At 72.7% G+C, this 57671-nt stretch carries 44 protein-coding genes and 4 pseudogenes; 28 read left to right on the top strand and 20 right to left on the bottom strand.

Annotated elements, in window-relative coordinates; genetic code table 11:
* Positions 1–59: 59 nt before the first annotated feature.
* The 10 genes and pseudogenes from ACIGQF_RS03685 to ACIGQF_RS03640 form a co-directional block, all read right to left on the bottom strand.
* Positions 60–263, bottom strand: a pseudogene (locus ACIGQF_RS03685) (DNA-binding response regulator); the annotation flags it as partial.
* A gap of 57 nt (positions 264–320) precedes the next feature.
* Positions 321–1157, bottom strand: a complete 837-nt coding sequence (locus tag ACIGQF_RS03680; protein WP_399705021.1) for an RNA methyltransferase — start codon at positions 1155–1157, stop codon at positions 321–323.
* 513 nt (positions 1158–1670) lie between these two features.
* Entirely contained in the window at positions 1671–2876 is a 1206-nt protein-coding gene (locus ACIGQF_RS03675) for a cytochrome P450 (RefSeq protein WP_399705018.1), read from the bottom strand.
* Between the two features lie 91 nt (positions 2877–2967).
* Positions 2968–3322 (bottom strand): annotated as a pseudogene (locus tag ACIGQF_RS03670) (toxin-antitoxin system HicB family antitoxin).
* 199 nt (positions 3323–3521) lie between these two features.
* A pseudogene (locus ACIGQF_RS03665) lies at positions 3522–3626 on the bottom strand (potassium-transporting ATPase subunit C); the annotation flags it as partial.
* A gap of 13 nt (positions 3627–3639) precedes the next feature.
* Positions 3640–3903 (bottom strand): annotated as a pseudogene (locus ACIGQF_RS03660) (potassium-transporting ATPase subunit KdpA); the annotation flags it as partial.
* A gap of 8 nt (positions 3904–3911) precedes the next feature.
* Positions 3912–4001 carry a K(+)-transporting ATPase subunit F gene (gene kdpF, locus ACIGQF_RS03655; RefSeq protein ID WP_018533641.1) on the bottom strand — a complete coding sequence of 30 codons (90 nt, stop codon included), beginning with the start codon at positions 3999–4001 and terminating at the stop codon, positions 3912–3914.
* 330 nt (positions 4002–4331) lie between these two features.
* Positions 4332–5687 (bottom strand): diaminopimelate decarboxylase, encoded by a 1356-nt coding sequence (gene lysA / locus ACIGQF_RS03650; protein WP_399705014.1) that lies wholly within the window; start codon positions 5685–5687, stop codon positions 4332–4334.
* Positions 5684–6058 (bottom strand): SAV_915 family protein, encoded by a 375-nt coding sequence (locus ACIGQF_RS03645; protein ID WP_399705011.1) that lies wholly within the window; start codon positions 6056–6058, stop codon positions 5684–5686. Before ACIGQF_RS03645 ends, lysA begins: the two co-directional genes overlap by 4 nt.
* A 663-nt stretch (positions 6059–6721) precedes the next feature.
* Positions 6722–7246, bottom strand: a complete 525-nt coding sequence (locus ACIGQF_RS03640; RefSeq protein ID WP_399705008.1) for an SRPBCC family protein — start codon at positions 7244–7246, stop codon at positions 6722–6724.
* Between the two features lie 183 nt (positions 7247–7429).
* Here ACIGQF_RS03640 and ACIGQF_RS03635 point away from each other — a divergent pair, with 183 nt between their 5' ends.
* Entirely contained in the window at positions 7430–7882 is a 453-nt protein-coding gene (locus tag ACIGQF_RS03635; protein ID WP_399705005.1) for a lamin tail domain-containing protein, read from the top strand.
* Between the two features lie 188 nt (positions 7883–8070).
* A complete protein-coding gene (locus ACIGQF_RS03630) occupies positions 8071–8472 on the top strand; it encodes a hypothetical protein (RefSeq protein WP_399705002.1) in 402 nt (133 codons plus the stop codon).
* Positions 8473–8642: 170 nt separating this feature from the next.
* Here ACIGQF_RS03630 and ACIGQF_RS03625 read toward each other — a convergent pair whose 3' ends face one another.
* Positions 8643–10142, bottom strand: coding sequence for a PLP-dependent aminotransferase family protein (locus ACIGQF_RS03625; RefSeq protein WP_399704999.1), 1500 nt, complete (start codon positions 10140–10142; stop codon positions 8643–8645).
* 73 nt (positions 10143–10215) lie between these two features.
* Between ACIGQF_RS03625 and ACIGQF_RS03620 the strand changes: the two genes are divergently transcribed.
* Entirely contained in the window at positions 10216–11037 is an 822-nt protein-coding gene (locus tag ACIGQF_RS03620) for a DMT family transporter (protein WP_399706348.1), read from the top strand.
* A gap of 72 nt (positions 11038–11109) precedes the next feature.
* Here ACIGQF_RS03620 and ACIGQF_RS03615 read toward each other — a convergent pair whose 3' ends face one another.
* Positions 11110–12210, bottom strand: coding sequence for a calcium:proton antiporter (locus ACIGQF_RS03615; RefSeq protein WP_399704997.1), 1101 nt, complete (start codon positions 12208–12210; stop codon positions 11110–11112).
* Positions 12211–12340: 130 nt separating this feature from the next.
* Here ACIGQF_RS03615 and ACIGQF_RS03610 point away from each other — a divergent pair, with 130 nt between their 5' ends.
* The 4 genes from ACIGQF_RS03610 (at position 12341) to ACIGQF_RS03595 (ending at position 18542) form a co-directional block, all read left to right on the top strand.
* On the top strand, positions 12341–13519 hold the full coding sequence (locus ACIGQF_RS03610; RefSeq protein ID WP_399704993.1) for an acyl-CoA dehydrogenase family protein: 1179 nt from the start codon (positions 12341–12343) through the stop codon (positions 13517–13519).
* 201 nt (positions 13520–13720) lie between these two features.
* Positions 13721–14563 carry an oxygenase MpaB family protein gene (locus tag ACIGQF_RS03605; protein WP_399706344.1) on the top strand — a complete coding sequence of 281 codons (843 nt, stop codon included), beginning with the start codon at positions 13721–13723 and terminating at the stop codon, positions 14561–14563.
* A gap of 27 nt (positions 14564–14590) precedes the next feature.
* A complete protein-coding gene (locus ACIGQF_RS03600; protein WP_399704990.1) occupies positions 14591–16777 on the top strand; it encodes a tetratricopeptide repeat protein in 2187 nt (728 codons plus the stop codon).
* Positions 16778–16979: 202 nt separating this feature from the next.
* Positions 16980–18542 carry a phytoene desaturase family protein gene (locus tag ACIGQF_RS03595; protein ID WP_399704987.1) on the top strand — a complete coding sequence of 521 codons (1563 nt, stop codon included), beginning with the start codon at positions 16980–16982 and terminating at the stop codon, positions 18540–18542.
* Here ACIGQF_RS03595 and ACIGQF_RS03590 read toward each other — a convergent pair.
* A complete protein-coding gene (locus ACIGQF_RS03590) occupies positions 18539–19435 on the bottom strand; it encodes an HAD family hydrolase (RefSeq protein WP_399706343.1) in 897 nt (298 codons plus the stop codon). The genes ACIGQF_RS03595 and ACIGQF_RS03590 overlap by 4 nt on opposite strands.
* Here ACIGQF_RS03590 and ACIGQF_RS03585 point away from each other — a divergent pair.
* The 6 genes from ACIGQF_RS03585 to ACIGQF_RS03560 all read left to right on the top strand — a co-directional run bounded on the left by ACIGQF_RS03585 (position 19434) and on the right by ACIGQF_RS03560 (position 26454).
* Positions 19434–20534: an NAD(P)H-dependent flavin oxidoreductase gene (locus ACIGQF_RS03585; RefSeq protein ID WP_399704984.1), complete on the top strand. Its 1101-nt coding sequence runs from the start codon at positions 19434–19436 to the stop codon at positions 20532–20534. The two genes, ACIGQF_RS03590 and ACIGQF_RS03585, sit on opposite strands and share 2 nt — an antisense overlap.
* Before the next feature lie 13 nt (positions 20535–20547).
* Positions 20548–22134 (top strand): acyl-CoA synthetase, encoded by a 1587-nt coding sequence (locus ACIGQF_RS03580; protein WP_399704981.1) that lies wholly within the window; start codon positions 20548–20550, stop codon positions 22132–22134.
* A 90-nt stretch (positions 22135–22224) separates the two neighbouring features.
* Positions 22225–23763, top strand: a complete 1539-nt coding sequence (locus tag ACIGQF_RS03575; protein ID WP_399704979.1) for an acyl-CoA synthetase — start codon at positions 22225–22227, stop codon at positions 23761–23763.
* Positions 23764–23950: 187 nt separating this feature from the next.
* On the top strand, positions 23951–24751 hold the full coding sequence (locus ACIGQF_RS03570; RefSeq protein WP_399704975.1) for a VOC family protein: 801 nt from the start codon (positions 23951–23953) through the stop codon (positions 24749–24751).
* Between the two features lie 161 nt (positions 24752–24912).
* A complete protein-coding gene (locus ACIGQF_RS03565; protein ID WP_399704972.1) occupies positions 24913–25611 on the top strand; it encodes an alpha/beta fold hydrolase in 699 nt (232 codons plus the stop codon).
* Between the two features lie 231 nt (positions 25612–25842).
* Entirely contained in the window at positions 25843–26454 is a 612-nt protein-coding gene (locus tag ACIGQF_RS03560) for a chorismate mutase (RefSeq protein WP_399706340.1), read from the top strand.
* A 104-nt stretch (positions 26455–26558) separates the two neighbouring features.
* Here ACIGQF_RS03560 and ACIGQF_RS03555 read toward each other — a convergent pair whose 3' ends face one another.
* Positions 26559–28178, bottom strand: a complete 1620-nt coding sequence (locus tag ACIGQF_RS03555) for an acyl-CoA synthetase (RefSeq protein ID WP_399704969.1) — start codon at positions 28176–28178, stop codon at positions 26559–26561.
* A gap of 186 nt (positions 28179–28364) precedes the next feature.
* Here ACIGQF_RS03555 and ACIGQF_RS03550 point away from each other — a divergent pair, with 186 nt between their 5' ends.
* The 5 genes from ACIGQF_RS03550 to ACIGQF_RS03530 all read left to right on the top strand — a co-directional run bounded on the left by ACIGQF_RS03550 (position 28365) and on the right by ACIGQF_RS03530 (position 32703).
* Positions 28365–29180, top strand: coding sequence for a crotonase/enoyl-CoA hydratase family protein (locus ACIGQF_RS03550; protein WP_399704966.1), 816 nt, complete (start codon positions 28365–28367; stop codon positions 29178–29180).
* Positions 29181–29189: 9 nt separating this feature from the next.
* Positions 29190–30137 carry a Zn-ribbon domain-containing OB-fold protein gene (locus ACIGQF_RS03545; RefSeq protein ID WP_399704963.1) on the top strand — a complete coding sequence of 316 codons (948 nt, stop codon included), beginning with the start codon at positions 29190–29192 and terminating at the stop codon, positions 30135–30137.
* Positions 30137–31177, top strand: a complete 1041-nt coding sequence (locus ACIGQF_RS03540) for a thiolase domain-containing protein (protein ID WP_399704961.1) — start codon at positions 30137–30139, stop codon at positions 31175–31177. The genes ACIGQF_RS03545 and ACIGQF_RS03540 overlap by 1 nt, the downstream gene beginning before the upstream one ends.
* Positions 31178–31184: 7 nt before the next feature.
* On the top strand, positions 31185–32351 hold the full coding sequence (locus ACIGQF_RS03535) for a thiolase domain-containing protein (RefSeq protein ID WP_399704958.1): 1167 nt from the start codon (positions 31185–31187) through the stop codon (positions 32349–32351).
* A gap of 109 nt (positions 32352–32460) precedes the next feature.
* Entirely contained in the window at positions 32461–32703 is a 243-nt protein-coding gene (locus ACIGQF_RS03530; protein ID WP_399704955.1) for a DUF397 domain-containing protein, read from the top strand.
* Between the two features lie 75 nt (positions 32704–32778).
* Here ACIGQF_RS03530 and ACIGQF_RS03525 read toward each other — a convergent pair whose 3' ends face one another.
* Positions 32779–33501: a leucine-rich repeat domain-containing protein gene (locus ACIGQF_RS03525; protein ID WP_399704952.1), complete on the bottom strand. Its 723-nt coding sequence runs from the start codon at positions 33499–33501 to the stop codon at positions 32779–32781.
* Positions 33502–33518: 17 nt separating this feature from the next.
* Positions 33519–34619, bottom strand: coding sequence for an isoafricanol synthase (locus tag ACIGQF_RS03520; RefSeq protein ID WP_399704950.1), 1101 nt, complete (start codon positions 34617–34619; stop codon positions 33519–33521).
* 286 nt (positions 34620–34905) lie between these two features.
* Between ACIGQF_RS03520 and ACIGQF_RS03515 the strand changes: the two genes are divergently transcribed.
* The 3 genes from ACIGQF_RS03515 (at position 34906) to ACIGQF_RS03505 (ending at position 40955) form a co-directional block, all read left to right on the top strand.
* A complete protein-coding gene (locus tag ACIGQF_RS03515; RefSeq protein ID WP_399704947.1) occupies positions 34906–37842 on the top strand; it encodes an ATP-binding protein in 2937 nt (978 codons plus the stop codon).
* Positions 37843–37895: 53 nt separating this feature from the next.
* Positions 37896–38393 carry a hypothetical protein gene (locus ACIGQF_RS03510; RefSeq protein ID WP_361567427.1) on the top strand — a complete coding sequence of 166 codons (498 nt, stop codon included), beginning with the start codon at positions 37896–37898 and terminating at the stop codon, positions 38391–38393.
* Positions 38394–38522: 129 nt separating this feature from the next.
* Positions 38523–40955, top strand: coding sequence for a glycosyl hydrolase family 95 catalytic domain-containing protein (locus tag ACIGQF_RS03505; protein WP_399704943.1), 2433 nt, complete (start codon positions 38523–38525; stop codon positions 40953–40955).
* Here ACIGQF_RS03505 and ACIGQF_RS03500 read toward each other — a convergent pair.
* Positions 40942–42009, bottom strand: coding sequence for a LacI family DNA-binding transcriptional regulator (locus tag ACIGQF_RS03500; RefSeq protein WP_399704940.1), 1068 nt, complete (start codon positions 42007–42009; stop codon positions 40942–40944). The two genes, ACIGQF_RS03505 and ACIGQF_RS03500, sit on opposite strands and share 14 nt — an antisense overlap.
* A 383-nt stretch (positions 42010–42392) precedes the next feature.
* Here ACIGQF_RS03500 and ACIGQF_RS03495 point away from each other — a divergent pair, with 383 nt between their 5' ends.
* The 5 genes from ACIGQF_RS03495 to ACIGQF_RS03475 are packed head-to-tail and all read left to right on the top strand — an operon-like array spanning position 42393 to position 48316.
* Positions 42393–43697 carry an ABC transporter substrate-binding protein gene (locus ACIGQF_RS03495; protein ID WP_399704937.1) on the top strand — a complete coding sequence of 435 codons (1305 nt, stop codon included), beginning with the start codon at positions 42393–42395 and terminating at the stop codon, positions 43695–43697.
* A 14-nt stretch (positions 43698–43711) separates the two neighbouring features.
* Positions 43712–44740: a carbohydrate ABC transporter permease gene (locus tag ACIGQF_RS03490; protein ID WP_399704934.1), complete on the top strand. Its 1029-nt coding sequence runs from the start codon at positions 43712–43714 to the stop codon at positions 44738–44740.
* On the top strand, positions 44737–45570 hold the full coding sequence (locus ACIGQF_RS03485) for a carbohydrate ABC transporter permease (protein WP_399704931.1): 834 nt from the start codon (positions 44737–44739) through the stop codon (positions 45568–45570). The genes ACIGQF_RS03490 and ACIGQF_RS03485 overlap by 4 nt, the downstream gene beginning before the upstream one ends.
* 41 nt (positions 45571–45611) lie before the next feature.
* Positions 45612–47252 carry a glycoside hydrolase family 13 protein gene (locus ACIGQF_RS03480; RefSeq protein ID WP_399704928.1) on the top strand — a complete coding sequence of 547 codons (1641 nt, stop codon included), beginning with the start codon at positions 45612–45614 and terminating at the stop codon, positions 47250–47252.
* A gap of 29 nt (positions 47253–47281) precedes the next feature.
* A complete protein-coding gene (locus ACIGQF_RS03475; RefSeq protein ID WP_399704925.1) occupies positions 47282–48316 on the top strand; it encodes an aldo/keto reductase in 1035 nt (344 codons plus the stop codon).
* Between the two features lie 226 nt (positions 48317–48542).
* Here ACIGQF_RS03475 and ACIGQF_RS03470 read toward each other — a convergent pair whose 3' ends face one another.
* A complete protein-coding gene (locus tag ACIGQF_RS03470) occupies positions 48543–50534 on the bottom strand; it encodes an N-acetylmuramoyl-L-alanine amidase (RefSeq protein WP_399704922.1) in 1992 nt (663 codons plus the stop codon).
* Positions 50535–50926: 392 nt separating this feature from the next.
* Complete coding sequence (locus ACIGQF_RS03465) at positions 50927–52060, bottom strand: aminoglycoside phosphotransferase family protein (RefSeq protein WP_399704918.1); 1134 nt, start codon at positions 52058–52060, stop codon at positions 50927–50929.
* Positions 52061–52294: 234 nt separating this feature from the next.
* On the opposite strand from ACIGQF_RS03465, the gene ACIGQF_RS03460 reads away from it, so the two are divergent.
* The gene (locus ACIGQF_RS03460; protein ID WP_361567698.1) at positions 52295–53779 is read left to right on the top strand and encodes a hypothetical protein; all 1485 of its coding nucleotides are present in this window, start codon (positions 52295–52297) and stop codon (positions 53777–53779) included.
* A 226-nt stretch (positions 53780–54005) separates the two neighbouring features.
* Here ACIGQF_RS03460 and ACIGQF_RS03455 read toward each other — a convergent pair whose 3' ends face one another.
* Positions 54006–55481 carry a PP2C family protein-serine/threonine phosphatase gene (locus ACIGQF_RS03455; protein WP_399706338.1) on the bottom strand — a complete coding sequence of 492 codons (1476 nt, stop codon included), beginning with the start codon at positions 55479–55481 and terminating at the stop codon, positions 54006–54008.
* Between the two features lie 342 nt (positions 55482–55823).
* On the opposite strand from ACIGQF_RS03455, the gene ACIGQF_RS03450 reads away from it, so the two are divergent.
* Positions 55824–57248 (top strand): HEAT repeat domain-containing protein, encoded by a 1425-nt coding sequence (locus ACIGQF_RS03450; protein ID WP_399704916.1) that lies wholly within the window; start codon positions 55824–55826, stop codon positions 57246–57248.
* Positions 57249–57671 lie beyond the last annotated feature (423 nt).

Genomic DNA, 57671 nt, shown 5'->3' with positions numbered 1-57671 from the left:
CCCGGGCTGCGGAATACGCAGCTCGCGATCCGACAGTGCGCTGTGCTCCCCGCGACGGGGGGCGCCGTGCTGTTGAGGCTGCGCAGCAGCCGCACCGTGACGGACGGACTGACCAGGGCCTCGCCCGAGGCCGCAGCGCGGACCGCCTCGACCAGCGGGGCGGGACCGGAGTCCTTGACCACGAACCCGCTGGCGCCGTCGCGCAGGGCGCGGTGGACGTACTCGTCGTCGAACGTCGTGGCGACGACGACTCGGGGCGGGTCGACCTGCGGGTGCGACACCGGGGCCGTCCGGCGGACCCACGCGCGCCGGCGGTTGCGTCAGGCCCGGTGTCGCGCCGCGGCGATGCGTTGGCGGTGTGCCTCGTACAGCACGGCCGTGGCGGCGTTGGCGGCGTTGAGGGAGCTCGCCGCTCCGGTCATCGGTATGCGGACCGTGTGGTCGCACAGGTTCCGCCACGCGTTGCTCAGCCCGGACGTCTCGTTGCCGACCAGCAGCAGCACCGGCTGGGTGAAGTCGAAGTCGAAGACATCGCAGTCCCCCTTTTCGTCCGTGCCGACCAGGGCGATCGGCTCACCCGCTGCCCGCCGTGCGTCGACCCAGGGCATCACCGTGCCGGGCGAGGGTACGCGCACGGCAGGCACGGCGAAGAGGGAACCGGTGCTGGCACGCACGGACTTGGGGTCGTACACGTCGGCCGCGTGGCCCGACACGATGAGGCCGTGCGCCCCGAAGGCGTCCGCGGACCGGATGATGCTGCCGATGTTCCCCGGGCTTGTCGGGCGGTCGAACATGACGCCCAGGAAGCTGCCTTCGCCTCTGAACCTGCTGAGATCGTCGGCGGGCATTCCGACGACGGCGACCATCTCCGGGGCGCCCCCGCTCTTCTCCCCGAGGTCCGTCAACAGGTCGGGCGCCATGGCTATGTGCTCGGCGTCCACCCTTCGCAGCAGCTCCTTCGCCCACTGCGACAACGGCCGCTCGCCGTCGTAGAGCAACGCCCTGATGGGCCAGTCGAACTCCACTGCCAAGGAGATCGGGCGCACGCCCTGGACGAGGAACTCACCTGACCGGGCACGCTTGTTCCTGTTGCCGATCAGCGACTCCCATTGCTGGAAACGGGCGTTGCGTGCAGTGATCCGCTGGAGTGTCGGCACATGTCCTCCGAGGGAGCCGTCATCAACGAGGTGCTCCGAGCTTACGGAATCCGCACCGGTGGGCTGCCGCCGCTACGATCTCCAGCTCCCGAGCAACGGAGGAGAGCCACGAGCGACCGTCCGGTGCACACGGTGGAAGTGCCGTTGGGGGGAGGGCAGCGAGGACTCCGTGCGGGTCCAGATCCGGGAGGTGGGCGAGAGCCACGTCCGCGTGGCCCGGGGAGGCCGCTCGATGGCGCGGGCCGAACGGACGCTCGGCGAGATGCTGGACCCGGACAGTGGCGGTCGGGCCCGACGCCGAGGGACCGGGCCCGACGGTGAGAGGCCGGGCCCCCTGGCGACGGCCGGCCGTCAGGCGGCGCGGCCGGTCAGCTCGTAGCCTGCCTCGTCGACGACCTCCGCGATCTTCGCGTCGTCGAGCTCCCGGTCGGCAGCCACGCTCGCCGTGCCGGCCTCGACGTCGACCTCGACGCTCAGTACGCCGCCGACCTCGTGTCCGACGCGCGCGAGGGGTTACTCCGCGCCCCAGGTGACGGGCAGGCTCCGGACCCCGTAGATGTTCGCTTCGGGGCGCAGCGGCACCTCCTCCGGCGGGGCGGCGAGGCGGAGCGTCGGGAAGCGGGCGAAGAGCGCCGGGAAGGCGACGCGCATTTCGACGCGGGCCAGTTGCTGGCCGAGGCACTGGTGAATGCCGTGGCCGAACGCGAGGTGCCCGGTGGCCTTGCGGTGCAGGTCCAGCGTGTCGGGGTCCGCGAACCGCGCCGGGTCCCGGTTGGCCGCCTGCACCGATACCGCGACCGACTCGCCGGCCCGGATCAACTGGCCTTCCAGCTCCACGTCCTGCAGGGCCGAGCGCACTCCGGTGTGGGTGATGCTCAGATACCGCAGCAGCTCCTCGACGGCCTGGTCGACGAGGGCGGGGTCCGCACGCAGGGCGGCCGCCTGCTCGGGGTGGCTCAGCAGCGCGAAGGTGCCGAGCGCCAGCATGTTGGCGGTGGTGTCGAGCCCGGCCGCCAGCAGAAAGCCGCCCAGTCCGGCCAGTTCCTCGTCGGTCAGGTCCGTGGTGGTCAGATCGCTGAGCAGATCGTCGGTCGGCCGGGCGCGCTTGGCCACCACCAACTCGGCGATCAGCTCCTGCAGTGCGGACAGGGCCGCGAGCTGCTCCTCCAGGGAGGCGTCGGTATCGGATATCCCGGCGGCCTGGCGCTTGAAGCGGTCGCGCTCGGCCGCCGGTACGCCCAGCAGCTCGCAGATCATGAGGGCGGGCACGGGATGCGCGTACGCCGTCACCAGGTCCACCGACGGTCCCTGGCGTTCCATCGCGTCCAGGTGCTCGGCGGCTATCTGCTCGACGCGCTCGGTGAGCGCCCGCATCCGGCGGACCGTGAACTTGCCCATCAGCAGCCGCCGGTAGCGGGTGTGGTGGGGCGGGTCGATCCCGGTCATGTCGCCGACCGGGGCCGGGCCCATCTCCACCTCGCCGTCGTACGGCGTCGGGGAGTGCATCAGGTCGTACCGCGAACTGAACCGCGGGTCGCCGAGTACCGCGCGGACCGCCGAGTGTCCGGTGGCCAGCCAGCCCAGGTGGCCGTCCGGGAAGCGCATCCGGCGCAGCGGCCGTTCCTCGCGCAGCCGTCCCAGGTCGGCGGGCGGGTCGAAGGGGCAGCCCGCGGGGCGGGAGGTCGGCAGTCCGGGAACCGGTGAGAGAGCCTCGGGCATGAGGAATGGCCTCCATCGGGAGTTGGTGTCTCGTCGGTTGGGTTGCGTCTCGCCAGTCGGATCGGCGAGCAGGAAGTTCGGTGGAGCGGGCCTAGTGGACCCAGCCCGTGTATTTCTGCGGACCGTTGGGGCCGCTTCCGGCGGGGTGGTCGTGTGCTCCCGGCTCCAGGGCCGCGGCGGCGGCCCGCACCAGCCAGGTGTTGACCGACAGCCCCTCGCGCGCCGCGGCCTCCTCGGCCCGGGTCTTGAGGTGGGCCGGCAGGCGGAAGTTGATACGTGCCGTGCCGCCCGCCTCGCCCTCCGCCGGGCCGGGGCGTACGTCCACCGGGCCCGGCGCCAGGTCGCGGGTGACCGGCCGTGGCGTCGGACAGCGCGTCGAGCAGGGCCAGCCGGACGACTGACTCCAGCTCGCGACGGAGGTGGTCGACGTAGGGAGCGAGGTTCATGGCGTCAATATGGCATCACCATGGCGCCATAGCAAGTGTTGATGGCGTCATTGCGGATTCCTGGAAGGGTAAGGCGTGAAGGGCGGGGCAAGGATTAGTCAGATACCCGTTGGGGGGTAGCGCAAAGGCCGGGTGGTGCCATAATGGCGCCACCCGGCCTCGCCTGAAGTGTCGAAACCGGCACCCGCCGGCACTCGCCTCAGCTTCCCGAGAGTTCCCTCAGAGCGATGTTGAGCTGGAGGACGTTGACCCGGGGTTCGCCGATGAAGCCGGCGACGCGGCCCTCGGTGTGGTCCTCGACCAGCCAGCCTGCGGTTCCCCAGCGTGATGGTGCCCACGCCCCGGAGCCGCTGCAGCAGGTAGAGGAAGAGGACGCCGGCGGCCGAGAAGGCCAGCACTCCGCGCAGATGAGAGGGCCAGCGCACCTCGGTGTCCGGATGCGCGCCGATGGCCTTGTACGGCCAGCGCTCCACCCGGAGGTGGCGCGGTGAGGAGTAGACCCGGGCCGTGTAGTCGCCGAGGGGGCGGTATGCGAGCGCGAGCGCCAGCAGCTGGAGCACACCGGCCAGTACGGGGCTCATGTCGCGCTTCAGAACCTCTCGGGGTAGATCAGTGCGAGGACGAGATAGCCCAGCAGGGCGACGGCCACCACCAGGCCGACGATGTTTTCGGCGGTCACAGCTTTGCGACCCCCTTGGCGACGAGGGCCACCAGCGCGAAGACCGCGAGCGTGGTGACGGCGAAGGCCACGTCGGCCATCGAGAGCTCCTGAACGAGAGGGGAACTGAACGGACGGTTAGAGCAAACCGCCTTTTCGAGCCACCGTGGCCGCCGTTGACGGCTCCCTTACGGCGGCGTACGCGCCCTTGATGGCTCCCCTGCACACACCGCGTTGAGCTGGGAAAAGACCGCCGAAGGCCCGCACCGGGCAGGCGGTGCGGGCCTTCGGGGGAGGGGCGGTGGCTGCTTTACGGGGGCGGGGAAGCGCGGCCCCACGTAGGGAGGAGGGCTAGCTGCCGATGTCGCGGCTGCTGAGGTCGTCCAGGGTCTCGCGGCGTACGAGAAGGCGCGCCGCGCCGCCCGTCACGGCGGCCACGGGCGGGCGGCCGACGAGGTTGTAGGCGGAGGCCATGGACAGGTGGTACGCGCCGGCGGCCGGTACGGCCAGCAGGTCGCCGGGCCGGATGTCGCCGGGGAGCGGCACACCGGCCGCGAGGACGTCACCGGCCTCGCAGTGCCGGCCGACCACGGTCATCGGGGCGGGCTCGGCGTACGAGTTCCGCCCTACGAGGCGCGGCGCGTAGCGCACCCCGTAGAGCGCGGGTCGCGGGTTGTCGCTCATCCCGCCGTCCACGGCCACGAAGGTGTGCGCCTCGGTGCGCTTGACCGTGAGCACCCGGTACAGCGCGACGCCCGAGGGGCCCGCGACGGCCCGGCCCGGTTCGATGACGAGCCGGGGCACGGTGAGTCCGGCCGTCGCACAGCTCTCGATCAGTTCGGCACGTACCTTCCTGGCGAGCGCGGGAACGTCCAGTGCGGGCTCGCCGGGCCGGTAGGCGATGCCGTGCCCGCCGCCGATGTCCAGCTCCGGCGGCACCGTGCCATGGGTGTCGCGGATGCGGGCCATCAGCCCCACCATCCGGCGCACCGCGGCGAGATAGGGCTTGGAGCTGGTGATCTGTGAACCCAAGTGGCAGTGCAGTCCGGCCAGTTCGAGGTCGGGCTGGGCGAGGACCCGGGCGACGGCGTGCTGCGCGCTGCCGTCCGCGACCGACAGGCCGAACTTCTGGTCGGCGGTACCGGTACGGATCTTCTCGTGCGCCCCCGCTGCGATGCCGGGCACCACCCGGACCATGACCCGCACACGGGCCCGCGCGGCGCCGGCGGCGGCCGCGAGACGGGCGATCTCGGAGGGGCTGTCGATGACGATGCGGCCCACGCCGAGCCGGAGCGCGGCGTCCAGGTCGTGCGGGCTCTTGGCGTTTCCGTGCAACAGGATGCGCTCGGGCGGCACGCCCGCCGCGACGGCGAGCTCCAGCTCGCCCGCCGAGCAGACGTCCAGCCCGAGCCCTTCCTCGGCCACCCAGCGCGCCATGGCCCGGCACAGGAACGCCTTTGCCGCGTACCGGATGTCGGCGTCGGGGAAGGCGCGCACGTACGTGCGGCAGCGGGCCCGTACCTCGTCCTCGTCGAGGAGGTAGAGCGGCGTACCGAAGCGCTCGGCGGCCTCGGCGAGCGGCACGCCGCCCACGGCCAGGTCACCGGTGGACAGGGGAATGGTGGAGGCGGGCCAGACGGACAGTTCGGCCGGGTCGGCGGGCGCGCTCGCCACGGGTGCGGCGGGCGGCAGACCAACAGTGGTCATGCGGCGCGCCCCCGGAGGAGGTAGGGCGCCGCCGGCGCGGCGGTGCGGTCCGGTGCGGGGGAGCGGTGCGGCCCGGCGGCGTGGGGGTTGGGGGCCGCGAAGCGGGGGTCGACGGTGACGCGGTCGACGCCCAGCGGGGCGACGAGGGCGCGCAGCGCGGGCTCGGCCAGCCGGATCCACGCGACACCGGGGCCGAGCGCTCCCAGGAGCCGGTCCGCGGAGGTGAAGCCGACGGCGGTACGGCAGCCGAGGGGCGTGCGGCACAGACGGGCCGCGTACCCCATGGGTCCCGGCCGGACCGGCACGTACAGCGGTCCGGCCGGGTGGTGTTCGTAGGGTTCGGGGTCTTCCGTGAACAAGGTGTCGGGCATGACGTTCTCCCAGGTGGTGCGGGTGTGAAGGCAGCGGCCCCGGTTCGGTGAGCCGGGGCCGCTGCCGACGGTATGCCCGGGACAACGGCCGGCCCGGTGGTCCATGACGGGACGCTGATGGTGAACGGGACGCTTCTGACGGGATGCTGACGCGTTCTTGCAAATGCCTGCGAGATGTCTGCGAGGTGCCCGCGCGTGAGTGACCGGTCGGGGCGTCACCGTGTACGTGGGGTATCACCACCTCAGTGGTGCAGCGTCATCGGGCCTTCGAGGCAGGCCCGTTGGTGTGTCAGGGTGTGTCAGCAGGTCATCAAGGGGCGGCCGCCTCAAGGGGACGACCTTCTCCGACGGCCGCGGACACTCGTGGCGGCGGCACACCATGCGCACTCCGGAGGGCATGTACGGCTGCGTGCCGGCCTCCGGGCGATGGATCACCTCTCGCGGTGCCGCTCCGCGTCCCGGTCCGTGTGCGCGCCTGTCGCCTGCGACGGCGTCGGTTCGTACCTCGGGTCTGCGTCGCGCATGTGCGCCTCCCGGTCCTGCCGGTCGTCGCTCCGGCACGGATGCCGGAGCGATCATCGGATACCCGGTGGCATTGGGTGCAAACCAGAGCAAATAGCTGGTCGGTGCACGAAAGTCGCTCGCGGGGCGCGGTCGTACGGGCTATGCCTCCGCGAGTGCCTTGACGCCCTCCAGGGTCGCCGTCATGCCCGTACGAAGCTCCGCGAGGCGCGCCTCGATCAGCTGTTCCTCACGGTCGGGCATACGGGCGATGACCGTGCTGAGCCCGGAGGCGCCGGGGCCTACGTGCACGGAGTGCCGCAGCAGGACGCCCCGAGGCGCGGGCTCCAGGGTGAAGCGCCACGTGGCGAGTGCCTGCGCGGGATCCGTCACGGGTGCGCCGAACCGGCCGGTGGTGTCCAGTACCGCCCAGCCGAACTCGCGTCCGACGGCGACCGTGACGAGCTGTGAGACGGTGCGCCACTCGCCGATCTTCGGGTGCCGGTTGTGCCCGGCGAAGCGCGCACCCACCGCGGGTGCGGTGGCGCCGTCCAGCCACTCCACCCGCTGGAGTTCGGGGCTCAGCCGGGCGGGCAGGCCGATGTCGCTGACCAGCTCCCAGACCCGTGGCGGCGCGGCCGCGATCGGTATCTCGCACGCGGTCGTCGGGCCGTCGGCGTAACGCATTGTGTCCTCGTCTCCTCGGTCGTGCGGCAAGTATGGGCCGCCGTGCGGAGGGCGTGGGGCGAGGGCGCAGGTTTCGCCGCCTTCACACATTTCACAGAAAAACCGCTGAATGTTCGACTAGTTCGATATTCTGAGCGCCTGCTGAGTTCTTCCGGGACTCGGCCCGACATCTGAGGATGCGCGTTGCTCCGTACACGTACGCTCGCCGCCGCGGTGACCGCCGCCGCGTGCGCCGGGATCCTTGCCCTGCCCGCCCAGGCCCAGGCGGCCGGCTCGGTCCACCTGTACAAGATCTATTACGACAGCCCGGGCAAGGACACCCGCTCCAACTCCAGCCTGAACGCCGAATACGTGCAGATACGCAACACCACCGGCCGGAGCGTGAGCCTGAAGGGCTGGACGCTGGTGGACGCCTCGCGGCACAAGTACACCTTCGGGACGTACACGCTCGGCTCCGGCAAGACCGTGACCGTGCGCACCGGCAAGGGCAGCAACACCCAGGCCACCCGCTACCAGGGCCGGGCCGCCTACGTCTGGAACAACGACAAGGACACCGCGACGCTGCGCACGTCCGCGGGCCGGACCCAGGACACCTGCTCGTACAACTCCACGCGGTACGACTACAAGATGTGCTGAGCCGGGCGCGGCAGGGCCGTCCGCCGGGCGCCGAAACGGCGTGACCGGCGGACGGCGGCGCTACGGGGCACGCTGCCGCGCGGCCCCGAGAGGCCGCCGCGAGCGTTGCGGGGCGCTTCCGGGCGCGTGATGATGGCTGTCCGGAGCGACACGCCGGACGCGGCGCGTCGGTCACAAGGGAGCGAGCCATGACCGAACCCGGTGACCTGCGGCAGACGTACGCATTCAGCTGCACCGGATGCGGGCATGCCTGGAAGCAGACCTACGACATCGTGATCGTCAGCGATGCCGGTGGCCGCCGCTCCCAGACGTACCGCATCGAGGGGCGCACGGTGCGCTCCCCGCTCACCTCACCCGTCTGCCCGCACTGCGACAGCGGGCGGGTGCACGCGGTGCCGGTGGGGCTGGCCGATCGGGCCCTGGCGGCGGAGACCGCGGCACGGTCCCGTCCCGAACGCCAGGAGCGCACACCGCACATGCCGCACGGACCCCATTGGCACCTGCGGCGCCGTTCAGGGCGGTCGAACGCACAGGACCCCGCGCGCGTGCAGGACCGTACGGACACGAAGGACGAGCCCCCGGCGCTGTAAGGGACGCGCCGGGCCCGCCCCTCCGGGTGCGCCGAGCCGAGCCCTCCGTATGCGCCGGGACGAGCCCTTCGGGTACGTGGGGCCTCTCGCCCCCTATGGCTGCGCGGGCCCGGCCTCCTACGGGTGCGAAGGCGTGACCTCCTACGGGGTGCGCCCGCTGCCCCCGGCAGTCAGTGGCCGTGTGCGGCCCCGGCCCCCGAAGGCGGCTGTTCCGTCGGGAGGGCGCCGGTTTCGGCGAGGGCCCGGTGGAGGCGGTGCACGCCGTCCTCCAGTTGCGCCGTGCCGGGAGCGCTGACGTAGCTCAGCCGCAGGTGCGGCGCCGGCGCCTCGGCGCTGAAGTACGGGCCGCCCGCGGTGACCGAAACGCCACGGCGAAGGGCGGCCGCGACGACGGCCTGCTCGTCCGTGCCGTCCGGCAGCCGCAGCCACAGGTGGTACCCGCCGCGTGGCGGCCGCTGCGGAAGGAGCGCGGGCAGCGCGCCGCCCAACGCGGTGAGCAGGGCGGCACGTCGGTCACGCAGGGCCCCGGCGAGCACCCGCAGATGGCGGGACCAGGCGGGCGAGCCGACCAGTTCGAGGGCGGTCTCCTGAAGCGGCCGCGGGACGAAGAAGCTGTCGGTGACCTGGACGGCGCGCAGCCGCTCCAGGGCCGGGCCGCGTGCGGTCAGCGCCCCGATCCGAAGGCTCGGGGAGGCCACCTTGGTCAGCGAGCGCACATGGACGACGACGCCGTCCGGGTCGTCCGCGGCCAGCGGGAGCGGCAGCGGCGGAGAGTCGGCGTGCGCCAGGCGGCGGGCGAAGTCGTCCTCCAGTACGAAAGCGCCCGCCGACCGGGCGATGTCGAGCACTTCGGAGCGCCGTTGCGGGGACAGGGCGGCGCCGGTGGGGTTCTGGAACAGCGGCTGGCAGACGAACAGCCGGGCCCGGGTGGCCGCGAAGGCCTCGGCGAGCAGGTCGGTGCGTACGCCGTCGGCGTCGACCGGTACCGGGACGGGCCGCAGCCCGGCGGCGCGGGCTACGGCGAGCATGCCGGGATAGGTGGGGGATTCGACCAGGACGGGGGAGCCGGGGGCGGCCAGAGCCCGCAGGACGGTGGTGAGCGCGCCCTGCCCGCCGCCCGCGATCAGGACGTCCGAGGCGTCGAGCGGGCCGTTCGGGCCGCCGATGTCGTGGGCGAACCACTGCCGCAGTTCGGCCAGGCCCTCCACCGGGGGCCGTGACCAGGTGCCGGGCCTGCGGCCGGCCCGGGCGAGCGCGGCGGCCAGGGCCCGCTCCGGCTGGAGAGCCGTGTGCAGATAGCCGCCGTTGAGGTCGATGACCTCGGGCGGCGGGGTGTTGAGGGTGGCCAGGATCGCGGCGGGATCGGTGCCGTGCGGGCCCGTGAGGGGCGCGTGCGGGGGATCGGCGCTCAGGGCCACCTCCTGCCAGGAGACGTCGCCGAGGGCGCCCGCGGCGCGGCGGGCGGTGGCCTTGAAGACGCCGGCGCCGGGCCGGGAGGTGACGACGCCTTCGGCGACGAGCGTGGCGATCGCACGGGAGACCGTGACGGGACTGACCCGGTGGCGCGTGACCAGCTCCCGGCTCGACGGGAGCTTCGCCCCTTCCGAGTAGCGGTCCAGCTCTTTACGCAAAGTCGCCGCTAGCTGAGCCACACTGCTACTGTCTTTCATGACAGTACAGAATAGCGCTACTCCCTCTCTTGCGATATCGGTCCGCAGCGGTACTCTCCTCGCCGCCCTCGGCGTGGCGTCCTTCTCCTTCAGCCTCCCCGCCACGGCATGGGCCCTGGACGGCTTCGGCCCGTGGACGGCGACCGGCGTCCGCGGTCTGCTGGCGGGCCTGCTGGCCGCGGTCTGCCTCATGGCGGCCCGGGTGCCGGTGCCCGGGCGGCAGCACTGGCCCGGCCTGCTCACGGTGGCGACCGGCTGCGCCGTCGGCTTCCCCCTGCTGAGCACGCTGGCCCTCCAGACATCCACCACCGCGCACTCGGCCGTCGTCATCGGCATGCTGCCGCTGGCCACCGCCGCCGTCTCGACCGTCCTGACCGGCCGGCGTCCTTCGCGCCTCTTCTGGGCCGCTGCCGGCCTCGGTGCGCTCACCGTGGCGGCCTTCACCCTCCAACAGAGCCACGGCCTGCCGACGCTGGGCGACGCGTACCTCTTCGCCGCCGTACTGGTGTGCGCCGCCGGGTACGCGCAGGGCGGGCGGCTCGCGTCCCACATGCCCGGCTGGCAGGTGATCGCCTGGGGCGTCGTCGTCGCACTGCCGGTGTCCGCCCTGGTCACCGTCTTCGCCCTGCCCGTGGAGCCGGTGCACCTGACGGACAGAGCGGTCGTCGGCATGGCCTACATCGCCGCCGTGTCCCAGTTCGGCGGCTTCGTCATGTGGTACCGCGGCATGGCGGCCATCGGGGTGCCCAAGGCGAGCCAGCTCCAGCTCGCCCAGCCCCTGCTCACCCTCGTGTGGTCGGTCCTGCTCATGGGCGAAACCCCCTCGCCGCTGGCGCCGGTCGCGGCCCTGATCGTCCTCGGCTGCATCGCGGCGACCCAGCGCGCCCGCGGCTGACCCGTTCCGGTGACCGGCCTCGGCGCGTCCGTACGGCGGCGCTCTGTCGCGTTCCTCGGGGGCCGCGGTCCTTCAGGGGGTGACGGCGAGTTCCAGGTACGCCGCGAGCAGGGCCAGATGCAGGGCGCCCTGGAGGAGCGTGGCGCGGCCGGGGATGACCGTCAGGGTGCCGACGATCATCGTGAGGGCGAGCAGCACCATGTGGGTCGCGCCGAGGCCGAGGATGAGTGGGCCGTCCAGCCAGATGGACGCCGCGGCCACCGCCGGGATGGTGAGGCCGATGCTCGCCATGGCGGAGCCCAGACCGAGGTTGAGGCTGGTCTGCACCCGGTCGCGCTTGGCCGCGCGCACCGCGGCGATGGTCTCCGGCAGCAGCACCAGCAGCGCGATCACGATGCCGACCACCGCGGCCGGCAGGCCGGCGGCGGCCACGCCGGCCTCGATGGTGGGGGAGACGCCCTTGGCGAGCCCCACCACCCCGACCAGCGCCAGCGCGAGCAGCCCCAGGCTGATCAGGGCCACGCGGCGGGTGGGCGGGTCGGCGTGGTCGTCCTCGTCGACGATCTGGCCGGACGAGGTGACGGGCAGGAAGTAGTCACGGTGCCGCACGGTCTGGGTGGTCACGAAGAGCCCGTAGAGCACCATGGCGGCGAGCGCGGCGAACCCCAGCTGGGCCGGGGCGAACTCCGGCCCCGGCTTGCTCGTGGTGAACGTGGGGACGACGAGGCTGAGCCCGGCCAGCGTGGCCACCGTCCCGAACGCCGCCGACGTGCCCTCGGCGTTGAACACGGCGACCCGCCGCCGCACCGCGCCGATCAGCAGGCTCAGCCCGACGATGCCGTTGCAGGTGATCATCACGGCGGCGAAGACGGTGTCGCGGGCGAGCGAGGCGGCCTTGTCCCCGCCGTCCGTCATCAGGGTGACGATCAGCGCCACCTCGATGATGGTCACCGCCACCGCGAGTACGAGGGACCCGAACGGCTCACCCACCCGGTGGGCCACCACCTCGGCGTGGTGCACCGCCGCCAGCACGGCGCCGGCCAGGAAGCACGCCACGACGGCCACGACGGGGCCGGGCAGCGAACGGCCCCAGGAGAGCGCGAGGAGGACGACGGCGAGTACGGGAAGGGCGGTGGTCCAGTGGCCGGCGACCGCCCGGACGGTACGCAGCATGGCTCGACCTTCTCAGGAAAGGCCGCGGCCTGCGCGCGGAGAAGTGCGCGCCTGCCCCTTCCGTATTACTGAAACACGTTCTACCGTGCGGGCGACCCTACGGACCGCGGGACCGGGACAGGGAGGGGCCGTGCACCTCGAATACACGCCCGAACAGCAGCGGCTGCGCGCCGAGCTGAGGACCTACTTCGCCGAACTGGTGCCGGACAACGCGTACGCGCGGTACGCGGCGCCGGCCGAGCAGAAACGCTTCTACCGGGAGACCGTCCGCCGGCTGGGCGCCGACGGCTGGCTCGGCGTCGGCTGGCCGAAGGAGTACGGGGGCCGCGGCCTCACCCCCGTCGAACAGTTCGTGTTCTTCGACGAGGCGGCCCAGGCGAACGTGCCGCTGCCGCTGATGGCCCTGAACACCGTCGGCCCGACGATCATGAAGTACGGCACCGAGGAGCAGAAGGCGTACTTCCTGCCGAAGATCCTCTCCGGTGAGCTGGACTTTGCCATCGGGTACAGCGAACCGGACGCCGGCACCGACCTCGCCGCCCTGAAGACCCGCGCCGTGCGGGACGGCGACACCTACGTCGTGAAGGGGCAGAAGATCTGGACCACCAACGGCGACACCGCCGACTGGGTCTGGCTGGCCGTCCGCACCGACCCGGAAGCGCCGCCCCACAAGGGCGTCACCATGCTCCTCGTCCCCACCAGCGATCCGGGCTACAGCTGCACCCTCATCAACACCCTCGCCTCCCACGACACCACCGCCAGCTACTACGAGAACATCCGCGTCCCCGTGAGCCGCCGGGTCGGCGCGGAGAACGAGGGCTGGCGGATCATCACCAACCAGCTCAACCACGAGCGCGTCACCCTCGCCGCACACGGCACGATGGCGATCCGCGCCCTGCGCGACGTCCAGCGCTGGGCCATGGACACCAAGCTCGCCGACGGCCGGCGGGTCATCGACCTCGGCTGGGTACGGACCCGGCTGGCGCGCACGCACACCAGGCTGGAGGCGCTGCGGCTGCTGAACTGGCGCATGGTCGACGCGCTCCAGCGCGCCACCCTCACGCCCCAGGACGCCTCCGCCGTCAAGGTCTACGGTTCGGAGGCGCGGCGCGATGCCTACGCCTGGCTGATGGAGGTCGTCGGTGCCGCGGGACCCTTGAAGGAGGGCTCGGCGGGCGCGGTGCTCCACGGCGAGCTGGAGCGCGGCTACCGGTCCGCCGTCATCTTCACCTTCGGCGGCGGCAACAATGAGATCCAGCGGGAGATCATCTCCTGGATCGGCCTGGGGATGCCCCGCGTGCGCAGATGATCCCGTACGGGTGAAGGGGGCACGGCGGTGACGGACGAGGACATCGGACGGAGCGGACGGCGGGGCCCGGGGGCCGGTGGAGAACGGGCCACGAAGGCGGGCGAAGGCAGCCTTTCGGGGGCGGGCGGGAGCCGTGCCCAGGAGGCTGATCCCGGTCTCTACGGGCCCGACTCCGTGACCTGGCAGCTGCACGGCGACCCGATGATGTGGATAGCGGGCGTCCGCGCGCTCTACCTTCAGGCGCTGCATCCGCGTGCCGTTCGTGGCGTCATGCAGAACTCCGACTTCCGGCGGGACGCCTGGGGGCGGCTGATGCGCACCGCCGGCTTCGTCGGCACCACCACCTTCGGTACCACCGAGGCCGCCGAGCGGGCCGGTGCCGCGGTCCGCCGCATCCACCGCCGGCTGACCGCCACCGATCCGGCCACCGGCGAGCGCTACTCCATAGACGAGCCGGAGCTGCTCCTGTGGGTGCACTGCGCCGAGATCGCCTCCTACCTGGAGGTCGTCCGCCGCTCCGGATACGCCGCGAGCGCCGCCCTTCAGGGGGGAGCGGGCGACGCGTACATAAGGGAGAACCGCACCGCCGCCCGGCTCGTCGGCCTCGACCCCGCCACCGTCCCCGGTGACCGGGCCGGGCTCGCCGCGTACTTCGAAGAGGTGAGACCCGAACTGGCCGCCACCCCGGAGGCCGCGGCCGTGGACGATTTCCTGCAGCGACCGCCCGCCCCCCTGCCGCTGCTCCCCGTCCGCGCGCTGCTGTGGCGGCGGGTGGCCACCTTGGCGTACGAAGCACTCCCCCCGTACGCGCACGAGTTGTACGGCAGGCCGGCACCTCCTCCGGACACCGTGGACCGGAAGCTGCGTGCCGCCGGACGGGTGCTGCGGTCGGTCCCCGCGACCGTGCGCTGGCAGCTGCCCCCGAAACACATCCTCCGCGCGGTGGCCAGACTCGGACCCGGCACCCGCCCGTCGGCCTACAAGCTGTGCCGCCCGGCCGCCATACTGAAGGCTCACGGTGCTCAGGGGGAGCCACGGGACTGATTACGGGGACGGGGGCGGCGGCAGGCGATGGGGGAGAGCAGGCTGATCCACGGCCGTTACCGGCTGATCGAACTGATCGGGCGCGGGGGCATGGGGGAGGTGTGGCGGGCCCGGGACGAGTCCCTGGGCCGCCGGGTCGCGGTCAAGTGCCTCAAGCCACTGGGGCAGCAGCAGGACCCGTCGTTCATGCGGGTGCTGCGCGAGCGGTTCCGCCGCGAGGCGCGGGTCGCCGCCGGGCTGCAGCACCGCGGCATCACCGTCGTGCACGACTTCGGCGAGGACGACGGCATCCTGTACATCGTCATGGAGCTGCTGGACGGGCGTAATCTCAGCCAGCTTCTGGAGGACAACCGCCGGAACCCACTGCCCGTCCCGGACTTCGCCGACATCGCCGAGCAGGTGTCGTCGGCGCTCGCGTACACGCACGAGCAGGCGGTCGTGCACCGGGACCTGAAGCCCGCCAACATCGTCCGGATAGCGGACGGGACGGTGAAGATCTGCGACTTCGGTATCGCCCGGCTCGGCCACGACATCGGCTTCACCGCCCGCCTCACCGGTACCGGCATCGCCATGGGTACGCCGCACTACATGTCGCCCGAGCAGATCGCTGGCGGCACCATCGACCACCGCAGCGACCTGTACTCCCTGGGCTGCGTGCTGTACGAACTGGCCACAGGCGTCCCTCCGTTCGAATTCGACGACGCCTGGGCGGTACTGGTCGGCCACCGCGACACGGCGCCCCAGCCGCTCCGCAAGCGCCGCCCCGACCTTCCCGAGCCCTACGAGCGCATCGTTCTCGACCTGCTCGCCAAGGACCCCGACGACCGTCCGCGCGATGCCGCGGAGCTGGGCAAGCGCATCGCCACGGCGCGCGCCCCGCAGCAGGTCACCCCCGGGCTGCCCTCCTGGACCGCCGGGATGCGGATCGGTGCCGGCGCCCGGCCGGTCCGTACGCTCCGTACGCCGCCCCGCGGCGCCGTCGGCGAGCTGACGGGCTCCTGGACCATCGGCTTCGAGCCCCACCGCCCCGACAGCGCCCCGCCCGCCCGCGAGCGGCCCACGCCCTCGCCCGCGACGCTCGCCGCGCTGGCCGGGCGGCACAACGCCGGGCTGAGCCTGGGCCGGCTCGGGCGCTGGGAGGAGGCGGGCGAGGTGCACCGCGCGGTCGCCGCCGAGCGGGAGCACGTGCTCGGACCCGAACACGCCGACACCCTCGCCAGCCGCTTCGAGGTGGCCTTCACCCTGGCGCGCTCGGGCCGCTTCGCCGACGCGCTGCGCGAGTACGAGACGGTCGCGACGGGCCGCGAACGCACGCTCGGTCCTGAGCACGCCGACACGCTCGCCGCCCGCCAGGAGACCGCGTACGTACTCGGCCGCCTCGGCCGCCACTTCGAAGCGCACCAGGTCTACACCTCCGTGCTCGCGGCCCGTGACCGCACGATGGGCGCCGACCACCCCGACACCCTGCGCTGCCGTCACAACCTCGCCTACAACCTCAGCCGGCTGGGCCGCCTGGAGGACTCCTACGAGATGGCGCGCGACGTCGCCGCCGCGCGCGCCCGGGTGCTCGGCGAGCGCCACCCCGACACGCTCGTCACGCGCCACGAGGTCGCGTACACCCTCGGCCGGCTGGGCCGCTGGCCCGAAGCGCTGCGCACGTACCGGGAGGTGGCCGCGGCACGCACCCAGGCGCTCGGCCCGGACCACCCCGATACGCTCGCCGCGACGTACGAGGTCGGGATAAGCCTCGGGCGGCTCGGCCGCAGTACGGAGGCCCTGGAGCTCTACAGGGAGCTGGTGGCGGCCCGCACTGAGGCGCAGGGCGCCGAGGACCCGGAGACGCTGCGCGCGCGGCACGGCCTGGGCGTCAACCTCGGGCGGCTCGGGCGCTGGGAGGAGGCGCTGGCCGAGGCCCGAGAGGTGTGCGCGCTGCGGGAGAAGGCGCTCGGCCCGGACCACCCGGACACGCTCGTCAGCCGCCGTGAGATCGCTGTGGGGCTGGGCTGGCTGAAGCGATGGAGCGAGGCCCTGTCGGTCTACCGGCAGGTCGCCGAGGCCCGCGAGCGGGTCTTCGGCCCCGACCACCCGGACGCGCTCGCCAGCCGTACCGACGAGGCGCACTGCCTGGAGCAGCTCGGCCGCGCCGCCGAGGCGGTCGGTCTGTACCGCCGCGTGGCGGCCCTCCGGCAGCACCGGGGGACGCACGGGAACTGAGACGCACGGGCACTGAGGCGTACGGGGGGGGCGGCGCGCGGTCGCTGAGCACGTCCGGTGAATGCTGCGTACGTCCGGTGAATGACGTGCAGGCGCCTGTCAGGTGCCCGGGAATGATCGGACAGGAGCGTTCCGAAGCGCGGTGCTACCGGAGGGAGGACGACCTCTGGCCGGTAGTGATCGCTCCGTGCTACCAAGAGACATGCCGGAACGGACGTCCTATGACGTGATCATTGTCGGCGGCGGGCACAACGGTCTCGTTGCCGCCGCCTACCTCGCCCGCGCCGGGCGCAGCGTGCTCGTACTGGAGCGGCTCGGCCACACCGGTGGCGCGGCCGTCTCCACCAAGGCCTTCGCCGGGATCGACGCTCGGCTCTCGCGCTACTCCTACCTCGTCAGCCTGCTGCCGCAGAAGATCGTCCAGGATCTCGGGCTGCGCTTCGCCGTCCGCAAGCGCACCGTCTCCTCGTACACGCCCACCGACCGCGACGGACGGCCCACGGGACTCCTCGTGGGCGGCGGTTCGGCCCGTACTCGTGCCGCGTTCGAAGCGCTGACCGGCTCGGACCGCGAGTACGAGGCCTGGGAACGCTTCTACGGGACGACGGCACGGGTCGCCGAGCGCGTCTTCCCGACCCTCACCGAACCGCTGCCCACCCGTGCGGAGCTGCGTGCCCGCATCGACGACGAGGACGCCTGGCAGGCCCTCTTCGAGCGGCCGATCGGCGAGACCATCGAGAAGACCTTCGCCGACGACCTCGTACGCGGCGTCGTCCTCACCGACGGCCTGATCGGCACCTTCGCCTCCGCGCACGACGAGACGCTGCGGCAGAACCGCTGCTTCCTGTACCACGTCATCGGCGGCGGCACCGGCGACTGGGACGTACCGCTCGCAGGTATGGGCGCGCTCACGGACGCGTTGGCCCGGGCCGCCCGGCAGGCCGGCGCCGTGATCGCCACCGGCCACGAGGTGACGCGGCTCGACACGGACGGCAGGTCGGCCGAAGTCACCTGCGCGCAGGGCACGTTCCATGCCCGGCAGGTACTGGTGAACGCCTCTCCGGAAGCGCTGGCCGGGCTCCTCGGCGAGCGCCCTCCGGAGCCGGCCGAAGGCGCCCAGCTCAAGGTCAACATGCTGCTGACGCGGCTGCCGCGCCTCCGGGACGAGAGTGTCGACCCCCGAGAGGCGTTCTCCGGCACCTTCCACGTCGCGGAGGGCTACGAAGAGCTGCAGACGGCCTACCAGCAGGCAGCGGCCGGTGCGCTCCCCACGGCGCCGCCCAGCGAGATCTACTGCCACTCCCTCACCGACCCGTCGATCCTCGCCCCCGACCTCGTGCGCCAGGGCTACCAGACCCTCACGCTCTTCGGGCTGCACGCCCCGGCGCGCCTCTTCGCCGACGACAACGACGCACAGCGGGAACGCCTGCTCCGCGCCACCGTCGAGCAACTGGACGCGCACCTCGCCGAGCCGCTGGCCGACTGCCTGGCCCACGACGCCGACGGCCGCCCCTGCATCGAGGCGAAGACCCCGCTGGACCTGGAGCGCGACCTCCGCCTCCCGGGCGGCAACATCTTCCACGGCGACCTGGCCTTCCCGTACGCGGAGGACCACGAGGACGACACCCCCGCCGCCCGCTGGGGCGTCGCCACCGGCCACCCGAACGTCCTCCTGTGCGGCGCCGGGGCGCCGCGCGGCGGCGGCGTCAGCGGCATCCCGGGACACAACGCGGCGATGGCGGCCCTGGCGGACCGAACGGCCTAGAGGGCGGCCGGCCGGACCAGGCGCAGCACCGCGTCCAGGCCGCGGACCGCTCCCGGCGCGGCGCCGGCGGGCAGTACATACGAGCGCAGGCCGCTGCCCGCCGCGCCGCCGTCCTTGGCCGGGTGGTCCCCGACCATCAGCGTCTCGGCGGGTGCCACGGCCAGTTGCCGGCAGGCGTACTCGAAGAGTGCCGGATCGGGCTTCTCCGTGCTGTGTTCGTAGGAGTGGACCCACACCGAGAAGTACCGGTCGAGCCCGTGATGGGTGAAGGTCGCGCGGAGGTCCCAGCCGACGTCGCTGACCACGCCGAGCGCGACGCCCTGCCGCGTGAGGGCCTCCAGGGCGGCTTCCGCGTCGGCGTCGGGCGCCAGTGCTCCGGAGCCCGCAGCTGCTCGTACAGCGCGTCCGCGACGGGCGCCAGGCCCGGCACGGACGCGTACCAGGTCGTGAAGGCGTGCCGGTGGGCCGCCGCTGAGACGTCCCGGCCCCGCTGGGCCGCGACGACCTCCGGATCCGCCGGCCCGGCCTCCAGACCGGCCAGCAGCGCGTCCATGGCGGACTCGTCCACGGGGGAGCCCATGGCCGCACGGATGCGGTCGGCGTACGACGCCACCTGGAAGAGCGTGCCGGAGAAGTCGAAGAGCACCGCGCGGACCGGCGACGGGTGCGACGGACGGTCCGGGACGCGCAGCGGGCCTTCGGGGCCGCAGACGGGAAGAGAAGTCATGCGGGGATCTTGCGGCAGGGCGGCGGTCCGCGCTCGCGATTCGACCTTCTCGGCCCCGCGGCCCGGCCTTCCAGGCCCGCGGACCGGCGTTCCGGTGAACCAAAAACTGACGTTGCGTCAGAAAAACTCTTCCCTCGTGCGACGCGCTGCGGCATCCTGCGCCCATGCAGACGGAGTTGAGCAGCACACTGGGGGCCGAGCACGCCGTCTTCGGGTTCACACCGTTCCCCGCCGTCGCCGCGGCGATCAGCCGGGCCGGCGGATTCGGGGTACTCGGCGCGGTACGGTACGGCGCCGCCGACGACCTCGCGCGCGACCTGGACTGGATGCAGGAGCACACCGACGGCCTGCCGTACGGCCTGGACGTCGTGATGCCCGCGAAGAAGGTAGAAGGCGTCACCGAGGCCGACATCGAGGCGATGATCCCCGAGACGCACCGCACGTATGTCGAGGAGACCCTCGCCAAACACGGCGTGCCGCCGCTCCCCGAGGGCGAGGTGTCCGGGTGGCGGATCACCGGATGGATGGAGCAGGTGGCGCGCTCCCAGCTGGACGTGGCCTTCGACTATCCGATCAAGCTGCTCGCCAACGCACTCGGTTCACCGCCGCCCGACGTCGTCCGCCGCGCGCACGACCACGGCATCCTCGTGGCCGCACTCGCGGGCAGCCCCCGGCACGCCCGGCACCACCAGGAAGCCGGCATTGATGTCATCGTCGCGCAGGGCTACGAGGCGGGCGGGCACACCGGCGAGATCGCCACGATGGTGCTGACCCCCGAAGTCGTGCGCGCCGTCGACCCGCTCCCCGTACTCGCGGCCGGCGGTATCGGCACCGGTGAACAGGTCGCGGCGGGTCTCGCCCTCGGGGCACAGGGCGTCTGGCTCGGCTCCGTCTGGCTCACCACCGAGGAGGCCGAGCTGCACTCCCCGCTGCTCACTCGGAAGCTGCTCGCCGCCGGCCCCGGAGACACCGTCCGCTCGCGCGCCCTCACAGGGAAGCCCGCACGACAGCTGCGTACGGAGTGGACCGACGCCTGGGACGACCCGGCGGGCCCCGGCACGCTGCCCATGCCCCTGCAGGGCCTGCTGGTCGCCGACGCGCTCACGCGCATCCAGAAGTACGAGACGGAGCCGCTGCTCGGCACCCCGGTCGGCCAGATCGTCGGACAGATGAACAGCACCCGCAGCGTGCAGGCCGTCTTCGACGACCTCACCCGCGGGTTCGAACGCGCCATCGACCGCATCAATCGCATCGCCGGCCGTTGAGGAGGGCTGCGCCATGAAGGGCCACACCACGACAGGACAGCCGCAATCCGGGGCACCGGCACCCAGTGGCTTCTGGGCCCAGGCCGCCGCGGCACCGGACCGCACCGTGCTGATCGCACCGGACGGCGAGGAGTGGACGGCGGGCCGGCTGCACGCCGCCTGCAACCGCCTTGTGCACGGCCTGCGCGCCGCAGGGCTGCGCCGCGGCGACGCGTTCGCCGTCGTGCTGCCGAACGGGGTGGAGTTCTTCACCGCCTACCTCGCCGCCAGCCAGGCCGGGTTCTACCTCGTGCCCGTCAACCACCACCTCGTCGGCCCGGAGATCGCCTGGATCGTCGCCGACTCCGGCGCCAAGGTACTCATCGCGCACGAACGCTTCGGGGACGCGGCCCGCGCCGCCGCCGACGAGGCCGGACTGCCCGCCGCACACCGCTACGCGGTCGGCGCCGTGGACGGCTTCCGCCCGTACGCCGAGCTCCTTGAGGGACAGCCGGAGACGCCCCCCGAGGACCGCACGCTCGGCTGGGTCATGAACTACACCTCGGGCACCACCGGACGCCCGCGCGGCATCCGCCGCCCGCTGCCCGGCAAGCCCCCCGAGGAGACCCATCTCGGCGGCTTCCTCGGGATATTCGGCATCAAGCCCTTCGACGACAACGTGCACCTCGTGTGCTCGCCGCTCTACCACACGGCCGTCCTGCAGTTCTCCGGAGCGTCCCTGCACATCGGGCACCGGCTCGTCCTCATGGACCGCTGGACGCCCGAAGAGATGCTGCGCCTCATGGACGCGTACCGCTGCACGCACACCCACATGGTCCCCACCCAGTTCCACCGGCTGCTCGCCCTTCCGGAGGAGACCAGGAACCGGTACGACGTGTCCGCCATGCGGCACGCCATCCACGGCGCGGCGCCCTGCCCCGACCACGTCAAACGCGCCATGATCGACTGGTGGGGGAGTTGCGTCGAGGAGTACTACGCGGCCAGCGAGGGCGGCGGCGCCTTCGCCACCGCCGAGGACTGGCTCAAGAAGCCCGGCACGGTCGGCAGACCCTGGCCCATCAGCGAACTCGCCGTGTTCGACGACGACGGCAACCGCCTGCCGGCCGGCGAGGTCGGCACCGTCTACATGAAGATGGCCACCGGCGGCTTCCGCTACCACAAGGACGACGGCAAGACCGAGAAGAACCGCATCGGCGACTTCTTCACCGTCGGCGACCTCGGCTACCTCGACGAGGACGGTTACCTCTTCCTCCGCGACCGCAAGATCGACATGATCATCTCCGGCGGCGTCAACATCTACCCCGCCGAGATCGAGTCCGCGCTGCTCGCCCACCCCGCCGTCGCCGACGCCGCCGCCTTCGGCATCCCGCACGACGACTGGGGCGAGGAGGTCAAGGCCGTCGTCCAGCCCGAGGAAGGCCGCACGGCGGGCCCGGAACTGGCCGCCGAGATACTCGCCCACTGTGCCGCCCGGCTGGCCGGCTACAAGCGCCCCAAGAGCGTCGACTTCCTCACCACCCTGCCCCGCGATCCCAACGGCAAGCTCTACAAGAGGCGGCTGCGCGCACCGTACTGGGAAGGCCGCGAACGCGCCCTCTGAGACCCGGCACGGCGGGCGCGGCAACCGGAGACCGCCGCACCCGGTGCCGTCTCCCTTGACCCGGACGGAGGCTGGGCACAGGATCGCGCCATGGCTGGAGTGCGGAGCAGTACGGTCGACGGAATGCTGCGGCGAAGCGCCCGGCGGGTGCCGGAGCGCACGGCGGTGCGGTACGCCGAACGCTCCTGGAGCTACCGGGAACTGGACGAGGCGGTCACCGCCGCCGCCCGGCTGCTCCTCGGAGAGGGACTGCGCCCCGGCGACCGGGTCGGCTCGTACGGGCACAACTCCGACGCCTACCTGATCGGCTTCCTCGCCTGCGCCCGCGCCGGCCTCGTCCACGTACCCGTCAACCACCACCTCACGGGCGACGACCTCCGGTACATCGTCGAACAGTCCGGCAGCTCGCTCGTCCTCACCGACCCCGCCCTCGCCCACGAACTCCCGGCCGACGCGACCGTACTGCCGCTGCGCGACGCCGACGACGGGCTGCTCGCGCGGGTGGACCGGCTGCGCGCGGACCCGGCGGCGCAGGCCGCGCTCCCGCCGCTGGGCGACGTCGACGGCGAGTCGCTGGCCCAACTGCTCTACACCTCGGGCACCACCGCGCTCCCTAAGGGCGCGATGATGACGCACCGCGCCCTCGTGCACGAATACGTCAGCGCCATCACGGCCCTGGACCTGACCGAGGCCGACCGGCCGCTGCACTCCCTGCCGCTCTACCACTCCGCCCAGATGCACGTCTTCCTGCTGCCCTACCTGGCGGTGGGCGCGGAGAACACCATCCTGGACGCGCCGGCGGCCGAGGTCATCTTCGAACTGGTGGGCGCGGGCCGCGCGGACAGCCTCTTCGCGCCGCCCACGGTGTGGATCGGCCTCTCCCACCACCCCGACTTCACCGCACGCGACCTCACGGGGCTGCGCAAGGCCTACTACGGGGCGTCGATCATGCCGGTACCCGTGCTGGAACGGCTCCGCGGCCGCCTCCCCGACCTCGCCTTCTACAACTGCTTCGGGCAGAGTGAGATCGGCCCGCTGGCCACCGTGCTGGGGCCCGACGAGCACGAAGGACGGATGGACTCCTGCGGGCGGCCCGTGCTCTTCGTGGAGGCGCGGGTGGTCGACGAGGAGGGCCGGGAGGTGCCCGACGGGACGGCGGGTGAGGTCGTCTACCGCTCACCGCAGCTGTGCGAGGGCTACTGGGAGAAGCCGGAGGAGACCGCGGCGGCCTTCAGGGACGGCTGGTTCCGCTCCGGCGACCTCGCCGTACGGGACCCCGAGGGGTACCTCACGGTCGTCGACCGGGTGAAGGACGTCATCAACTCGGGCGGCGTGCTGGTCGCCTCGCGGCAGGTCGAGGACGTGCTGTACGAGCATCCGAAGGTCGCCGAGGTCGCGGTGATCGGGCTGCCGGACGCCCGGTGGATCGAGGCGGTCACGGCGGTGGTCGTGCCGAAGCCGGACGCCGGCGACCTGGACGAGCAGGAACTGATCGCCGCGGCCCGCGCCCGGCTGCCCGCCTTCAAGACACCCAAGCGGGTCGTCCTCGTTCCCGAACTCCCGCGCAACGCCAGCGGCAAGATCCTCAAGCGCGAGCTCCGGGACCGGCTGGGGCGGGAGCGGGGCTGAAGCGGGCGCTGCGGGCGCGGCATGCCGCCTGACCTGCGCCGATGCTCCGTTGGGGGGCGACTGTCAGTGGTGCCTGCCATGCTGTGAATTGTTCGGAGAACGGGCGGTGCGGGCCGCGATCGGCCGGCGGCCGGGCACCGCCATGACAGCAGTTCACCAGCTTCGCCAGACACCGAAGGATCTGCTCATGCTCTCGACCCAGTACGCACCGGGCGCGCCGAACTGGCTGGACCTCGGCGTCCCCGACGTGGACGAGGCCGTCGCCTTCTACAGCGAGGTGTTCGGCTGGACCTTCGAATCCCTGGGGCCGGACGCCGGTGGCTACGGCTTCTTCCGGCTGGACGGCCGGACCGTTGCCGCGATCGGCCCGCTGGTCGAGGAGGGGGCCAGCCCCTCGTGGACGCTCTACTTCCACACCCCGGACGCGGACGGCACGGCCAAGGCCGTGGTGGCGGCCGGCGGCAGGGTGCGGGCGGAGCCGATGGACGTCTTCACCGCGGGCCGGCTGGCCGCCTTCACCGACCCCACCGGCGCCGAGTTCGCGGTCTGGCAGCCGGGCGAGGTCAAGGGGCTGGACGCCGTGATGGAGTCCAACGCCCTGTGCTGGACGGAGCTGTACACGACCGACGCGGCGACGGCCAAGGACTTCTACAGCTCGGTCTTCTCCTGGCAGTACCAGGACCTGCCGATGGGCGAAGCGGGCGCGTACACCATCGTGGTCCCTGCGGGCGTCCCGGCGTCCCCCGCGTTCGGGCAGGGCGGCCTCATGCAGCTGCCCCAGGAGCACCTCGACCATGGTGAGACCTCGGAGTGGCACCCGTACTTCGGCGTGGACGACTGCGACGCGACGGCCGCGGCGGCGACGGAGCGCGGCGCGACGGCCCTCATCCCGCCGGTCGACGCGGAGGGAGTCGGCCGCCTGGCGATGTTCCGCGACCCGTACGGCGCCGTCTTCGCCATCATCAAGGGGGAGCCGCCGACGAGCTGACAGAGCAACCGGAGCGAGGCGGACGAGAGGTGGAGGGGTGGGGCGGGGGAGGGGGACCCCCGAAGGGCGTTCACCCGCCCCTCCTCAGGCCAGCGGGCAATCAGCGTGTGGCGAACGCGTCGAGGGGGATCGGGACGCGCGGTCGTGGGTACCTTCGGCCCATGGCGGACGTACAGAAAGTGAAGGTGGACGGAGTCGAGCTGGCGTACCGGGTATGGGGCGAGGAGGACGCGCCCCCGGCGGTGCTGCTGCACTGTCTCGGCGAGGACGGTGAGGACTGGCGCGGGGTGGTCGGGCAGCTGGCGACCACCCACCGGGTGTACGCCCTGGACCAGCGGGGGCACGGGAAGAGCGACTGGCCCGGCGAGTACGGCTTCGAGCGGTGGCGGGACGACGCGATCGGCTTCCTCCGTGAGCTGGGGCTCGACGAGGTCACGCTCATCGGCCATTCCCTGGGAGCGGTGACCGCGCTGCTGCTGGCCGCCGAGCGGCCCGAGCTGGTGAACCGGCTGGTCGTGGAGGAGGCGGCCCCGCCGCTGCCGGCGGATCCGCCGCAGGAGGTACCGGAGGCGCCGCCCGGCACGGCGGCGTTCGACTGGGCGGCGAAGGCCGCGGTGGTGGGGGAGCGGAACGCGCCGGACCCGCGGTGGTGGGACGGTCTCGCGCGGATCACCGCGCCCACGCTCGTGATCGGCGGCGGTGCCGACAGCCACATCCCACAGGAGCAGCTGGCCCGGATGGCGGAGCTGATCCCGCACGCCGAACTGGTCACGATCGACGGTGCGGGGCACCTCGTCCATGAGGAGCGGCCACGCGAATTCCTCGACGCGGTGAAGGGCTTCCTGGTGCGCGAAGGGTGAGCCCGGTGGGGCGGGCGGTGGTCGGCTGTCCGGGCGGCGGCCCGGTCGGCTGTCCGGCCGGTGGACCTCGGTGGCCGCGGCGGCCGTTGTTCCAGTAGAACGTCGTCGTCCCAGTAGAACGTCGTCGTTCCACTAGAACAAGGCAAAGTCGCCGACCGGGAAGGGCAACCCGTGCCTCTCAGCTCCGCCGTCCGCCGTGCTGCACCACGGCGTGTCCTCGTCCGCCGCGCGATGGTCGCGGCTGCTGCCGCGGCCGTCCTGTCCGCCGGAGCGCCCAGCGCGATCGCGGCACCTACGGCCCAAGTGGACCGGCCCGCCACCGCCCCCGCGTCGGCCGCCACCTCGACCCCTCGTTCGGGTCCCTACGCCGCGCTGCGTCCCCTCGCCGAGCTGTCCGCCGAGCGGCTGGCCACCGCCGATCTGGTCGCGGCGGCCAAGTGGGGTACCGGCAGCCCCATCGACGACCCGGCGCGCGAGCAGCAGGTGCTCGATGCGGTGGCTGAGCGGGCGCGGGAGCTGGGTGCGGACCCCGCGCGCACGGTCGCGGTCTTCCGTGATCAGATCGAGGCGAACAAGATCGTGCAGCGGGGTCTGCACCGCGCCTGGACCGCCGACCCGGACCGGGCGCCCACTACCCGCCCCGACCTCAACGAGGTCCGGGAGGAGATCAACCGCATCAACGAGGGGCTGGTACGCGCCATCGCCGACTCGGCGGATGCCCGTCCGGCTCCGTCGTGCGGCCCCGTACTGACCGTCGCCGCGGCCGTTGTCGTACGGGAGAAGCACCTGGACGCGCTGCACACGGTCGCCCTGGCCCGCTCCCTGCGCTCGGTCTGCGGCTGACCGGAGGCCCCCCTGCGCTCGGTCTGCGGCTGACCGGAGGCCCCCTGCACTCGGGCCGCGGCTGACCGGGGGCGCCCCGACGGCCCGCCCCGGCCCTCGGGAACTCACTCGCCCCCGGCCACCCGCTTGGCCCACCGGTAGTCCGCCTTGCCGCTGGGGGAGCGTTGGATGCGGTCGGTGAAGACGACCGTGCGGGGGATCTTGTAGCCGGCGAGGCGGGTGCGGCAGTGGGCCTGGACGGCGGCCGGGTCCACCGGGCCCGCGCCCGCGCGCAGTTGCACCACGGCCGCGACCCGGTTGCCCCAGCGGTCGTCCGGGATGCCCGCGACGAGCGCGTCGTACACGTCCGGGTGGGCCTTGAGCGCCTGCTCGACCTCCTCCGGGTAGATCTTCTCGCCGCCGGAGTTGATGCACTGCGAGCCGCGCCCGAGGACCGTGACCACGCCGTCCTCGTCGACCGTGGCCATGTCGCCGAGGAGCACCCAGCGTTCGCCGTCGGCCTCGAAGAACGTGTCGGCGGTCTTGGCGGGGTCGTTGTAGTAGCCCAGCGGTACGTGGCCGCGCTGGGCCAGCCGGCCGGGCTCGCCGGGCGGCACGGGTGCGTGCGTCACCGGGTCGACCACCGCCGTACGGCCGTTGACGTGCAGCCGGAAGCCGGTTTCCGGGCCCGCGTCGTCGGTCGCGGTGCCGTTGAAGCCGGACTCGGAGGAGCCGAAGTTGTTCAGCAGCATCGCGTGCGGGAGCAGGGCGGTGAACTGGTTCCGTACGGTGTCGGAGAGGATCGCGCCGGAGCTGGAGACGGCGAAGAGGGTGGTGCAGTCGGTGCCCTTGAGGGGGCCGGCGAGGGCGTCCGTCAGGGGGCGCAGCATGGCGTCGCCGACCAGGGAGACGCTGGTGACCCGCTCCCGTTCGATCGTCCGTAGCACCTCTTCGGGCACGTATTTGCGGTGCAGGACCACCTTCTGTCCGAAGTGGAAGGCTATGAGGGCGGTGAGGGTGGAGGTGCCGTGCATGAGCGGGGGAGTGGGGAAGAAGACCAGCCCTTCGCCGCTCGCGGCGGCCCGTTCGGCCAGCTCCTCGGCGCGGGAGACCGGTTCGCCGGTGGGCGCGCCGCCGCCCGTACCGGAGAAGAACAGGTCCTCGTGGCGCCAGACCACGCCCTTGGGCATGCCGGTCGTGCCGCCCGTGTAGATGATGACGCGGTCGTCGGCGCTGCGCGGCCCGAAGCCGCGTTCGGGGGAGCCGGCGGCCTCGGCGTCCGTGAAGGACATGAGGGGGCAGGCGGGTTCGGGCGCGCCGGGCGGCGGGGTGCCGACCCGTACGAGGTGGCGCAGGCGCGGTGCCCGGGGTGCGACGGCGGCCACCCGCTCGGTGAACTCCGCGTCGAAGACGAGCGCCACCAGGTCGGCGTCGCGGTAGAGGTAGGCCAGTTCCTCCTCGACGTAGCGGTAGTTTACGTTGACGGGTACCGCGCGGATCTTCAGACAGGCGTAGAAGGTCTGGAGGTACTCGACGCCGTTGTAGAGGTGCAGGCCGACATGGTCGCCGGGGCGTACGCCGGAGTCCTGGAGGTGGTGGGCGAGGCGGTTGGCCGCCCGGTCCAGCCGGCGGTACGTGAGGCGGCGTTCGGCGCCGCTGCCGGGGTGGTCGGCGTACACCAGCGCCTCGCGGTCGGGCACCGCGTCGACGATCGACTCGAAGAGGTCGGCAAGGTTGTACTCCACGTCTCCTCCTGATCGCGCGGCCGCTGGTCCGGCGCTCATTAGAGCCGCAGGGGCGGGAAGGGGGAAGAGTCGCGGCCAATAAATCTGACTGAGTGTCAGAAAACCCTTGAAGTCGCCGTGCCGCTCCTGCAACCTGTTCTGCATTCTTCATACGGGCAGGACGGACGGGCAGGACGGGAGAACGGCATGGGCGGCACCCCCGGTACCGGCACCGAGCACCTCACCGTGGAACGCGTCGGCGCGACACTCGTACTCACGCTGAACCGCCCGGCGGCGAAGAACGCCCTTTCGCCGCCGATGCTGGTCGGCCTGTACGACGGCTGGCTGGCCGCGGACGCCGACGACGACATCCGGTCCGTCGTTCTCACCGGCGCGGGCGGCGTCTTCTGCGCCGGCATGGACCTCAAGGCGCTGGCCGGCGACGGCATGGCCGAGGGCGGGTACCGCGACCGGATGAAGGCCGACCCGGACCTGCACTGGAAGGCCATGCTGCGGCATTACCGGCCGCGCAAGCCCGTCATCGCCGCCGTCGAAGGGCCCTGCGTGGCCGGCGGTACGGAGATCCTGCAGGGCACCGACATCCGCGTGGCCGGTGAGAGCGCGACCTTCGGGCTCTTCGAAGTGCGGCGCGGGCTGTTCCCCATAGGCGGCTCCACCGTGCGGCTGCAGCGCCAGATCCCGCGTACCCACGCCCTGGAGATGCTGCTGACCGGCCGCCCGTACACCGCCCGCGAGGCCGAACACACCGGGCTGATCGGCCATGTCGTCCCCGACGGCACCGCCCGCGCCAAGGCCCTGGAGATCGCCGAACAGATCAACGCCTGCGGCCCGCTCGCGGTCGAAGCGGTCAAGGCCTCGGTCTACGAGACCGCGGAGATGACCGAGACCGACGGCCTGGCACACGAACTCGCCCAGGGCTGGCCGATCTTCGCCACCGCCGACGCCAAGGAAGGCGCCAAAGCCTTCGCCGAGAAGCGCCCGCCGGTCTACCGGCGCACCTGAGGAGCAGCCGTGACCACCGAAATCCTCGCCGCCCCGCTCGTCGTCGAATTCCCCTTCACCCGCTCCCTCGGGCCCGTGCAGAGCGCCTTCCTCACCGGCCTCCGCGAGCGCACCGTTCTCGGCGTCCGTACCACCGCCGGCTCCGTGCTGGTGCCGCCCACCGAGTACGACCCGGTCACCGCCGACGAGCTGCACGAACTGGTCCAGGTCGCGGAGACCGGCACCGTCACCACCTGGGCCTGGAACCCGCATCCCACCGGAAAGCACCCACTCGGCCGGCCCTTCGCCTGGGTGCTCGTCCGGCTCGACGGCACCGACAGCTCCCTGCTGCACGCCCTGGACGCGCCCTCGCCCGACGCCGTCTCCACCGGCATGCGGGTCCGCATCCGCTGGGCTGCGGAACGGACCGGCGCCATCACCGACATCGCCTGCTTCGAGCCGTACGACGGCGCGGCCGGGCCGGCGCCGCGCGAACACGGCGGCGACTTCGCCGACGCCGTCTCCGTCGTCACCCTCCCCGCCCGCCTCGACTACACCTACGGCCCGGGGCGGGCCCAGACCGCCTACCTCCGGGCGCTCGCCGAGCGGCGCATCGTGGGCGAGCGCTGCCCCGAGTGCGCCAAGGTGTACGTGCCGCCGCGCGGCGCCTGCCCCACCTGCGGCGTCCCCACCGGCGAACGCGTCGAGGTCGGCCCGAAGGGCACGGTCACCACCTACTGCATCGTCAACATCAAGGCCAAGGGCCTGGACATCGAAGTGCCCTACGTCTACGCCCACATAGCCCTGGACGGCGCCGGGCTGGCGCTGCACGGCCGGATCGCCGGCATCCCGTACGACCAGGTCCGGATGGGGATGCGGGTCGAACCGGTCTGGAAGGACGGGCAGCGCTGGCCCGACCACTACCGGCCCACGGGAGAGCCGGACGCCGACTACGACACGTACAAGGAGCTGGTGTGATGCGAGACGTGGCGATCGTCGCGTTCGGGCAGTCCGACCACGTACCGGACAGCCGCGAGGTCTCCGAGGTGGAGATGCTCATGCCGGTCCTGAGGGAGGTGCTCGACGCGGTCTCCCTGGAGACCGCCGACCTCGGCTTCGTGTGCTCCGGCTCCAGCGACTACCTCGCCGGGCGGGCGTTCTCCTTCACCATGGCCCTGGACGGCGTCGGCGCCTGGCCGCCGGTCGCCGAGTCGCACGTCGAGATGGACGGCGCCTGGGCGCTGTACGAGGCCTGGGTGAAGCTCCTCACCGGCGAGGCCGACACCGCCCTCGTCTACTCCTATGGCAAGTCATCGCCCGGCGACCTGCGTGAGGTGCTCACCCGTCAGCTCGACCCGTACTACGTGGCGCCGCTGTGGCCCGACTCCGTGGCGCTCGCCGCCCTTCAGGCGCAGGCCCTGTTCGACGCGGGGGCCGCCGACGAGCGGGTCCTGGCGGGGGTCGCCGCGCGCAGCCGTACCGACGCGGCCGGCAATCCGCACGCCCAGCTGCGCGGCGACGTCCCCATGGGAGAGCACGTCGTCGCCCCCCTGAGGCGCGGCGACTGCGCGCCCATCGGGGACGGCGCCGCCGCCGTCGTCCTGGCCGCGGGGGACACCGCCCGAGGGCTGTGCGAACGGCCCGCCTGGATACGCGGCATCGACCACCGCATAGAGGCCCACGCACTGGGCGTACGCGACCTCACGGACTCGCCCTCCACGCGGCTCGCCGCCGAACGGGCCGGGGCCTTCGACCGGCCCGTGGACACAGCGGAGCTGCACGCGCCCTTCACCTCCCAGGAGATCGTGCTCCGCCGCGCCCTGAAGCTCGGCGACGACGTGACGGTGAACCCTTCGGGCGGCGCGCTCGCCGCCAACCCGATGATGGCCGCCGGCCTCATCCGGCTCGGCGAGGCGGCCGCCCGTATCCAGCGCGGCCGGTCGCACCGCGCCCTCGCGCACGCCACCTCCGGCCCGTGCCTGCAGCAGAACCTGGTCGCCGTCCTGGAAGGGGAGTGAGGTCGTCATGAGCAAGGAGCCCGTGGCCGTCGTCGGCATCGGCCAGACCCACCACATCGCCGCACGCAAGGACGTGTCGATCGCCGGGCTGGTCCGCGAGGCCGCCGTGCGAGCCCTGGAGGACGCCGGACTGACCTGGGCCGACATCGACGCCGTCGTGATCGGCAAGGCGCCCGACTTCTTCGAGGGCGTCATGATGCCCGAGCTGTACCTCGCCGACGCGCTCGGCGCCGTCGGCAAGCCGATGCTCCGGGTGCACACCGCGGGCTCCGTGGGCGGCTCCACCGCCCTGGTGGCCGCCAACCTCGTCGCCGCGGGGGTGCACGGCACCGTCCTCACCCTCGCCTTCGAGAAGCAGTCCGAGTCCAACGCCATGTGGGGCCTGTCCCTGCCCGTCCCCTTCCAGCAGCCCCTGCTGGCCGGGGCCGGCGGCTTCTTCGCCCCGCACGTCCGCGCCTACATGCGGCGCACCGGCGCGCCCGACACGATCGGCTCCCTCGTCGCCTACAAGGACCGCCGCAACGCGCTCAAGAACCCGTACGCGCATCTGCACGAGCACGACCTCACGCTGGAGAAGGTGCAGGCGTCCCCGATGCTGTGGGACCCCGTCCGGTACTCCGAGACCTGCCCCTCCTCGGACGGCGCGTGCGCGATGGTCCTCACCGGGCGGGCCGGCGCCGGCCGCTCGCCGCATCCGCCCGCGTGGGTGCACGGCGGGGCGATGCGCAGCGAACCGACGCTGTTCGCCGGCAAGGACGCCGTCTCGCCGCGCGCCGGGCTGGACTGCGCGGCCGACGTCTACCGGCAGGCCGGCATCACCGACCCGCGCGGCCAGATCGACGCGGTCGAGATGTACGTGCCGTTCAGCTGGTACGAGCCGATGTGGCTGGAGAACCTCGGGTTCGCCGAGGAGGGCGAGGGCTGGAAGCTCACCGAGGCCGGCGTGACGGAACTGGACGGTGACCTTCCGGTGAATCCTTCGGGCGGCGTCCTCTCCACCAATCCGATCGGCGCGTCGGGCATGATCCGCTTCGCCGAGGCGGCACTCCAGGTACGCGGCCGGGCCGGTGAACATCAAGTGCCGGGAGCAAGGCGGGCGTTGGGACACGCGTACGGAGGCGGCTCGCAGTTCTTCGCGATGTGGCTGGTCGGATCCGAGCCGCCCGCCACCTGACCGGTGACGTACGGAACGGGGCCACGCGGCCCGTCGCGGCCTGTTGGACGCCGGGCACGGTGGCTACGCTGACCGGGACGGCGGACCCCACCGGGGAGGAGCGGTAAACGTGGCCGAAAGTACCATCACCGAGCAGCGGATCACCGGCGACAATCAGCCCGAGCTCGATCTCACACAGGCCCAGTGGCAGCCCAGTGGCCAGGGCGTGGGTGACGTCCAGATCGCCTTCGTCGACGGTTTCATCGCGATGCGGGACCGCCGCAGCCCGGACGGCCCGGCCGTCGTCTTCTCACCCGGCGAATGGCGTGGCTTCGTGCTGCGCGCCCGGGAGGGCGAGTTCGACCTGACGTGAACCCCGGGTGCCCGCACGGCGCCACGGGCCGAGGACGTGCCACCCGGACCGCACCCCGGCCGGGTGGCACGGCGGTCAGACGAGGACGACGCAGCCGCGGTCCCGCAGGGCACGCAGCTCCGGCGCCGCCTCGTCGACGGCGTTCCAGCGCAGGTCCAGCTTCTCCAGCGACGGCCACTCCGGCAGCCAGTGGGGGAGCGTACCGATGCGGTTGGCGCGCAGGTCCAGCCGGCGCAGCAGCGGGAGCCCGCGCAGCGCCACGGGGACCTCGGCCAGCGCGTTCTCGCGCAGCTCCAGTTCGCGCAGCTCCCGCAGCCCCACGAAGGCGCCCGGCAGCGCGGTGAGCCGGTTGCCGCGCAGCCACAGCTCCCGCAGCCGGGCGAGCCGGCCGAGCGCCGGCGGCAGTCCGGCCAGGGCGCAGTGCTGCGCCCGCAGCTCGTACAGGCCCGCCAGCCCGCCCAGCTCGTCCGGCAGGCGGCGCAGCGGGTTCTCACCGACGTTGAGATAGCCGAGGCGGACCAGCCGCCCCAGCGCGGCGGGCAGTTCGGCCAGCCGGTTGTCGTGCAGGTACAGACAGCCGGACAGGCCGGTCAGGTCGCCGAGCGAGGCGGGCAGCCGGGTGAGTGCGTTGTGCCCGAGGTCGAGCGTGCGCAGTGTGCTCAGCTCGCCGATACGGCCGGGGAGAGCGGTGAGGGCATTGTCGGCGAGGATCAGCACGCGCGGGCCCGGCACCGCCTCCCACACCTCCGCCGGGACGCAGTCCAGCCCGGCCTTCCAGTAGTTGAGCACCCCGGACACCGACCCCGCCCGCCCGGTCAGGAACCGGCCGTGCGCTGCGCAGGGAACCCGCCCGGGTCGGCGGCCGCGAAGAGATCGGCCCAGGGCCGACTGCGTACCGAGGCGGTGCCGGTGTCGTCGTAGCGCGGGGTCTCCAGCGACCACACCAGGTTGCCGGTCATCAGGTTTCGCATGCTCGTGACGTAGTGCGCCACGTGGTCGTGCACATCGGCCGGCATGCCCAGCTCCTTGAGCGTCGCGGGCAGGGTCGCGGCGATCTGCTGGAACTGCTCCACGCGTGCGTTGCAGGTCCGGACGATTCTGCGCACCGCCTGGTCCAGGGTGCAGCCGGTCGAACGCTGCAGGATGATCACGCTGTTGTTGACGTCGCCGGCCGCCAGTTCCTTGTCGACCGACACGATGTCGTTGACGAAGATCACCACTTCGGCGGTGAGCCGGCGCAGCTCCGCCAGCGGCGGTCTGCCGTGCAGTTCACGCGGGAGGACATAACCGCCGCACCGCTCGGCGAAGTCCAGGCACGGCTGCACCCCTATGGAGTTCCGGCGGCCCTTGAGGTACTGATCCAGCGACAGTACGCCCTTGCGGGTACGGTTCTGCGCTTCCCAGTGGTACGCACCCAGATACCGCTCCCAGTGGTCCTGGAAGCGCAGCTGCCAGGCGCGGGGCGCCCCGGCGGTGATCCGCTGCCAGATGTCGCGGTACCCGGCGACCAGCGGGCTGTCGGGCTCCTCGGGCAGCAGATCGGGCGTCGTCTCGTCCATCGTGCGCATCACACGGTCCACGAAGTGGGCCACGGACTCCGGGCACTGGCCCAGCTCGCCGTCGAACTGGTCGTCGAAAAGGAAGAACCAGGCGTTGAAGTCCGTCGCCAGCGCCAGCCGGGCGGCGTCGGCCTCCGGGTAGAAGTAGGCCATGAGCCGGTCCAGTCGCAGCGCGTCGTACTCCTCCGTCGCCGCCTCGCCGACGAGCATGCCGTACCCGTGCAGCCAGCCGAGGGTGTGCCGCCGCGCCACTTCCACCCCGGGGTTCAGCTGCGCCGGGAAGGGGATGGCGAGGGGCGCGGTACGCCTGGGGACGGGAGGCAGCGGTGCTACCGCCGCACTGTTCTGGTCGTTCATGGTCCGCCTCCTTCAAGCTGCGCCCCGCGGCGCAGTCAGGGGAGCCTGAGGCTCCTGCGATAACCAGTCAAGAAGGGAGCCGGTTTATCGGTCAATGAATTTGTGGACGACGCCCGCTCGCGCCACCCGCGCAGGCCGTGGACCGCGCGCCGCGCAATGCCCTGGGAGGCGCGGAACCTCCCTGTGCGCTCCGCCGGTTCATGGTCGGAAGTTGTCCGGGCCCGACCACGGAGCGCCGCGCGACGCTAGGCTCGTCGCCATATGCAAATGGGGTGAGGACGGGAACATGGTGGAGATCACCGGGCGGTCCGGCCGGGCGCGCAGGCCCATGCTCGAACGGGAAACGGAACTGAGCGCACTGGACGGCATGTTGACCGACCTGTGCGGCTCCGGCGGCGAGGACGGAAGTCTGCGCACAGGCGGCCTGATCGCCTTCGCCGGACCGCCGGGCATGGGCAAGACCGCGCTGATCACCGAGGCCCGGCGACGCGCCGTCGCCCGCGGCTGCACGGTGCTGCTCGGCCGCGGCGGCGAGCAGGAGCAGGAGGTGGCCTTCCACGTCGTACGGCAGCTGGTGCAGCCGGTGTTCGCCGCCGAGTCCCCCGAGGAACACCGGCGGATCCTCGGCACCTGGTACGACATCGTCGCGCCCGCCGTCGGCCTGGTCGCGGCGGACGGCGACGCCTCGCCCGACCCGCAGGGCGTCCGGGACGGCCTGGACTGGGTCGTCACCCGCTTCGCCGTGCACTTCACGCCCGTCGTCCTCATCCTGGACGACGCCCACTGGGCCGACCCCGAATCCCTCGCCTGGCTCACCGCGTTCGCCGCCCGCGCGGAGGAGCTCCCCATACTGATCATCGTCGGGTACCGCCCCGACGAGCTGCCGGCCGGCGCCGGCCCGCTGCGCCGGATCGCCGAGCGCAGCGGCTCCCGCCCCTTCGAGCTGACCCCGCTCACCCCCGGCGCCGTCCGGCGCGTGGTGACCCACATGGTCGGCGACGGTGCCGACGAGGCGTTCTGCCGCGAGTGCTGGGCCGTCACCGGCGGCAATCCGTACGAGGTCGTCGAGCTGAGCGCCAAGATCCGCGAGCGCGACATCAAGCCGCAGCAGGCCAACGTCTCCCAGCTGCGCGAGCTGGTCATGGCCATCAAGGACAGCGGGCTCATCGAGCGCCTGGAGCGGCTCGGGACCGCCGCCGTCCGCTTCGCCTGGGCCGCCTCCGTGCTCGGTACGGAGGTCTCTCCGACGCTCGCCGCCAACGTCGCGGGCCTCGGCTCCGTCCAGGCCGCCGACGTCGTGGACAGGCTGCGCGACGCCCGCATCCTCGCCCCCGCCCGCTCCTCGGACAACGGCAACCTCCGTTTCTTCCACCCCCTCGTCGCCAGCGCCGTCTACCAGGCCATCCCCGGGGCGCTGCGGGTCGCGCTGCACGGGCAGGCGGCCGCCGCGGTCGTGGACGCGGGCCAGGGCGCCACGTCCGCGGCCCGCCATCTGCTGGAGATGCACCCCGAGCACGACGACTGGGTCGTGCAGCGGCTGCGGGAGGCCGCGAGCGAGTACTTCCGCGCGGGCGCGCCGGACGCGGCCCGCCGCTGCCTGGCCCGTGCGCTGCGCGACCCCCCGGCACTCCAGGACCGCGCCCGGGTCCTCTTCGAGCTGGGCTGCTCCTCCCTGCTCAGCGAGCCCGCGACCACGGTGAACCACCTCCGCGCGGCGCTGGAGGAGGACGAGCTGGACGCGGACCTGCGCGAGACGATCACGTACAAGCTGGCGCAGGCGCTCGGGCACGCCGACCGCATGGAGGAGGCGGCGCAGGTCGTCGCCGCCGAGGCGCAGAGCGCGACGAACGCGCGGACCCGGCTGCGCATGCAGGCCGAGCAGTTCATGTGGAACGCCTTCCGGGCCGACGAGCAGGACTCGCCCGCCCGCTCCCGGCTGCTGGCCAAGCTCGCCGACCACCTCACCGGGCGCGGCATGGCCGAGCGGTACATCCTCGGACTGCGCGCCTGGGACGCCATGGTGCGCGGCGAGAGCGCGCAGACCGCGCTGCACTACGCCGAGGAGGCGCTCGGCGACGGCCTGCCGTGGACGGACGAGGAGTGGGGCTTCGAAGTGCCCGTCCTCGTCGCGCTCACCTTCATGTACTGCGACCAGCCGGGCCGTGCCGAGGAGCTGTTCCACAAGGGCATCGCCGAGTGCGAGCGCAAGGGCTGGCGCGGCGCCCACCTCTCCTTCGGGTACACCCTGCTCGGCTACATCCGCTACCGCCGCGGGCGGCTCGCGGAGGCCGAGGACCTGGTCCACGGGGGCCTGCGGATCGCGCACCGGGTGGGGCAGCGGGTGCCGGCCCAGTGGTTCGCGATCGGCATCCTCATCGAGATCCTGCTCGCCCGCGGCCGGGTCGCCGAGGCCCAGGAGCTGGCCGACACGTACAGCTACGGCGAGGTCGTGCCGAACGCCGTCGTCTACCCGGACTCGCAGACCGTCTACAGCGAGCTGCTGCTCGCGCGCGGTCTGCACCGGGACGCGGAACAGCAGCTCACCGCCGTCGGCAGGCGGCTGGAGCCGCGCACCATGCGCAACCCCGCCTGGTGCCCCTGGCAGCTGCACCTCGCCCGCGCGATCGCCCTCACCGACCGGGCCAGGGCCCTCACCCTGGTCGACGAGGCCCTGCAGCGGGCCCAGGACTTCGGCACCGAGTCGGCCATCGGGCAGGCGCTGTTCTGCAAGGCCGGCGTGGTCGGTGGCGCGGAGGGCATGAAGCTGCTGGCCGAGGCGGTCCGCCACTTCGAGCGCTCCCCGTCCGCCTTCGAGCTGGCCCAGGCGCTGGTCGAGCACGGCGCCGCGCTGCGCCGGGCGGGCCTGCCGCAGGACGCCGCGGACCGCCTCTACCGCGGTCTGGACGGCGCTCTGCACTGCGGTGCCGAGGCGCTGGCAGCACGCGCCCGGGACGAGCTGTCCGCCGCGGGGCTGCGCCCGCTCCAGCTGCGCAGTTCCGGCACGGACGCCCTCACCGCCCAGGAGCGGGCGGTGGCCGAGTGGGTCGTGCAGGGCTGGACCAAGGACCGGATCGCCGTGGAGCTGGGTACGCAGGTTCCGGCCGTCAGCCGGCTGCTGTCCGGGGTCTACCGCAAGATGGGCACGGACCACGGCGGCCTGCCGCGGCTGCTGGAGAGCGCGGGTGCCGCCACGGTGCCGCCGCCGGCCGCTCCGGAGCCGTGACGGCCGCCCGGGACCGCAGCATGGTGCTGCGGCGCGCCACGTACGATGGCTGTATGTCGTTCCTCCGCCGCCGTAGCGCCGTGCCTGCCGGGCCCGATTTTGATGTGCTTGCCATGGATCCCGGGGACTGGCCCGGCAATCTGGGCGCCGGGCTGCTGCCCGCCCCCGACGGCACCTGCCAGGGCGTCTTCCTGCGGTACGACCTCTTCGGCGGCCGCGGCCCGGCGATGATCATCGGCAACCTTCCCGAGGGCTCCCCGGCGCGGGAGCTCGGCGAGGGCGAGGTGCCCTTCGAGGTGGCGCAGCTGCTGGACGCGCTGGGGCACGACGAGGAGGTCTCGGTCGTGGAGACCGAGGACCTCCCGGTCATGCACGACAACAACCTGCTGATCGTCAAGCGCATCAAGTGCTCCGAGGGCCGGATCTCCTGCGTGCAGTTCGACCGGAGCGACGGCGTGCTGGTCACCATCGCCAGCTGGGACCGCCCGATCACGGACGACCTGTACCAGCTGCTCAAGCCGCTGCCCGCGGAGATGTTCCAGCAGGGCTGAGCCCGGAGCGGCACCACGGACCGGTGACCCCGGTCCCGTACGGCCTCTTGTCGCCCTATTCATCGGACCTCTAGCATCGGCGGCGCCCCGCCGGGGTGAGCCGCGCGTCGTGTCCTCCGGGAGCCGCCGATGTGTCCGGGAATTGCTCGAAGAACCGCTGTACTGGGTGGAGTCGGGGTGGGCGGCGCGCTCGCCCTCGGCGGGCCGGCCCGGCAAGCGACGGCCCAGGGGCGTACGGGAGAGAAGTCGGGCGAGACCTCCGATGACCCGGGCCTGGTTCTCTGGTACGACCGTCCCGCCGAGGACTGGGAGCGCGAGGCCCTGCCCATCGGCAACGGCGCGCTCGGCGCCATGGTCTTCGGCACCGTCGCGAGCGAGCGACTCCAGTTCAACGAGAAGACACTGTGGACCGGCGGCCCCGGCTCCCCGGGCTACGACGCCGGCAACTGGCACTCGCCGCGCCCCGAGGCGCTCGCGCAGGTCAGGCAGCTGATCGACGACGAGGGCAGTGCCGACCCCGAACGGGTTGCCGAGCTGCTGGGCCTGCCGAAGACCGGCTACGGCGCGTACCAGACCTTCGGTGACCTCCATCTGGACCTGGCGCACCCGCCTGCCTCCCCGGCGGACTACCGCCGTGAGCTGGACCTCGATTCCGCCGTGGCGCGGGTGCGCTACCGCGTCGGCACCACCACCCACCACCGCGCCTACTTCGCCTCGCACCCCGACGGCGTCCTCGTCGGCCGCCTCACCGCCGACCGGCCCGGCGCCGTCGGCTGCACCCTCCGCACCACCTCACCCCGCGAGGACCGTACGGTCACCGCACGGGACGGCCGGATCACCGTACGGGGCGCGCTCCAGGACAACGGCCTGGTCTTCGAGGCGCAGCTGAGGGTGGTGGCGGAGGGCGGCACGGTCCGCGAGCACGCCGACGGCACGGTCACGGTCCGGGCCGCCGACGCGGTGTGGTTCGTGCTCGCCGCGGGCACCGACTACGCGGACCGCCACCCGCACTACCGCGGCCCCGATCCGCACGGCCGGGTCACCCGGGCCGTGGACGCCGCGGTCGCCAAGGGCTACGACCGACTGCTCGCGGCCCATCTGCGGGACCACCGGCGACTGTTCGGCCGCGTCGCGCTCGACCTCGGCGGACGGATGCCGGCCGGCGTCCCCACCGACCGTCTGCTCGCCTCGTACACCGGCGGGGCCGGTGCCGCCGACCGCGCGCTGGAGACGCTGTACTTCGCGTACGGCCGCTACCTCCTCCTCGCCTCCTCGCGCCGGGGCTCGCTGCCCGCCAACCTCCAGGGCGTGTGGAACGACTCCACCGCCCCGCCCTGGTCGGCGGATTATCACACCAACATCAACCTTCAGATGAACTACTGGCCGGTGCACGCGGCGGGCCTCGCCGAGGCGGCCGAGCCGCTGGAGCGTTTCATCACGGCGCTGCGCGCGCCCGGCGAGGTCTCGGCGAAGGGCATGTTCGGCGCCCGCGGCTGGGTGGTGCACAACGAGACCAACCCGTACGGCTTCACCGGCGTGCACGACTGGGCCACCGCCTTCTGGTTCCCCGAAGCCGCGGCGTGGCTGGCGCACCACCTCTACGACCACTACCGCTTCACCCGCGACCCCGGCTTCCTGCGCCGTACCGCCTACCCGGCGATGAAGGGGGCCGCCCTCTTCTGGCTGGACACCCTGCACACCGACCCGCGCGACGGCACCCTCGTCGTCTCGCCGAGCTACTCGCCCGAGCACGGGGCCTTCACCGCGGGCGCCGCCATCTCCCAGCAGATCGTGCGCGACCTGTTCGTCAACACCCTGGAGGCGGCCGCACTGACGGGTGACAGTACGGAGTTCCGTACGGAGCTGCGGCGGGCGCTGGACCGGCTCGACCCGGGGCTGCGCATCGGTTCCTGGGGGCAGCTCCAGGAGTGGAAGGCCGACCTGGACGACCCGGCGGACACCCACCGGCACATCTCGCACCTCTTCGCGCTGCATCCCGGGCGGGGGATCGAGCCGGGGAGCGAGTGGGCCGAAGCGGCGAAGGTCTCGCTGCGCGCACGGGGCGACGGCGGTACCGGCTGGTCCAAGGCCTGGAAGATCAACTTCTGGGCGCGGCTGCGCGACGGCGATCACGCGCACACCATGCTCACCCAGCTGCTGTCCTCCTCCACCCTGCCCAACCTCTGGGACACCCATCCGCCGTTCCAGATCGACGGCAACTTCGGGGCCACCGCCGGGATCACGGAGCTGCTGCTGCAGAGCCACCTCGATGCGATCGAGGTGCTGCCCGCGCTCCCGGCCCGCTGGCCCGACGGCTCGGTGACCGGGCTCCGGGCGCGCGGCGACGCGGGCGTGGACCTCACATGGTCGGGCGGAGCCGCGCGCCGGGTGGTGATCCATGCGGGCCGGGACGGCGAACTACGGCTGCGCGGCGCGCTCTTCACGAGGGCGTACGCGGTCCGCGACCTGACGGCAGGCAAGGACCTGGCGCCCCGTACGGAGGCGAGGGTGGCCTTCCTCGGGGCGCGCGGCGGTCACTCGTACGAGTTCATTCCGACGTAGCGGATGCGGTCGGTTCGTCCGCGTCGGCCGGGCGCGGCGGTGCCGTGGTGGCTCTCGGGATCAGCCGGGTGGGCAGGACCAGGTGCCGGGTCCGGTCCGCTTCCGGGTCGTTGATCAGATCGCGGGCCAGCTCGCCGGCCGCCCGTCCGATGCCGGCGGGGGACTGGGCAATCGTGGTCAGGTCCGACCACTCGGCCATCTGGTGGTCGTCGAAGCCCAGCACGGACATCCGCCCGGGTACGTCGATATGGGCCTTGCGCAGCGTCCAGAGGACCGAGACGGCGACCTCGTCCTGTTCGGCGAAGATCGCGGTGGGCGGCTCGCGCAGGCTCAGCAGCGTCCCGACCGCCTCGGCGGTACGGCGCTTGTCCCCGGGCGGCGTGGCCACCACCAGTTCACCGTCCGGCGCCACGCCCGCCTCGGTGAGCGCCTGCCGGTAGCCGAGCAGCCGCTCGTGCGAGCTGAACGAGAAGCCGCTGGCCCCGGTGGTCTGCACGAAGGCGATCCGGCGGTGCCCGAGGCCGAGCAGGTGCCGGGTGCCGGCGCGGGCCCCGGCCACGTCGTCCACGTACACGCTGGGCCGGCCCTCGGCGTGCTGGCTGAGGTAGACCACCGGCATCCCGAGGTCGTCCAGGCGCGCGCTCTCCTCCTCGGAGAGGTCGAAGGAGAACACCAGCAGCGCGTCGGCGTTGCGCCGCGCGGGCAGCCGGTCGAAGAAGTCGGTCCGCTCCGCCAGGTCCGGGATGACGTAGACGAGCAGCTCCAGGCCGGCCGCGCGCAGGACGGGGCCCAGGCTGGAGAGCGCCGAGCCGATGAACCAGGAGTTGAGCGTGGGCGCGAGCACGGCGACCACGCCCGTACGGCCGGTGACCAGGCTGGACGCCTGGCGGGAGACCACGAAGTGCAGTTCGCGCGCGGCCTGTTCGACGCGGGCGCGCACGTCCGGCGAGACGGTCGACATGCCGCGCATGGTGCGGGAGACGGTGGAGGCGGACACCCCGGCCCGCTGGGCGACATCGGCCAGCGTGGGGTGGTGCCGCTGGGCTGGTGGCATGAGCGGACGGTAGCACCGGTCACGGCGCGCGGAAACCCTTCCGAGACAGCGCTGTCACGCCATTCTCATGACAACGCTGTCTCGGGTGTACGCGCTTCGGCGCCACCCTCAATCAACCATAAGAAACAGGGGTATAACGCCCCCGAGAAGTCGGGAAATTACCTCGACGTAACGCGTTGACTTCCCCATGGCCTGCTCCTAGCGTGCAAGCGTTGTTACGGAGTGGCCGCCCACTTCCCCCGCTCCTGCACCCCTCTTTCCCTTAACTCCCTTGAAATGGGCCCCTCTTGTTCCTGCCTGCCCGGGACGCGGATGACAGCGCAGTCACACGGTCGGCGCACCGCACGGAACTCCGATGCGGAGCCCAGCTGCCAGGAGAGACAGTGAAGACCAGGACCACCAGAGCCGTCCGGAGCGCCTGTGCCGGGCTCGTCGGACTCACCGCCGTGACCGCCTGCGGCACCTCCGGCGGCGCGCCGCCCGCCGGGAAGCCCGGTACGTTCGAGGGCCGCGGCCCCATCACGTACGTCGCGGGCAAGGACACCACCGGCACCGTGCAGGCCGTGCTCGACCGCTGGAACGAGGCGCATCCGGACGAGAAGGTCACCTTCGTCCAGCTGCCCACCGACCCCGACGCGCAGCGCCAGCAGATGATCCAGAACGCCGAGATCAAGTCCGACGCGTTCACGGTACTTTCCCTCGACGCCGTCTGGACCACGGAGTTCGCCGCCCACCGCTGGGTCGACCGGCTGCCCGCAGACCGCTTCCCGCTCGACAGGATGCTCGACCCGATCGTGGGGACGGCCACCTACCGGGGCGGCCTCTACGCGGTCCCGGCCACCTCCGACGGCGGCATGCTCTACTACCGCACCGACCTGCTGCGCCGCGCCGGCATCAAGAGACCGCCGGTCACCTGGGCGGAGATGAAGGCCGACTGCGCGAAGGTGAAGATGCTGCCCGAGGCACGCGGGATGTCCTGCTACGCCGGCCAGTTCCAGAAGTACGAAGGGCTCACCGTCAACGTCGCCGAGGCCGTCCACTCGGCCGGCGGCACCGTCGCCGACGCCCGCGGCCGCCCGCACCTGGACACCCCGCAGGCCAGGGCCGGGCTCGACTTCCTTGTCGACGCCCTCCGGGACGGCACGGCCCCGAAGGAGGCCATCACTTACCAGGAGGAGGACGCCCGGCGGGCCTTCCAGGACGGGAAGCTGGTCTTCGAGCGGCAGTGGCCGTACATGTATCCGCTCGCCGCGAAGAAGGACGGCTCCAGCAAGGTCGCCGGGAAGTTCGGCGTCGCCCCGCTGCCCGGCCTGAACGGCCCCGGCGCCTCCAGCCTCGGCGGCCACAACCTCGCGCTCACCGCCTCCGCGAAGAACAAGGCCACCGCGCTGGACTTCATGAAGTTCTTCACCAACGAGCAGAACCAGCGCTTCTCCCTCAAGTACGCGCCCGCAGCACCCACGTACGCGTCCCTCTACCGGGACCCCGCCCTGGTGAAGACGTATCCCTATCTCCCCACTCTCAAGCGGTCGATCCTGCACGCCGTGCCGCGTCCGCGCGTCTTCCAGTACGGCGACCTGACCGCGGCCGTGCAGCGCGAGGCGTACGCCGCGCTGACCGGCGAGAAGAGCAGCGCCCAGGCGCTCACGGACCTCCAGCGGGCGCTGCGGCAGCCCGTGGCCGAGTAAGGAGCCACGCCCCGATGGCCGAGACCCAGACGCCCGCCCGGCCCGTACCGCCGGCCGCGCGCAGAGAACCACCCACCGCGCCCGCGCGCCGCCGCCCGGCCCGGGCCACCGCGGGCACCGCCCGGCTCGCCGCGCTCCTCGTGTCGCCCACCCTGCTCGTCCTCGGCGTCGTCGTGCTGTACCCGACCCTCGTCGCCCTGAAGCAGTCGCTGTACGGCACCCGGGGGCTGGACCCGAAGACCGGATTCGTCGAGGACAGCGAGCCGTTCGTCGGACTCCAGAACTTCGCCGCGATCTTCGGCGAGGCCGGCGCCCGCTTCTGGAACGCCTTCTGGAACACCACCTTCCTGACCGCCACCACGGTCCTGCTGGAGACCCTCATCGGGGTGGCCATGGCGCTGATCATGCATCGCGCCTTCCGCGGCCGCGCCCTGGTCCGCGCGAGCATCCTCATCCCGTGGGCCATCCCCACCGCCGTCACCGGGCTGCTCTGGCGCTGGATCTTCCACAGCGACGGCATCGCCAACGCCCTCATCGGCCACCAAGTGCTCTGGACCACCGAGGGGTTCCACGCCAAGGCCGCCGTCATCATCGCCGACGTGTGGAAGACCGCGCCCTTCGTGGGCCTGCTGGTCCTCGCCGGCCTTCAGGTCATCCCGAACGAGGTGTACGAAGCGGCGCGCATCGACGGGGCCGGGGTACTGCGCCGGTTCCGGCACATCACCCTGCCGCTGGTGAAGCCCGCGCTGCTGGTCGCGGTGCTGTTTCGCACCCTCGACGCGCTCCGCATGTTCGACCTGCCGTACATCCTGATCGGCGCGCAGAAGACCTCGGTGGAGACGCTGTCGATGCTCGCCCAGGACCAGGCCGCCAACGTGCGGTTCGGCCCCGCCTCCGCATACGCGGTGATCCTCTTCGTCTACGTGTTCCTCATCGCGCTGGCCTTCGTACGGCTGCTCGGCGCGGACCTCGTGGGGGACGACGGCAGGCCCGCGCGGCGCCGCCGACGGCTGCCGCGCCGTACTCAGGGGGTTGCGGCATGACGCTTCCGGCAAGCCTCCGCAAGTGCCTGTTGCTCCTCGGTGTCGCCGCGGTCGTGGCCTACTGCCTCGCGCCGTTCGGCTGGATGCTGGTCTCCAGCCTGCGCCGCACCTCCGACATCTTCGACAACTCCCCGCTGCCGTCCCCGCTGTCCCTGGAGAACTACCGCGCGGTCTTCGACCCCGCCCAGGCCTTCACCCGCGCCCTCCTCAACAGCCTGGTCGTGGCGGGCGTGACCACCTGCCTCGCGCTGCTGCTCGCCACCTTCACCGCGTACGCGATGGCCCGGCTGGAGTTCCGCCTCAAGCGGCTGGTGCTCACCCTGATCATCGCCACCTCGATGTTCCCGGTGGTCTCGATCGCCGTGCCGCTCCTGAAACTCTTCGTCGGCCTGGGCTGGATCAACACCTACCAGGCCATGATCGTGCCCAGCATGTCCTTCACCCTGCCGCTGGCGGTCTGGAACCTCACCGCCTTCTTCCGGCAGCTCCCCGACGAGCTGGAACAGGCCGCCATGGTCGACGGCTGCACCCGCGGCCAGGCCTTCCGCAGGGTCATCGTCCCGCTCGCCGCACCCGGCCTGTTCACCACCGCGATCATCACCTTCATCGCGGCGTGGAACGAATTCCTCATCGCCCTGTCCATGACCAACAAGCCGGAGATGCAGACCGCGCCCGTCGCGATCTCCAAGTTCTCCGGCGCCACCCAGTTCGAGACCCCGTTCGGCAGCCAGATGGCGGCCGGGGTGCTCGTGACCGTACCGCTCGTGATCGTGGTGCTGCTCTTCCAGCGCCGGATCGTCGCCGGCCTCACCGCCGGTGCCGCGAAGTAGCCCAGACCGCCCGTACCTCGCCCGTACAAGGAGTACGCCCCATGACCCGCACCGCACCCTGGTGGCGCGACGCCGTCATCTACCAGGTCTACATCCGCAGCTTCGCCGACGGGAACGGCGACGGCATCGGTGACATCGCCGGCATCCGCTCCCGCCTGCCGTACCTGAAGTCGCTCGGTGTGGACGCCATCTGGATCAACCCCTGGTACGAGTCCCCGCAGGCGGACCACGGGTACGACGTCGCCGACTTCCGGGCCATCGACCCGCGCTTCGGCACCGTCGAGGAGGCCGAGGCGCTGATCGAGGAGGCCCACGCGGCCGGTATCCGCGTCATCCCGGACATCGTGCCCAACCACACCTCCGACCAGCACGCCTGGTTCCGCGCCGCGCTGGCCGCCGGGCCCGGCAGCCCCGAGCGGGAACGGTACGTCTTCCGCGACGGTCGCGGCCCCGACGGCGCCGAGCCGCCCAACGACTGGCGGTCCTGCTTCGGCGGCCGAGCCTGGACCCGGGTGCCCGACGGGCAGTGGTATCTCCACCTCTTCGCGCCCGAACAGCCCGACCTCAACTGGGACCACCCCGACGTCCTGGCCGAGTTCGAGGACATCCTGCGGTTCTGGTTCCGGCGCGGCGTCGACGGCTTCCGCATCGACGTCGCCCACGGCCTGGTCAAACACCCCGAGCTGCCCGACCTGCCGGCCCTCCCCGCCCCGGCCGACCGCATCCCCGGCGAACACCTGGACCACCCGCACTGGGACCGTGACGAGGTGCACGAGATCTACCGCGCCTGGCGCCGGGTCGCCGACGAATTCCCCGGCGACCGTGCCTTCGTCGCCGAGGCCTGGGCCGACACCCCCGAACGGCTCGCCGCCTACGTACGCCAGGACGGCCTGCACACCGCCTTCAACTTCGACTTCCTCATGGCGAGCTGGGACGCCAAGGAGCTCCGCGCGGTCATCGACCACTCTCTCGCCATGCTCGGCGCCGTCGGCGCCCCGGCCACCTGGGTGCTCTCCAACCACGACGTGGTGCGCCACCCCAGCCGCTACGGCCGCGAGGTCGTCAAGAAGTGGGTCGCCAACGAGACCTACCGGCCCGAAGGCCCGCTCGATCTCGCCCTCGGCACCCGCCGCGCCCGCGCCGCGGCGCTCCTCATGCTCGCCCTGCCCGGCGGCGCCTACGTCTACCAGGGCGAGGAACTGGGCCTGCCCGAGGTCGAGGACCTGCCCGAAGCGGTGCTCCAGGACCCCACCTGGGAGCGGTCAGGCCACACCGACCGCGGCAGGGACGGCTGCCGGGTGCCGATCCCGTGGTCCGGTGACCGCGCGCCGTACGGTTTCAGCCCGGAGGGCGCGGCAGGCGAACCCTGGCTGCCCCAGCCGCCCTTGTGGCGCGAGCTGAGCGTCGCGGCGCAGGAAGGCGACGAGGACTCCATGCTGGTGCTGTACCGCCGCGCGCTGCGTATCCGCCGCGACCATCCGGCGCTCGGCGACGGCACGATGACCTGGCTCGACACCCCGGCCGGCGTCCTCGCCCTCCAGCGCGAGCCGGGCTTCTTGTGCCTCGTCAACCTCTCGGCCGAGCCGTATCCTCTCCCGGAGCACGAGGAGGTACTGCTGGCCAGCGGCCCGCTCGCGGACGGCCGGCTGGCACCGGGCCAGGCGGTGTGGCTCGCCCTGTGACCACCGGCCGCACGGAAGGAACACCTGACATGGAGTACCGCACCCTCGGGACCGGAGGCTGTGCCGTCTCTGCCCTGGCCCTGGGCACCATGACGTTCGGTCACGAGACCGACGAGGCGGGGGCGCACGCCCAGCTGGACCGGTTCGTCGAGGCCGGCGGCACCCTCGTGGACACCGCCGACGTCTACACCGCCGGCGTCTCCGAGGAGATCATCGGCCGCTGGTTCGCTGCTCGCCCCGCCGACGTCACCGACCGCGTCGTCCTCGCCACCAAGGGCCGCTTCCCCATGGCCGGGGACCCGAACGGCGCCGGGCTCTCCCGCCGCCATCTGCACCGGGCACTGGACGCCTCGCTGCGCCGTCTCGGCGTCGAGGCGATCGACCTGTACCAGGTCCACGCCTGGGACCCGCTGACGCCCGTCGAGGAGACCCTGCGCTTTCTGGACGACGCGGTGCGCCAGGGCAAGGTCCACTACATCGGGCTGTCCAACTTCACCGGCTGGCAGCTCCAGAAGACCGTGGACGTCGCCGACTTCCGCGGCCTGGCCCGCCCGGTCACCCTCCAGCCGCAGTACAGCCTGGTCTCCCGCGAGATCGAATGGGAGATCGTGCCGGCCTGTGTCTCCGAAGGGCTCGGCCTGCTCCCGTGGAGCCCGCTCGGCGGCGGCTGGCTGACCGGGAAGTACCGGCGGGACGCCCGGCCCGCCGGCGCGACCCGGCTCGGCGAGAACCCCGGGCGCGGTACCGAGGCGTACGACCGGCGCGGCAGCGTCGAGCGTACCTGGGACGTCGTCGACGAGGTGCGCGCGGTGGCCGAGGAGCGCGGCGTCCCCATGGCGCAGGTCGCGCTCGCGTGGGTGCGCGACCGGCCGGCCGTGTCCTCGGTGATCCTCGGCGCCCGGACCGTGGCGCAATTGGACGACAACCTCGCCTCCGCCGGCCTCCGGCTGTCGGACGAGGAACGCGCCCGGCTGGACAAGGTGAGCGACCCCGGGGCCGCCGACTACCCGTACGGCGGCCCCGGCCAGGAGCAGCGCAGCCGGAACGTGGCCGGCGTGGGCTGAGGCACGCACGACACGGCGCGGGGGGGGGGGGGGGGGGGGGGGGGGGGGGGGCGGCGCCGCGGGGGGGGGGGGGGGGGGGGGGGCAAGTAGGAACAGGACGCCCGGGGGCCGCCCGCAGGCCGCGGCCGCGCCGCCCCCCGGGGGGGGGGGGGGGGGGGGGCCCCCCCCCCCCGCGGGGGGGGGGGGGGGGGGGCTTTGGGGCCCCCCCCGCCCGCCGCGGTGGTGCCTAGCGGCCGGACCAGCGGACGTCGATGTCCGCCGCCCGGACGTAGCCGACCCGGTGGCCGACCTGAATCTCGTAGTACACGTCCTTGCCGCGCACGACGGCGTGCTTGCTCGTGTCGAACGTGGGCGCGTAGAAGTACTCACCGTGCGTCCGGCCGCCGATCGCGTACCGCTGGCCGGCCTTGAGGGAGTACGGCAGCGGCGAGACCGACTGGACCGGGACGTCCGCCGGGTACGCCTCCTTCTCCGGGTACGCCCGGCCGTAGACCGGGATCTCCGTCCGGCCCTTCTTGGGCGTGGCGACCCAGCCCCTGGCGTTCACCGCGGTGGGCTCCGCTCCGGGGTTCTCGAACCACGCCTTCTGGCCGAGGTACCAGATCGCCGTCCAGTCGCCCTCGCGGTCCGCCACGGCGAACTGCTGGCCGGTGCTGGCGCGGGCGCCGGTGTCGTTCACCCCGGTCGTGGAGTCGGCGCCCCCGGGGTGCAGCCCCTCGTCCTTCACCAGCGGGGCGTCCTCACTGGGCGCGGAGTGCAGCCGCACCGCGCCCGAGCCGTGCGGGGCGCACGGCTGACCGGCCTTCTCGCAGCCGGTGTACGCCGGTTCGTTCATCTCGTAGACCGGGTCGATGGTGACGAGACCGCCGCGCGGGCCCGCGGTGGGCGTCAACGGACGGCCCAGCAGGGCGAAGTAGTGGTCCCAGTCCCAGTAGGGACCCGGGTCGGTGTGCATGCCCTTGATCGACGCGGTGGTGGTGCCCGGCACGTTGTCGTGCCCGAGGATGCGCTGCCGGTTCAGCGGGATGTCGTACTTGTGCGCCAGGTACCGCACCAGCCGCGCGGACGTGCGGTACATCGCCTCCGTGTACCAGGCGTCCGGCGCGACCAGGAAGCCCTCGTGCTCCAGGCCGATGGAGCGGGAGTTGATGTACCAGTTGCCCGCGTGCCAGCCGACGTCCTTGGTCGGGACGTGCTGGGCGATCAGACCGTCGGAGGACCGGAGGCTGTAGTGCCAGGACACGTAGGTCGGGTCCTGGACCAGCTTCAGCGTCGTCTCCCACGTCGCTTCCGTGTCGTGGATGACGATGTAGTCGACGCTCTGGTCCTCGGGGCGGTCCGCCAGGTCGTGGTTGCCGTAGTCGTCGTCGGGCAGCTTCTGGTACGGCGCGGGCACCGACTCGCACGCCACGCTCGACGGGCACTCGGTCCGGCCCCCGGAGGCCTTGCGCAGGCCCAGGACCCGGGTCTGGGCACGGTCGGGGGAGAGGCCGGGGGACTTGGCGAGGGTGACGCGCTGGCCCGCGTCGGTGGTCCGGGACGCGCCGCCGCGCAGCACGTCGTAGACCTGGTCGGCGAAGACCGTGGCGCTCTTGGCATCGCTCGCGCCGGAGTAGCGGGCCACGGCGGCGTACCAGTCGGCGGGGTCCGCGCTCGGCTTCAGGCCGAGCCGGCGCTGCTGGTCGGCGAGGAGGGCCGCGCCGCCGCTGATGTTCGCTGCGGGGTTCTCCCGCAGCTCGCGCGCCGGCAGGCCGGTGAGCGTCGCGGCCTTCGGCAGGGTCTTCAGCCGGGCCGGCAGCTCGGACGCCGCGGGCAGCTTCGCCTCGGCGGTCTTCCGGGCGCGCGCGGAGTCGCCGCGGGCGTCCTCGGTGCCCTCGCTGTGGTGCGGCGCCTCCCTGGCGAGCGCGGTCCGCGCGTCGGTGAGGTGCATGGGGCCGTAGCCGCCGGCCACGCTGGGCGCGCCCCGGTGGCCGTCCCAGCGGGACTCCAGGTACGAGACGGCCAGCAGCACGTTCTGCGGCACGTCGTACCGGGCGGCGGCGTCGGCGAAGGCGCGCTGGAGCGAGCCGGTGTCCGAGCCTGCGGTGGCGGTGGGCGCGGCCGATACCAATGGCAGGAGGAGGGCTGTCGCCGCGACCGCGGTCGCCGCCCTCCTCGTCGTTCTGCGGGTGCGGAAGGCGTCGCGTCTGGCGACGCCGACGGGGGCGGATCCTCGCAATGCAGCCTCCTCGGGCCGGCCCGTACCGGGCCGTGTGGCGGATGGTGCGCCGCTGGGCGTGCGGGAACCCGACAAGAGGTATCGGTTCCCCGACGATCCGTCAATCACCCGACAACCGGGTGATTCCGCAGGTGGGCGCGGGCCCGGAAGGCTTTTCGCGCGCCGGGCCCGGGGCCTGGGGCGCGTCAGTGGTGTGGACCAATTTCGGGAAGCGCCGAGTCGGTGGACCTCGGGTTCCGCACCGTCGCGTGGTGCGTGTGGGTGATGCCCCGAAGGCCACGTCGATACGCCACCCGTGCGAAGCCGTACGCCACCCCGCTCCGTGGCGGCGTGGGCATACGACAGCGGCGCGCCCCAGCACAGGCGCGCCGCTTCGTCCCCCCGTCAGCGGATCAGCGGGTGCCGACCGCCGCCCGTACCGCACGCCGCGCCATCTGGGCGTCGTCGTGCAGCCGCCGCAGCAGCAGACGCTGTTCCTCGCCCGCGGCGGGCGCTCCCGGCTGTCCCGGGCCGGAGGCACCGGGCGGTACCTCTTCCCGCATGGTCCGCTGCACCGCGGTCTCGTAGCGCCGGATCTCCCGGGTCAGCACCAGCATCAGGTTGACCAGGAAGGAGTCCCGGGCCGCGGGACCGGCGGCCTGCGCGAGCTGGCTGATCTGCCGGCGCGCGACCGGTGCGTCACCGAGCACCGACCACAGGGTTGCGAGGTCGTAGCCCGGCAGATACCAGCCGGCGTGCTCCCAGTCCAGCAGCACCGGGCCGGCCGGGGAGAGCAGGACGTTGTTCAGCAGCGCGTCACCGTGGCAGAACTGGCCCGTGGAGTGCGCCAGGCCGTGCATCAGCTTCTGCAGGTCCCCGAGGTCCCGGTCGGTCAGCAGACCGAGATCGTGGAACCGCCCGATACGGTTCGCGTAGTCCAGGGGCGCGTCGAACATGCCGGCCGGCGGACGCCAGAGGTTGATCCGGCAGACCGCGCCGAGCGCGGCCCGGATGTCCGCACGCGGCGGCGCTTCGGTGGGGTGGCGCTGCACGGCGGCCACCCGTCCGGGCATCCGCTCGACGACCAGGGTGCAGTTGTCAGGATCCGCGGCGACCAACCTCGGCACGCGCACCGGCGGGCGGTGGCGGACGAAGGCGCGATACGCCGCTATTTCGTGCCGGAAGCGCTCGACCCACGCCGGCGAGTGGTCCAGTAAAACCTTCGCGACCGCGGTCGTACGACCGGTCGTGCCGACGAGAAGGACGGACTTCCCACCCCGCCGCAGCACCTGGACCGGATTGAACTCCGGACAGATGCGCTGCACCGAGGCGACCGCCGCGCGCAGCTGCGCGCCCTGAGGGCCGGACAAGTCGAGTCTCCCGCTGAGCGGTTGAGGTCCGGGCCCCTGCGCCCGCCTCGGACGGCCGCCCGCGGGCCCTGCGGCCATTCCCGAGGAGTGGGCGGGATCGAGATACGGACCGCTGCCCGCGGGCTGCGGTCGGTACGGCCGGGGCGGGGCGGTCGCGGCGGACGATGCTGCGTACATGGGTGGATGAGGTCCCTTCGTGCGCCGACGAGTGGCGGTGCGCCACCGGCCCGGTGAGGGTTGCGACACCCTGGGGAATGCGTTTCCGCCACCGGGCCGGGGGCTGCATCTCTACAGAACACGCGACTACGGGTGGCAGACCATCTGGCGCACCCTGGCGAACCCTGGCGAATGCTCGCCCGGCACATGACGGCCGGTTACTGTCAACTCAGTCGAGGAACCTGGGGGCTTGACGTGAACAGGGAGCCGAACACCCGTCTCGCGGACCTTTTCCAGCTCGCCGGCTGGTCAAAGGGCGAGCTGGCGAGGTTGGTCAACCGGCAGGCGGCGGCCATGGGCCATCCGCAGCTGGCGACCGACACGTCCCGAGTACGGCGCTGGATCGACATGGGGGAGACCCCCCGCGATCCCGTGCCGAAAGTCCTGGCATCCCTGTTCACCGAGCGCCTCGGCCGTGTCGTAACCATCGAGGACCTCGGTTTTGCACGCTCCGGGCGAGCGGGGAAGCGGCAGGCCGCCGACGGCCTGCCGTGGCCGCCCGACCGTACAGCCGCGGTCCTCACGGAATTCACGGGAATGGACCTCATGCTCAACCGACGCGGCTTGGTGGGCGCGGGCGCGGCGCTCGCCGCGGGCTCCGCGCTCAGCAGCGCCATGCACGACTGGCTGCACGCCGACCCGGCACTGGCAGCCGACGCCCCCAGTACCGACAACCCCCTTTCCGTCCGCACCCTCGACCAGGCCGGCATGGACCGCTACGAAGCGGCACCCGTGGGCTCCCAGGAGATCGACGCCCTGGAGCGCTCCGTGGAGGTCTTCCGCCGCTGGGACGCGGCCCGCGGCGGCGGGCTGCAGCGCAAGGCGGTGGTGGGCCAGCTCAACGAGGTGGGCGGGATGCTTTCCTACCGCCACCCCGAACACCTCCAGCGGCGGCTGTGGGGCGTGGCGGCCAACCTGGCCGTACTGGCCGGCTGGATGTCCCACGACGTGGGCCTGGAGCCCACCGCCCAGAAGTACTTCGTCATCGCCGCGCACGCGGCGCGCGAGGGCGGCGACCGGCCGCGCGCGGGGGAGGCGCTCTCCCGTGCGGCGCGCCAGATGGTCCACCTCGGCCGTCCCGACGACGCCCTGGACCTGATGAAGCTCGCCCAGTCCGGCTCCGGCGAGGAGACCCTGCCGCGCACGCGTGCGATGCTGCACACGATCGAGGCGTGGGCGCAGGCGTCGAAGGGCCAGGGGCAGGCGATGCGGCGCACTCTCGGGGAGGCCGAGGAGCTGTTCGTCTCGGACAAGCGGGACGTGCCGCCGCCCAGTTGGATGCAGAGCTTCGACGAGGCCGATATGCACGGCATGCAGGCCCTGGCGTACCGCACGCTGGCCGACCACGACCCCAAGGCGGCCAAGATCGCCCAGGGGCACGCCCAGCAGGCGCTCGCGCTGCGCCGGGACGGCTACCAGCGCTCGCAGATCTTCGACTACCTGTCGCTGGCCTCCGCCCTGTTCATCGCCAATGATCCCGAACAGGCGGACCGGTACGCCCGGCTGGCGCTGGTGTCGATCGGCGAGAACTCCTCGCACCGCACCTGGGACCGGTTGCGCGAGATGTACCGCCTTACGGGGCAGTACGCCGACTACCCCAAGGTGCAGGCGCTGCGCGAGGAGATCGAACTGGCGCTGCCCAAGCAGAAGAAACCGAAGGAACGCAACGGGCGGGCCTGAGCGGCCGCCTGCCGTTCCCCGGCCGCAGCAGCTGGGGAACGGGTCCGGAACAGCGTGAAAGACGCCCCCAAGACCTCGGGGCGCCTTCCACTGTGCCGTTCTGCCGTCAACAGCCCACTGTTGTGCGCGTGTGCGCTGTGCGTGTGTGCCTGAGCAGCGGTGTACGTACTCAGGCGGGCGTACTCAGGCGCCTGTCAGCGGCTGTTCACCGGCACCCGGCGAGCGGTCAGTCGCAGATCCTGGCGATCAACACACACCCGTCGTCCTCCCGTTCGGCGTTGCCGAACTCCTCGACGGCGATACGGACGCTGTCCTGCGCGCTCCGTGCCTCGGCGAACCGCGGGGCCAGGGCGAGCAGCCGGTCCGCGCTTTCGTGTGCGCTGTCCGTGTCGTGCGTACTGCGCCGGGGCGCCAGGCCGTCGGTGTACAGCACGAGCAGGTCGCCGGGAACCAGCTGCTCGCTGCGCTGTGCGTACGTGGCGTGGGAGGTCGCGCCCAGGAGCACACCCTCGGGCGGCTGCAGCTGCCGTCCTCGCCCGTCCCGGAAGAGCAGCGGGGCGGGGTGTCCGGCCTGCGCCCAGTCCAGCCTGCGGGTGGCCGGGTCGAAGCGGCAGCACACCGCGCTGCCCAGGGCGGGCTGCGCCGAGGCGTCCAGGAGCTGGTTGAGGTAGCCCATCAGGGGGCCCGGCTCCTGACCCGAGACGGCCATGCCGCGCAGCGCACCGAGGAGCATCGCCATGCCGGAGGTGGCGGCGACGCCGTGCCCGGTGAGGTCGCCGGCGCTCAGCAGCATCCGCCCGTCGGGGAGCTGCAGCGCGTCGTACCAGTTGCCGCCGACGAGTGCGCTGGAACCGGAAGGGAGGTAATGGGCGGCCAGGTCGAGGGCGACGGGGCCGCCTTGCGGGAACCGCAGGGAGCCGCGCCACGGCGGCAGCACGGCTTCCTGCAGCTCGACCGCAAGCCGGTGCTCGGTCTGCGCGATGTGCCGTTGGCGCTGCAGCGAGTCACGGGTCTCGCGCACCGCCCGCTGGCTGCGGCGCAGCTCGCTGACGTCCCGCAGCACGGCCCACATGCAGGCAGTGCTGCCGTCGGCGTCGAGCACCGGCTCGCCCACCATGTGCACCGTGCGCACGCTCGTGTCGGAGCGCACGATGCGGAATTCGCCGTCGATCGGTTTGCCGTCCACCAGGCAGTCCGTGACCATCGCGGTCACCTGGGGCTGGTCGTCGGAGAAGATCAGGGAGGGCAGCTCGTCCAGCGTGAGCGGCCCGTCGGCCGGGTCCCGGCCGAAGATCCCGAACAGCTCCTCGGACCAGCTGACCCGGTCGGTGAGCAGATTCCACTCCGCGCTGCCCACCCGGCTCAGCAGTGAGCCGCGGGCCCGGGCCTCGGGGTCCGGGTCGGGCGGGGCGGCCGGCTGCGCCAGGGTGTCGTCCGTCTCGTCCGCGGGCCCGGCCGGCAGGCCCTCTCTCAGCTGGTCCAGATGTCCGCCGAGGTCCTCGAGGTGGTGGACCGCGAGGTCGCACAGCGCCCGCTGCCAGCGCAGCCGGGCGTCCTCGTCAGGCAGCCCGCCCGCCGCTGTCTCACGGCGTACGGCGTCCAGACCGCCGCGGAGCCGGCGGGCCTGCGAAATGAGTGCGTCGACCGCGCCGCGCTCGGGCGGCTGCGCGTGATGATGGTCCGCGAAGAGATGGGACGGCATGACGTACTCCGATATCAGGCGGCGCTCGGCCATGTCTCCGGCCTTGTCGGCCATGTCTGACGGAAGGGCCGGTAATGACTGTTGCACAGGCTGCGACCGCGCGTAAGGGATTTGGCATGACCCGATACGGTGGTGCACATGGCATATGCCTCCGGCTGCGCCTCCGCAATCCTCCCGGGCGCTGCGGAATCCGTCACTCCGGGCTAGGCTTCGGCCGCCGTACGGCAGTCGTTCCGCCGATCCACTCCGGTGAACGACGCATACGGCCCGCGGACACCGGCAAGAATGCCGGTCAGCGGAAATCCCGTTGCCAGCCAGTCCCCCGCACCGGATGCTGACCTCATGTTCGATCCAGACATAGCGCCCAGTGGCACCCTGCTCGGCCTCCTCCAGCGAGGCCGCGGCGACGGGACCCTGCATGCCTTGGCGGCGCCCCGGGCCGAGGCCCTGGCCGCCCTCGACGACAGCGTGCTGCGCGACCCCCGGCGCGACTGGCGGCTGGAGAACCGCTCGCTGTACTACGCACGCCTCTACATGCAGCTCGACGGCGGACTCGAAGAGATCGAACGGCACCTCTTCCACCCCGACGACCGCACCGACACCCGTGAGGAGCGCACCGGCCTCGCGCTCTCCGTGCTCGGCCACCTCGCCTCCTACGGGCGCGACGCCGCGCTGCTCCTCTTGCGCAGCTACGCCGCGGTCGGTGAAAACTGGCGCTGGGCCCTGGACGAGTTGGCCCTGCGCGACGACGACGAGGGCCTGCTCTCTCTTGCGCCCGCCGTACTGGCGCGCTTCCCGGAGACCCCCGAGGGCGAGGCCGAGCTGGCCGCCGCCGTACGGGACGCCTTCGAGCCCCGCCCGTGGCGGCTGTGGGCCGAGGACGACCGGTACGGCGCCCGGGTGCGGGCCGCGGGCGAGCAGGGCTGTTTTGACCGCTGGCAGCGCCAGCTCACGCCGAGCGGTCCGCGCCCCGGCTGGAGCGTCCGTGAGGTCCTCCAGTGGGCCGAGGACGGCCGGGCCGCCCGGCCCGCCGAGTGGCGGACCGGAGCCGCTGCCCGCTGCCTCGCCGCGGTGGCCGGCCCCGAGGACCGCCCCGAGCTGCTCGCCGCCGCCCGCAGCGGCCCGGACGCGGCCCGCGCCGCCGCCCTGCGCCACCTCGCCGAGCGCGGGGACGCCGAGGCGCTCGACCTGATCGAGGCCGCCGTCTCCGACCCGCTCGGGTGTGCGGAGCTCACCGAAGCAGCGACCGGCGCCTTTGTCCGCATGCGCGCCGTGGCAGCCGTGGAACGCGCCAGGGTCTGGGCCCGCCGCCCGGACCGGCTGGGCGCCGTGGCCGCCGGGCTGCTCGCCCGCCGCGGCGGCGTCCAGGACGCCGGTACGGTGCTCGCGGCGCTGCGCAGGACGGTGCAGGCCGAGGGCCCGGACGCGGACGGCCTGTGGGAGCTGGCCGACGGCGTCGGACGGCTCGGTGTGGAGTGCGCCGCCCCCGTACTGCGCCACATCTACCGCGAGACCTCCTCCTCCCATCTGCGCGGCCGGGCGGCCGCCGCGCTCGCGGCCACCGATCCCGGCTTCGCCGCCGGGTTCGCCGTCGAGTGCCTCTGGGACTGCGAGGAGACCACCCGGGAGCTCGCCGCGCGGACCGCCGCCACCGGCGACGCCCGCGTCGTCGAACAGCTCCGCCGGCTCGCCGCCGACCCGGCCGAGGAGACCGAGGTCCAGAGCGCCGTACGCGGACGCATCGGCCCGGACGCCGCCGAGGTCTGACCTGCGGGCCGCCGGGCCCGAGAAGTCCCTTCGTGCGACGCGTCGCCTGTGCGTCATGCCGCGGCCCGTCTCGTGTGCCCAGCTGCCGCCCGCTCTCGTGCGCGGCGCCGCTGACCCCCTTTGTGTGCGGTGTCGCTGCCGGCTTTCGTATGCCGCGGGCCGCGCCCCGTCGTATGGCGCGTTGCCGTACGTCCTACGACGGGCTGCGGTCCGTGGACCCGTGCGTGGCGACCGGCTCGCCGTACACGGGGCCGTCGACGCGTGTACGGGACAGGGCGTAGCGGAATCGGGCGGAGAACAGTCGCGCGGGAACTCCCGCCGCCGTCTGCTGAGACGTCGGGCTGAGCCGTCGTGCTGGGTGCGGCTCGCCCCTGGGCGTCGAGCGATGCGCCAGCCCCGGCACCCCGAGGCTCTCCCGTCACC

The organism is Streptomyces sp. NPDC053560 (genome assembly GCF_044544605.1).
Classification (GTDB): Bacteria; Actinomycetota; Actinomycetes; order Streptomycetales; family Streptomycetaceae; genus Streptomyces.
The sequence above is the reverse complement of the archived record's forward strand: the minus strand, read 5'-3'. Positions and strand labels throughout refer to the sequence as shown.

Coding starts and splice junctions, on each gene's coding strand:
- ACIGQF_RS03675 (WP_399705018.1), bottom strand. CDS start 2,876: ATGCCCGAGGCTCTCTCACCGGTTCCCGGACTGCCGACCTCCCGCCCC.
- lysA (WP_399705014.1), bottom strand. CDS start 5,687: ATGACCACTGTTGGTCTGCCGCCCGCCGCACCCGTGGCGAGCGCGCCC.
- ACIGQF_RS03645 (WP_399705011.1), bottom strand. CDS start 6,058: ATGCCCGACACCTTGTTCACGGAAGACCCCGAACCCTACGAACACCAC.
- ACIGQF_RS03640 (WP_399705008.1), bottom strand. CDS start 7,246: ATGCGTTACGCCGACGGCCCGACGACCGCGTGCGAGATACCGATCGCG.
- ACIGQF_RS03630 (WP_399705002.1), top strand. CDS start 8,071: ATGACCGAACCCGGTGACCTGCGGCAGACGTACGCATTCAGCTGCACC.
- ACIGQF_RS03625 (WP_399704999.1), bottom strand. CDS start 10,142: ATGAAAGACAGTAGCAGTGTGGCTCAGCTAGCGGCGACTTTGCGTAAA.
- ACIGQF_RS03615 (WP_399704997.1), bottom strand. CDS start 12,210: ATGCTGCGTACCGTCCGGGCGGTCGCCGGCCACTGGACCACCGCCCTT.
- ACIGQF_RS03605 (WP_399706344.1), top strand. CDS start 13,721: ATGATGTGGATAGCGGGCGTCCGCGCGCTCTACCTTCAGGCGCTGCAT.
- ACIGQF_RS03600 (WP_399704990.1), top strand. CDS start 14,591: ATGGGGGAGAGCAGGCTGATCCACGGCCGTTACCGGCTGATCGAACTG.
- ACIGQF_RS03595 (WP_399704987.1), top strand. CDS start 16,980: ATGCCGGAACGGACGTCCTATGACGTGATCATTGTCGGCGGCGGGCAC.
- ACIGQF_RS03585 (WP_399704984.1), top strand. CDS start 19,434: ATGCAGACGGAGTTGAGCAGCACACTGGGGGCCGAGCACGCCGTCTTC.
- ACIGQF_RS03590 (WP_399706343.1), bottom strand. CDS start 19,435: ATGGGCGCAGGATGCCGCAGCGCGTCGCACGAGGGAAGAGTTTTTCTG.
- ACIGQF_RS03580 (WP_399704981.1), top strand. CDS start 20,548: ATGAAGGGCCACACCACGACAGGACAGCCGCAATCCGGGGCACCGGCA.
- ACIGQF_RS03575 (WP_399704979.1), top strand. CDS start 22,225: ATGGCTGGAGTGCGGAGCAGTACGGTCGACGGAATGCTGCGGCGAAGC.
- ACIGQF_RS03570 (WP_399704975.1), top strand. CDS start 23,951: ATGCTCTCGACCCAGTACGCACCGGGCGCGCCGAACTGGCTGGACCTC.
- ACIGQF_RS03565 (WP_399704972.1), top strand. CDS start 24,913: ATGGCGGACGTACAGAAAGTGAAGGTGGACGGAGTCGAGCTGGCGTAC.
- ACIGQF_RS03560 (WP_399706340.1), top strand. CDS start 25,843: ATGGTCGCGGCTGCTGCCGCGGCCGTCCTGTCCGCCGGAGCGCCCAGC.
- ACIGQF_RS03550 (WP_399704966.1), top strand. CDS start 28,365: ATGGGCGGCACCCCCGGTACCGGCACCGAGCACCTCACCGTGGAACGC.
- ACIGQF_RS03540 (WP_399704961.1), top strand. CDS start 30,137: ATGCGAGACGTGGCGATCGTCGCGTTCGGGCAGTCCGACCACGTACCG.
- ACIGQF_RS03535 (WP_399704958.1), top strand. CDS start 31,185: ATGAGCAAGGAGCCCGTGGCCGTCGTCGGCATCGGCCAGACCCACCAC.
- ACIGQF_RS03520 (WP_399704950.1), bottom strand. CDS start 34,619: ATGAACGACCAGAACAGTGCGGCGGTAGCACCGCTGCCTCCCGTCCCC.
- ACIGQF_RS03515 (WP_399704947.1), top strand. CDS start 34,906: ATGGTGGAGATCACCGGGCGGTCCGGCCGGGCGCGCAGGCCCATGCTC.
- ACIGQF_RS03510 (WP_361567427.1), top strand. CDS start 37,896: ATGTCGTTCCTCCGCCGCCGTAGCGCCGTGCCTGCCGGGCCCGATTTT.
- ACIGQF_RS03505 (WP_399704943.1), top strand. CDS start 38,523: ATGTGTCCGGGAATTGCTCGAAGAACCGCTGTACTGGGTGGAGTCGGG.
- ACIGQF_RS03500 (WP_399704940.1), bottom strand. CDS start 42,009: ATGCCACCAGCCCAGCGGCACCACCCCACGCTGGCCGATGTCGCCCAG.
- ACIGQF_RS03490 (WP_399704934.1), top strand. CDS start 43,712: ATGGCCGAGACCCAGACGCCCGCCCGGCCCGTACCGCCGGCCGCGCGC.
- ACIGQF_RS03485 (WP_399704931.1), top strand. CDS start 44,737: ATGACGCTTCCGGCAAGCCTCCGCAAGTGCCTGTTGCTCCTCGGTGTC.
- ACIGQF_RS03480 (WP_399704928.1), top strand. CDS start 45,612: ATGACCCGCACCGCACCCTGGTGGCGCGACGCCGTCATCTACCAGGTC.
- ACIGQF_RS03475 (WP_399704925.1), top strand. CDS start 47,282: ATGGAGTACCGCACCCTCGGGACCGGAGGCTGTGCCGTCTCTGCCCTG.
- ACIGQF_RS03465 (WP_399704918.1), bottom strand. CDS start 52,060: ATGTACGCAGCATCGTCCGCCGCGACCGCCCCGCCCCGGCCGTACCGA.
- ACIGQF_RS03455 (WP_399706338.1), bottom strand. CDS start 55,481: ATGCCGTCCCATCTCTTCGCGGACCATCATCACGCGCAGCCGCCCGAG.
- ACIGQF_RS03450 (WP_399704916.1), top strand. CDS start 55,824: ATGTTCGATCCAGACATAGCGCCCAGTGGCACCCTGCTCGGCCTCCTC.